Origin of the sequence: Shewanella sp. NKUCC05_KAH (assembly GCF_019345585.1) — a bacterium.
Taxonomy (GTDB): domain Bacteria; phylum Pseudomonadota; class Gammaproteobacteria; order Enterobacterales; family Shewanellaceae; genus Shewanella; species Shewanella oncorhynchi.
In genome coordinates this window covers 115343-173013 of the sequence record NZ_JAHKQZ010000005.1, presented here as the reverse complement: position 1 = coordinate 173013, position 57671 = coordinate 115343, and the positions used below count along the sequence as shown (strand labels likewise).

General features: G+C 43.6%; 58 protein-coding genes and 1 tRNA gene (1 of these 59 cut by a window edge). 43 read left to right on the top strand and 16 right to left on the bottom strand.

All coding sequences use genetic code 11. The features are described from left to right. The 13 genes from KO533_RS07000 to KO533_RS06940 all read right to left on the bottom strand — a co-directional run. On the bottom strand, positions 1 to 258 hold the start of the coding sequence (locus tag KO533_RS07000) for a class I SAM-dependent methyltransferase (RefSeq protein ID WP_105251913.1). It extends 333 nt beyond the left edge of the window; 258 of the gene's 591 nt are visible here — the first part of the coding sequence; it begins with the start codon at positions 256 to 258; the stop codon falls past the left edge of the window. Further along, positions 255 to 1370 (bottom strand): hypothetical protein, encoded by a 1116-nt coding sequence (locus tag KO533_RS06995; RefSeq protein ID WP_105251914.1) that lies wholly within the window; start codon positions 1368 to 1370, stop codon positions 255 to 257. The genes KO533_RS07000 and KO533_RS06995 overlap by 4 nt, the downstream gene beginning before the upstream one ends. Then, positions 1357 to 3087: an NTP transferase domain-containing protein gene (locus KO533_RS06990; protein WP_219253427.1), complete on the bottom strand. Its 1731-nt coding sequence runs from the start codon at positions 3085 to 3087 to the stop codon at positions 1357 to 1359. Before KO533_RS06990 ends, KO533_RS06995 begins: the two co-directional genes overlap by 14 nt. Continuing rightward, the gene (locus tag KO533_RS06985) at positions 3084 to 5018 is read right to left on the bottom strand and encodes a glycoside hydrolase (protein ID WP_105251916.1); all 1935 of its coding nucleotides are present in this window, start codon (positions 5016 to 5018) and stop codon (positions 3084 to 3086) included. Before KO533_RS06985 ends, KO533_RS06990 begins: the two co-directional genes overlap by 4 nt. Before the next feature lie 9 nt (positions 5019 to 5027). Then, complete coding sequence (locus KO533_RS06980; RefSeq protein ID WP_105251917.1) at positions 5028 to 6254, bottom strand: ATP-grasp domain-containing protein; 1227 nt, start codon at positions 6252 to 6254, stop codon at positions 5028 to 5030. Further along, on the bottom strand, positions 6244 to 7437 hold the full coding sequence (locus KO533_RS06975) for a methyltransferase domain-containing protein (RefSeq protein ID WP_219253425.1): 1194 nt from the start codon (positions 7435 to 7437) through the stop codon (positions 6244 to 6246). Before KO533_RS06975 ends, KO533_RS06980 begins: the two co-directional genes overlap by 11 nt. Before the next feature lie 18 nt (positions 7438 to 7455). Then, complete coding sequence (locus KO533_RS06970; RefSeq protein ID WP_219253424.1) at positions 7456 to 8190, bottom strand: SDR family oxidoreductase; 735 nt, start codon at positions 8188 to 8190, stop codon at positions 7456 to 7458. Further along, positions 8183 to 9928, bottom strand: coding sequence for a thiamine pyrophosphate-binding protein (locus tag KO533_RS06965; protein ID WP_219253422.1), 1746 nt, complete (start codon positions 9926 to 9928; stop codon positions 8183 to 8185). Before KO533_RS06965 ends, KO533_RS06970 begins: the two co-directional genes overlap by 8 nt. Then, positions 9928 to 10800, bottom strand: a complete 873-nt coding sequence (locus KO533_RS06960; protein ID WP_219253420.1) for an N-acetylneuraminate synthase family protein — start codon at positions 10798 to 10800, stop codon at positions 9928 to 9930. The genes KO533_RS06965 and KO533_RS06960 overlap by 1 nt, the downstream gene beginning before the upstream one ends. 78 nt (positions 10801 to 10878) lie before the next feature. After that, positions 10879 to 11118 (bottom strand): hypothetical protein, encoded by a 240-nt coding sequence (locus KO533_RS06955; protein ID WP_219253418.1) that lies wholly within the window; start codon positions 11116 to 11118, stop codon positions 10879 to 10881. Next, entirely contained in the window at positions 11115 to 12443 is a 1329-nt protein-coding gene (locus KO533_RS06950) for a 6-hydroxymethylpterin diphosphokinase MptE-like protein (protein WP_219253415.1), read from the bottom strand. The genes KO533_RS06955 and KO533_RS06950 overlap by 4 nt, the downstream gene beginning before the upstream one ends. A 51-nt stretch (positions 12444 to 12494) precedes the next feature. After that, positions 12495 to 12570, bottom strand: a tRNA-Arg gene (locus KO533_RS06945). Between the two features lie 55 nt (positions 12571 to 12625). Continuing rightward, positions 12626 to 13792, bottom strand: a complete 1167-nt coding sequence (locus KO533_RS06940) for a flagellar assembly protein FlgT (RefSeq protein WP_219253413.1) — start codon at positions 13790 to 13792, stop codon at positions 12626 to 12628. Positions 13793 to 14072: 280 nt separating this feature from the next. Here KO533_RS06940 and KO533_RS06935 point away from each other — a divergent pair, with 280 nt between their 5' ends. Beyond that, positions 14073 to 14705: a FlgO family outer membrane protein gene (locus tag KO533_RS06935; RefSeq protein ID WP_028761216.1), complete on the top strand. Its 633-nt coding sequence runs from the start codon at positions 14073 to 14075 to the stop codon at positions 14703 to 14705. Beyond that, entirely contained in the window at positions 14702 to 15151 is a 450-nt protein-coding gene (locus KO533_RS06930) for an LPP20 family lipoprotein (protein WP_219253411.1), read from the top strand. Before KO533_RS06935 ends, KO533_RS06930 begins: the two co-directional genes overlap by 4 nt. Positions 15152 to 15278: 127 nt before the next feature. Here KO533_RS06930 and KO533_RS06925 read toward each other — a convergent pair whose 3' ends face one another. The 3 genes from KO533_RS06925 to flgA all read right to left on the bottom strand — a co-directional run bounded on the left by KO533_RS06925 (position 15279) and on the right by flgA (position 16813). After that, on the bottom strand, positions 15279 to 15704 hold the full coding sequence (locus tag KO533_RS06925; protein WP_131523073.1) for a flagellar protein FlgN: 426 nt from the start codon (positions 15702 to 15704) through the stop codon (positions 15279 to 15281). Between the two features lie 2 nt (positions 15705 to 15706). Next, a complete protein-coding gene (flgM, locus tag KO533_RS06920; protein ID WP_107948432.1) occupies positions 15707 to 16030 on the bottom strand; it encodes a flagellar biosynthesis anti-sigma factor FlgM in 324 nt (107 codons plus the stop codon). A 75-nt stretch (positions 16031 to 16105) separates the two neighbouring features. Continuing rightward, positions 16106 to 16813 carry a flagellar basal body P-ring formation chaperone FlgA gene (gene flgA, locus KO533_RS06915; protein WP_028761212.1) on the bottom strand — a complete coding sequence of 236 codons (708 nt, stop codon included), beginning with the start codon at positions 16811 to 16813 and terminating at the stop codon, positions 16106 to 16108. 205 nt (positions 16814 to 17018) lie between these two features. Between flgA and KO533_RS06910 the strand changes: the two genes are divergently transcribed. The 41 genes from KO533_RS06910 to KO533_RS06710 all read left to right on the top strand — a co-directional run bounded on the left by KO533_RS06910 (position 17019) and on the right by KO533_RS06710 (position 57670). After that, positions 17019 to 17939, top strand: a complete 921-nt coding sequence (locus KO533_RS06910) for a chemotaxis protein CheV (RefSeq protein ID WP_028761211.1) — start codon at positions 17019 to 17021, stop codon at positions 17937 to 17939. A 100-nt stretch (positions 17940 to 18039) separates the two neighbouring features. Next, the gene (locus KO533_RS06905) at positions 18040 to 18879 is read left to right on the top strand and encodes a protein-glutamate O-methyltransferase CheR (protein WP_168824478.1); all 840 of its coding nucleotides are present in this window, start codon (positions 18040 to 18042) and stop codon (positions 18877 to 18879) included. A gap of 143 nt (positions 18880 to 19022) precedes the next feature. After that, on the top strand, positions 19023 to 19427 hold the full coding sequence (gene flgB / locus KO533_RS06900) for a flagellar basal body rod protein FlgB (protein ID WP_113939454.1): 405 nt from the start codon (positions 19023 to 19025) through the stop codon (positions 19425 to 19427). Positions 19428 to 19429: 2 nt separating this feature from the next. Beyond that, positions 19430 to 19846 carry a flagellar basal body rod protein FlgC gene (gene flgC / locus KO533_RS06895; RefSeq protein ID WP_006085646.1) on the top strand — a complete coding sequence of 139 codons (417 nt, stop codon included), beginning with the start codon at positions 19430 to 19432 and terminating at the stop codon, positions 19844 to 19846. 24 nt (positions 19847 to 19870) lie between these two features. Next, positions 19871 to 20641, top strand: coding sequence for a flagellar hook assembly protein FlgD (gene flgD, locus KO533_RS06890; RefSeq protein WP_173497640.1), 771 nt, complete (start codon positions 19871 to 19873; stop codon positions 20639 to 20641). A gap of 82 nt (positions 20642 to 20723) precedes the next feature. Beyond that, positions 20724 to 22085: a flagellar hook protein FlgE gene (flgE, locus tag KO533_RS06885; protein WP_028761207.1), complete on the top strand. Its 1362-nt coding sequence runs from the start codon at positions 20724 to 20726 to the stop codon at positions 22083 to 22085. A 172-nt stretch (positions 22086 to 22257) separates the two neighbouring features. After that, positions 22258 to 23001, top strand: a complete 744-nt coding sequence (flgF, locus tag KO533_RS06880) for a flagellar basal-body rod protein FlgF (RefSeq protein WP_105251930.1) — start codon at positions 22258 to 22260, stop codon at positions 22999 to 23001. Between the two features lie 10 nt (positions 23002 to 23011). Next, on the top strand, positions 23012 to 23800 hold the full coding sequence (gene flgG, locus KO533_RS06875; protein WP_028761205.1) for a flagellar basal-body rod protein FlgG: 789 nt from the start codon (positions 23012 to 23014) through the stop codon (positions 23798 to 23800). An 11-nt stretch (positions 23801 to 23811) separates the two neighbouring features. Beyond that, entirely contained in the window at positions 23812 to 24486 is a 675-nt protein-coding gene (flgH, locus tag KO533_RS06870) for a flagellar basal body L-ring protein FlgH (RefSeq protein WP_028761204.1), read from the top strand. 11 nt (positions 24487 to 24497) lie between these two features. After that, positions 24498 to 25589, top strand: a complete 1092-nt coding sequence (locus KO533_RS06865) for a flagellar basal body P-ring protein FlgI (protein ID WP_028761203.1) — start codon at positions 24498 to 24500, stop codon at positions 25587 to 25589. A 17-nt stretch (positions 25590 to 25606) separates the two neighbouring features. Next, a complete protein-coding gene (gene flgJ / locus KO533_RS06860) occupies positions 25607 to 26749 on the top strand; it encodes a flagellar assembly peptidoglycan hydrolase FlgJ (protein ID WP_219253409.1) in 1143 nt (380 codons plus the stop codon). Between the two features lie 40 nt (positions 26750 to 26789). Then, complete coding sequence (gene flgK, locus KO533_RS06855) at positions 26790 to 28715, top strand: flagellar hook-associated protein FlgK (protein WP_131523078.1); 1926 nt, start codon at positions 26790 to 26792, stop codon at positions 28713 to 28715. A gap of 11 nt (positions 28716 to 28726) precedes the next feature. Continuing rightward, a complete protein-coding gene (flgL, locus tag KO533_RS06850; RefSeq protein WP_212600937.1) occupies positions 28727 to 29938 on the top strand; it encodes a flagellar hook-associated protein FlgL in 1212 nt (403 codons plus the stop codon). Positions 29939 to 30032: 94 nt separating this feature from the next. Next, on the top strand, positions 30033 to 30854 hold the full coding sequence (locus KO533_RS06845; RefSeq protein WP_028761199.1) for a flagellin: 822 nt from the start codon (positions 30033 to 30035) through the stop codon (positions 30852 to 30854). Positions 30855 to 31107: 253 nt separating this feature from the next. Further along, the gene (locus KO533_RS06840; protein WP_028761198.1) at positions 31108 to 31926 is read left to right on the top strand and encodes a flagellin; all 819 of its coding nucleotides are present in this window, start codon (positions 31108 to 31110) and stop codon (positions 31924 to 31926) included. A 141-nt stretch (positions 31927 to 32067) separates the two neighbouring features. Continuing rightward, complete coding sequence (locus KO533_RS06835; RefSeq protein ID WP_028761197.1) at positions 32068 to 32445, top strand: flagellar protein FlaG; 378 nt, start codon at positions 32068 to 32070, stop codon at positions 32443 to 32445. A 33-nt stretch (positions 32446 to 32478) separates the two neighbouring features. Continuing rightward, the gene (gene fliD, locus KO533_RS06830; RefSeq protein WP_219253408.1) at positions 32479 to 33849 is read left to right on the top strand and encodes a flagellar filament capping protein FliD; all 1371 of its coding nucleotides are present in this window, start codon (positions 32479 to 32481) and stop codon (positions 33847 to 33849) included. 30 nt (positions 33850 to 33879) lie between these two features. Then, positions 33880 to 34200 (top strand): flagella biosynthesis chaperone for FliD, FliT, encoded by a 321-nt coding sequence (locus KO533_RS06825; RefSeq protein ID WP_219253407.1) that lies wholly within the window; start codon positions 33880 to 33882, stop codon positions 34198 to 34200. A gap of 6 nt (positions 34201 to 34206) precedes the next feature. Next, positions 34207 to 34617, top strand: a complete 411-nt coding sequence (gene fliS / locus KO533_RS06820; RefSeq protein WP_028761195.1) for a flagellar export chaperone FliS — start codon at positions 34207 to 34209, stop codon at positions 34615 to 34617. Positions 34618 to 34904: 287 nt separating this feature from the next. Continuing rightward, on the top strand, positions 34905 to 36338 hold the full coding sequence (locus KO533_RS06815; RefSeq protein WP_105251936.1) for a sigma-54 dependent transcriptional regulator: 1434 nt from the start codon (positions 34905 to 34907) through the stop codon (positions 36336 to 36338). 109 nt (positions 36339 to 36447) lie between these two features. Then, a complete protein-coding gene (locus KO533_RS06810) occupies positions 36448 to 37530 on the top strand; it encodes a PAS domain-containing sensor histidine kinase (RefSeq protein ID WP_219253406.1) in 1083 nt (360 codons plus the stop codon). Continuing rightward, complete coding sequence (locus tag KO533_RS06805; protein WP_219253405.1) at positions 37523 to 38866, top strand: sigma-54 dependent transcriptional regulator; 1344 nt, start codon at positions 37523 to 37525, stop codon at positions 38864 to 38866. Before KO533_RS06810 ends, KO533_RS06805 begins: the two co-directional genes overlap by 8 nt. A 231-nt stretch (positions 38867 to 39097) precedes the next feature. Then, positions 39098 to 39433 (top strand): flagellar hook-basal body complex protein FliE, encoded by a 336-nt coding sequence (gene fliE, locus KO533_RS06800; RefSeq protein ID WP_028761191.1) that lies wholly within the window; start codon positions 39098 to 39100, stop codon positions 39431 to 39433. A gap of 45 nt (positions 39434 to 39478) precedes the next feature. Next, the gene (fliF, locus tag KO533_RS06795; RefSeq protein WP_028761190.1) at positions 39479 to 41167 is read left to right on the top strand and encodes a flagellar basal-body MS-ring/collar protein FliF; all 1689 of its coding nucleotides are present in this window, start codon (positions 39479 to 39481) and stop codon (positions 41165 to 41167) included. Further along, positions 41160 to 42212: a flagellar motor switch protein FliG gene (fliG, locus tag KO533_RS06790; RefSeq protein ID WP_028761189.1), complete on the top strand. Its 1053-nt coding sequence runs from the start codon at positions 41160 to 41162 to the stop codon at positions 42210 to 42212. Before fliF ends, fliG begins: the two co-directional genes overlap by 8 nt. Further along, on the top strand, positions 42199 to 43194 hold the full coding sequence (gene fliH, locus KO533_RS06785) for a flagellar assembly protein FliH (protein WP_105251938.1): 996 nt from the start codon (positions 42199 to 42201) through the stop codon (positions 43192 to 43194). Before fliG ends, fliH begins: the two co-directional genes overlap by 14 nt. Next, positions 43163 to 44500 (top strand): flagellar protein export ATPase FliI, encoded by a 1338-nt coding sequence (fliI, locus tag KO533_RS06780; protein WP_028761187.1) that lies wholly within the window; start codon positions 43163 to 43165, stop codon positions 44498 to 44500. The genes fliH and fliI overlap by 32 nt, the downstream gene beginning before the upstream one ends. Before the next feature lie 29 nt (positions 44501 to 44529). Continuing rightward, the gene (gene fliJ, locus KO533_RS06775; protein WP_173243801.1) at positions 44530 to 44976 is read left to right on the top strand and encodes a flagellar export protein FliJ; all 447 of its coding nucleotides are present in this window, start codon (positions 44530 to 44532) and stop codon (positions 44974 to 44976) included. Between the two features lie 242 nt (positions 44977 to 45218). Next, entirely contained in the window at positions 45219 to 46892 is a 1674-nt protein-coding gene (locus KO533_RS06770) for a flagellar hook-length control protein FliK (protein WP_219253404.1), read from the top strand. Positions 46893 to 46976: 84 nt separating this feature from the next. Then, positions 46977 to 47504, top strand: coding sequence for a flagellar basal body-associated protein FliL (gene fliL, locus KO533_RS06765; protein ID WP_219253403.1), 528 nt, complete (start codon positions 46977 to 46979; stop codon positions 47502 to 47504). A 39-nt stretch (positions 47505 to 47543) separates the two neighbouring features. Further along, positions 47544 to 48572 carry a flagellar motor switch protein FliM gene (gene fliM, locus KO533_RS06760; RefSeq protein ID WP_105251943.1) on the top strand — a complete coding sequence of 343 codons (1029 nt, stop codon included), beginning with the start codon at positions 47544 to 47546 and terminating at the stop codon, positions 48570 to 48572. An 11-nt stretch (positions 48573 to 48583) separates the two neighbouring features. After that, positions 48584 to 48964, top strand: a complete 381-nt coding sequence (fliN, locus tag KO533_RS06755) for a flagellar motor switch protein FliN (RefSeq protein WP_028761182.1) — start codon at positions 48584 to 48586, stop codon at positions 48962 to 48964. A 30-nt stretch (positions 48965 to 48994) separates the two neighbouring features. Then, the gene (fliO, locus tag KO533_RS06750; RefSeq protein WP_219253402.1) at positions 48995 to 49420 is read left to right on the top strand and encodes a flagellar biosynthetic protein FliO; all 426 of its coding nucleotides are present in this window, start codon (positions 48995 to 48997) and stop codon (positions 49418 to 49420) included. After that, a complete protein-coding gene (fliP, locus tag KO533_RS06745) occupies positions 49417 to 50163 on the top strand; it encodes a flagellar type III secretion system pore protein FliP (RefSeq protein WP_028761180.1) in 747 nt (248 codons plus the stop codon). The genes fliO and fliP overlap by 4 nt, the downstream gene beginning before the upstream one ends. A gap of 18 nt (positions 50164 to 50181) precedes the next feature. Beyond that, positions 50182 to 50451 carry a flagellar biosynthesis protein FliQ gene (gene fliQ, locus KO533_RS06740; RefSeq protein ID WP_012587225.1) on the top strand — a complete coding sequence of 90 codons (270 nt, stop codon included), beginning with the start codon at positions 50182 to 50184 and terminating at the stop codon, positions 50449 to 50451. 4 nt (positions 50452 to 50455) lie between these two features. Then, entirely contained in the window at positions 50456 to 51253 is a 798-nt protein-coding gene (gene fliR, locus KO533_RS06735) for a flagellar biosynthetic protein FliR (RefSeq protein WP_028761179.1), read from the top strand. A gap of 18 nt (positions 51254 to 51271) precedes the next feature. After that, positions 51272 to 52402, top strand: coding sequence for a flagellar biosynthesis protein FlhB (flhB, locus tag KO533_RS06730; RefSeq protein WP_028761178.1), 1131 nt, complete (start codon positions 51272 to 51274; stop codon positions 52400 to 52402). Positions 52403 to 52584: 182 nt separating this feature from the next. Further along, complete coding sequence (flhA, locus tag KO533_RS06725; RefSeq protein WP_028761177.1) at positions 52585 to 54684, top strand: flagellar biosynthesis protein FlhA; 2100 nt, start codon at positions 52585 to 52587, stop codon at positions 54682 to 54684. Positions 54685 to 54695: 11 nt separating this feature from the next. Continuing rightward, the gene (flhF, locus tag KO533_RS06720) at positions 54696 to 56078 is read left to right on the top strand and encodes a flagellar biosynthesis protein FlhF (protein WP_131523092.1); all 1383 of its coding nucleotides are present in this window, start codon (positions 54696 to 54698) and stop codon (positions 56076 to 56078) included. Positions 56079 to 56082: 4 nt separating this feature from the next. After that, entirely contained in the window at positions 56083 to 56964 is an 882-nt protein-coding gene (locus KO533_RS06715) for a MinD/ParA family protein (RefSeq protein ID WP_006082389.1), read from the top strand. Further along, the gene (locus tag KO533_RS06710; RefSeq protein ID WP_028761175.1) at positions 56957 to 57670 is read left to right on the top strand and encodes an RNA polymerase sigma factor FliA; all 714 of its coding nucleotides are present in this window, start codon (positions 56957 to 56959) and stop codon (positions 57668 to 57670) included. The genes KO533_RS06715 and KO533_RS06710 overlap by 8 nt, the downstream gene beginning before the upstream one ends. The last annotated feature ends 1 nt before the right edge of the window (position 57671 follow it).

Below are 57671 nucleotides of genomic sequence, written 5' to 3'. Positions count from 1 at the left end.
ACATAAAAGTTGTTGTTGCGGTAATTGATAGCGAGATTTAACTATTTCAAGTGCTGCCGCACTTTGATCGGCGCCATATACTTGCCGAAATCCCAGCTCCAACAATGCTCTGATGTTACGTCCTTCGCCACATCCAAGATCTAAAAGTCGTGCATCTGGTTTTAGGTCCAGTCTAGAAACCTGTCTTATGACATTAATATCCGGCCAAACCAAAGGTTTTTTTGCTCTGACTTCCCGATAATGTGTTTCCCAGCTCATTCTTTAGCTCCTGTATTAAATGAGAATGCTCTTCCTGTTGTGTTTGATAAAAATGCATTTAATTGCCATTGATACGTGAATGAGAGTATCAAGCAGCCGTCGATCTCTGCACATTCTTGGTATCCCGAATCTGGTAATTTGATGTTGTATTGTTCAAGTTTTTGCTTAAATAGCAGTAGCATGGGAACTGTTTGTTTTATCGACTCTGGGGATTTTCCGAGAGCGAGATGAATGTTGTTTTCAAATACATCATAGCCATTGCTCATCATTGGAATGAAGATGTCATTGACTTTGTCGCCACCAATTTCCGCATGAACTTCATAGATTTTACATTGTTCGTCAATCGGATTGAATTTCATTGCCGTTTGAAAAAAACCATGTTGAATTGCCAAAGCATTTCTCATACATGAAAACTGGCTTTGTGCCACTTCGTTTAAGTTTTGTGAGACGGTATACCAACCTATGCCGTCAAAGCTAGGCGGTCCGTTTGATATTTCGCCTATGGTACATAGGTGCAATATCTGACTGTTATAAACGAAGTCTATTGAGACAATGTCCTGACCAAGCAAGTACTCTTCAATATTTACCGAGCCATCTAAGGATACTGATACCGCATTTGAGTAAGCTTGCTCTAAGTCTATGCTTGAATTACATAAACTCATTGCTGCGTGAGATTTTACAGTATTGGCAGGTTTTACAAAGACAGGGTAATCGATAGGATTATGAATATCGAATATTCTTGGTGCAGCAATATCATGTAGTCTGAGCGCGTGTAATAATTTTTGTTTGTGGGTGAAAATTTCACTATTGTCTATATCTAGTCCAGGGAGTTTAAAATATTTAGCAATCATTGCGCAGCTAACCACTGGCTTGCCTGTTGATCTCGTTAGCACTGCGATTAATTTGATATTTTCTGCAATAATGGCGTCAATGATCGGTGTCGCGTCATAGGTACTGACATTGATAAACAGATCCGAAATCATCTTTCCTGGCGCTTGAGCATTGGCATCACAAGATACGACTTTCCAGCCCATTTCTTTAATTTTTAGGATCAGAGGAACTTGATTCTGCCCAGCTCCAACGCTGAGAATATATCCATCACAGCTTGACATGAGCATCCTCGATTAAACGGCTAACTAACTGACACAACTTGTTTCCCCCCTCTATTTCAAGGGAGTGCTGGTCAGCATTATTTAGACATCGCTCTCGAAACATTTGGCTTTCCGATGTAAATAGCGCTTGAATACCTTGGGTTATGGTTTCTCGTGAGCGACTAATGAGACAACATTCTGCTTTCTCTAGCGCATCAAGTTCTTGTGGCTCGCAGAGTGAGTCGGTTGGGAGTAGCAGTGTGAGTGATCCAGATGCAATCGCCTCAAACAGAGAAATGCCATAGCAGCAAATAACAATTTCTGACTTTGACATTAGCTCGGGTAAGTTTTCAGGGTTAATGACATGAGCCCATCTTTCTTGGTTAGGTAGTTTCGGGTTGTCTGCATAGGGCCCCTGTACCCAAGTTATTTTATAAGTGGTTGGGACCTGTGTTTCTATTATTGCCGGTAACCAAGAGCCATATTGCAATGCATCGCTGCCGCCAGTGGTGATCAGGACCCGCTTTTCCTTGGGCACTATTTTCTGCGGTGTGAACAGGTAATGCGACCAGCCGTATGTTGTTTTATCTGAAGCTGACTGACAAAAAAATGCAGGTACAAATATGGCATCCACTAAGAAATTGATATCAGCATCGGTTTTGTCGATGGCTAGCAGTTTAGTGTTTGCTGATTTTGCCTTGGTAAGGGCTGAATTTAAAAGAACCTTGTCTATGTAATGTGGATGAATGTCTACTATCCAGAGTGCGGTGCTATTTTCCAGCATTTGGGAAAGCGCCGATTGTTCGTTTTTGTACCATATTGCAGTACTTTGCAGCCAAGGTAAGTCGGTGCGTTTGTCACCAACTATATGTAGAGTGACTCCTAACGATAAATGTTCTTGCAGTAAGTTAGCGATAAAAGCACTTCTTTTGAGATGTCCCATACCGATATCTTTCCCTGCATGACAGAGTATATGTGCCTTTTTATAGTGCGTATCTGGACGTTTTTGTTGTACGTGATTATTCAGAGCTCGAAGTTCAGGATCCGCCAGAAGCTGCGACTGAACCCATTTCAAGTTCACAATAGAATCGCTAGTATTCTCTTGGAACCAACGCTGGTATATTTTCTCCATGAAAAGGTAGTCGGCATGGGTATCGACTGAGATCCTATGTTTTATCGCTGAAAAATCATCACTGTCGGTGATGTTGAGTTTTTCTAATACGGGTATCAGTTTATCAGCATAACCAACATGTTCACGAGACATGTCACTTTGACTCGCCACTAACAGTTTCTTCCAGCCCGTGAAGCTGTAAAATGCCATACCTTCGTGAATACTCATTATTCCCTCAGTAAGAACAATACTGTCTTTGATTGGATGGCGTTTTAATTCTTTGATCGCATGATCGATAAAATCTGGATCGACTAGGGGGCAATCGCCGCAGATGTAGACAATATATTGAGGTTGAAATGTATTTATGACTGCATCTAAGCGCCCCATGAGATCATTGACATCACCTTCGAAAGTAAAACAGTTTACATTTTGATCTTGCGACCAATTCACCAGTGGGCGGTTGTAATCATCTGCCGTGGTAGCAAGTATGATGTCATCGATTTCCTTGCAGCGGGTTAACCTACACCATAGCCGCTCAATCATAGGCTTACCGGCTAGGTGCAACAGATGCTTTCCTGGTAGACGGCTAGAATTTAATCGAGCACCAACTATGGCAATGGTCTTCATTTGTGGGTCTCACATTGGAGTGAACATGGACTTATACTGTATTCAAAACTTGGCAAGTAACCATCTTCCTTAAGCGTTTCATCGGCTTCAATGAGTGAAAACCATAACCTATTAAGGTAGTTGTCATTAATTTTTTGGCTAGAAATCATAGGTAATGCTGCACAGTGTGCGGGATCCCATTTAAGTTTTACGCCAGAAGGCCCTGAACCGAAACGCACTTCTCCAGCCGTAGCGCCAAGTGCACTGGTAGCAGAGACAATTGATGATACTGGATTACCATGATTAAAATCATTTTTGGCCTGAAAGGTTTCCAAGGTATCGCTACCTAAGTGAGTTTGGTACCAGTTTCTTTGGCTGCAATCGAGTAATGTGACATACCCAAGCCGCAGTGATGCTTCAGGCCGAGTATGGTTATCAAAAGTGAAACCACAGGTTAGGTTTTCGCCACTTAATCTATACCATTTGCTTAATCCACCTGAGCGTAATGATTGATGACTGAGTATAAGTAAGTCATTGGCAGTATTTAAAATCTGATACTCAACTTTATTGAGGTCCGTAACTCTGTCTCTATGTCTGAATCTTTCCATTAATAAGTGGTTACTAAAAAAATCAACGCCATAGCTGATGTGGTCAAAGTAGCCATGTGAGAGTGTGCCTAAAATGGGTGTGAATCCCTGTGATATAAAACTCAACTTTTCTATGCACAATCCTCTGTTTGCGTTGAGTATTAGATGGATTTCTGGTGTTTGTATGCTGAGTTTTCGTCTTGCTTCGTCAAATTCAATTTGGACATTATCTGGGATGATATTTGTCTGCTGTGTATTTTGGCTGATTAAAGTCGATGGTTTAAATATTGGCTTTTGAACTGCCAACGCCTCAAATCGTTTTTGGGTTAAATGAGTTCGCAGATCGCTGGCCCATCGTCGGCACAACTGCCGCCATTGATGATCGGTTGCTGTGTCTTTATTCAGTTTTTGGAAGTCAGCAAAACATTCACTGTTGAGTTGTAAGTCATTGCGCCCACTTAATGCCCAACGATTAATGTTATATTTTGCTTGTTTCTTTACTGAGACGGGATGTTCGGCATTCGTCAGTGTTAACGCTGGAGATGGACGCCATAATGTCATTACGTCACATGGAGGGCTCCATAAAAATCTTGCATCGCTATTTAATGTTTTAAATAGTAGGTCAATTCGTTGCCACTCTTTATCTGCTTGAACTGCTTCTGTGTTGTAACGTCCTGGGCGGTAATCGAACACTTCCGCATCACTGCCATAGAGAGGAAAAGCAAGGCATCCAGGTTGTATAACTTTATTGAGGTATTGCAGATAGTCTTCGAGTAATAATTCCCCATGTACATAGCGCTGAAACTTTTGGAAGGCGATTGCATGGTTCCAGATAACCTTAATTTCGTTACCTAATGCGGTAACTAGGGACTGGGGACGTTTCAATAAATCAGTATGCCAATTAGGATTATGCGAATAGGGGTTATCCCATTCCACAACAACAGCATCAAAGCCAACTTCAAGGTAAATATCCAGTAGCCCTGCAGAAACAGCTTGTTCATTAAGATAAGCGATTGTTGGTTTGTAACCTAGAATACGGTTGTAGGATACTTGCCCAAGTCGAAGATTATGACGATTAACATCGGCAGGTACTAGTGGGCCTATGATCTGGCTGTCGCCACTCGCAATAAGTTCACAACGATTTTCATTCAGTAACGTTTTGAAGCACTTAATCCAATCGGGGTCTACAGATTGAATTGCTTCAAGCGTGTATGCTGTCATCTCCAATCCGAGCGGAATCCCATTTTCGATCAGTTGCAGCAAAGGCCAATAGCATCGCTGTACTACTTCAAGATGTGATTCTTTCTCTATGGATGAGAATGCCAGATTCATATGAAAAATAGCGTAAATTTTTACTGGCGTCATGCCGATATCCTATTCATACGTCACTTTGACAAGTGATAGTGCAGCTTGAGCTAGCTCAATGGCCTCATGCTTGCTGGTTGCTGTGGTAATGACAAAACCGCTTCGTTGAGTATGATTTGACAGCGGAGCTATGATGGAACCCGGAGTAATGAATATTTTGAGTAACTGAACTCCAGGTGCTTTAGAAGCAACATCATGATTGAAAATAGATTTGACTTTACCTTCAGGAAGATCCAAATAACGTATGGCTACCGCCTGTTGTTTAGATGGTGTGACTTCTTCAACCGATAGACTTTGTCCAAGAGCGAGTTTGATGGCTTTTTCGACAAAGTTTACCCCACACGCTAGTGGAATTTGAGTGGTTGAAAAATAGCCACCTGAGAGGCGACCAGCTATCTCGATCACCTTAGGACCAGTATCGGTAAATACCATGTCGCCTTTTGCGACTCCGGAACAGATCCCCAAGGCTAACGCTGCTTGCTCGACACATGAAATGACTGCAGAGCGAACACTTTCATTTGATGCTGTTGGAGCATCGCCACCATTTTCTATGATGAATGGCTTAGTGCGTTCAAGCCACTCATAGTTACGGTCGGCAAAGCCTAAGGTATAACATTGGCTATTGTCGACTAGGGTTTCGGTACTAAATTGAGGACCTTCGAGATATTCTTCAAGCATCACACGGCCAGTTGGTGATTCATGATGGGCGAGTGTCCATGCTGCATCAAGTTGTGATGTCTGCTCAATGAGTTGCACTCCTCGAGCGCCTCGACTGTCTACGGGTTTGATCACCAAAGGGAAGCCAATCTCATTGGCGCATACATGAAGTGTGGCTTTATTTACCACTGCGCAAAAACGAGGAATAGGGATGCCCATTTTTTGTAGTTGTTGTTTCATCGCGAGCTTGTCCGAGACCCAGAATGCGGACTCGAGTGATAATCCTGCTAGTCCTAGAGCATTACAGACGGTTGCTACGCTTAACGGTACATCGGCACACATAGCTATAACGCCATCTACTCGAACACCAGAAGTTATCAGTGCCAGAGTCTTAGTCAGTATGGCATTTCCATCATAGGTGCTTGCAATAATGGCCCAATCTGCCATGGCTAAACCTGGTGCAGCCGGATTACCGTCGGCAATAATGAGCTTAAGACCCATAGTTTTGGCAATTTTTATGCCTTCACAGGCTTCAATGCCTGCCCCTATGATAAGCAAGTGTTTATCTTTATTTGGCATTAGCGTGCTCTTTATTGTCAATGCTATGCAGCTTTAAGGTTTCGACACCTTTATCCCTAAGCCACGACAAGGCATTAAAAATTTCCTTTTCTGATGCATAGGAGGAAATCAAAACAGTGTCCCCTTCTTGCCAATTGATATTTACAGGGTCTTGGCAGATCCACTCACCTTGTTTGATCCCCCATTTTAGGGATGAAGTATCTGTCAGACCGTCGATTTGACAATGTTGGAGTAGGTTAGTATTGGCTACCAGTTGACAGGTGTGGATCCCTGCGCCCCAAAGAAATATGCGTTTGCATTGCTGCAATTTGTCCAGCACTTTGTCTAAGCAGCCTTGCCAATAGTTGACTTCTTTTTGACGGTAGTTAATGAGCCGTTGACGATTAACTTCAACATCTGCATGGAAATCAACATAGTGATGTTGCTCTTTTGTACTGGCGAGTACTCCAATGATAGGTGACAAGTTACTATTAAAATGCTCCACAACGGAGATTGGTGAGTATCCAGCTAGCCGTAGGCTCTGTATTAGGTTTTCTTTAGTGTAATAATTGATGTGTTCAAAGGAAAAAAATCCTGGGCACAGGCTCGTGTGATTAGCCATTAGAGGTACTTCAACGTAGATAAATTTTTCGCCCTCAGAGTCCTGAATTTTACGGCATTTCTTCAATGTGTTCTGTGGATGGTAAAGGTGCTCGAGTACATGGGTAAGGATAATCAGCTCGAAAGATTCTTCTGTTTCAAAACTTTCAGCACTACCATGAATACAGTCAATATTGTAAAGTCGATTTGCAAGTGAAACAGAGGCAGTCCCAGGTTCTACGCCCAAAACTCGCGTTACACCAGCATCTCTAAATTGCGACAAAGTGTAGCCGTCTGAGCTGCCAATTTGCATTGCTGATTTTGGCAATTCACCGATGCCTCGTTTTATAAAGCGGATCTGTTCATCAACATCTCTGATTTTCGACTCACTTGGGCGTTCTTTACGACCTGGATTGGTGTATACCGCTATTGAACTATAAAAGGTCATCATTTCGTCAAAAGAAACCGATGGACTCTGGCTAACCGATCCGCAATCTGGACAAATAGAAAAACCGATTTTTGTTGTTCCAAGGCCTGGTAATACCCAATCTGAGCTGAAAATGTTTTCTGTATCAGCGCCGCATAAAAAACAGTTTCTGATCATCGTCTATCCTAATATCAACTAGCTAAAATACATGCCGCCATTAGCATTGAGCGTTTGCCCGCAAAGATAACTGCTGTCATCGGAAGCAAGAAATAATGCGATAGCGTTTATATCGCTAGTATGGCCCAGTCGTTTAGCCGGAATTGCTGCCACTTTTTGTTTACCCAGTTCAGATGCTAACTCATTACGTGTCATTTCTGTTTCAACTAGGCCGATTGATATAGCATTACAATTTATGCCGTCGGCGGAATATATTTTAGCAATAGACTTAGTTAAGTTGAGTAAACCGGCTTTTGCCGCAGCATAATGAACTTGGTTAAATCCTCCCCATTGTCCGCCAATAGAACTAATGTTGATGATCTTTCCCCATGTATTTGCTTGCATTGCTGGAATACAGGCTTGAGTTAGCAGAAATGGTCCACGTAAATTAGTATTGAGCATCACTTCAAAATCGTTAGCTGTGATTTCTAAGTAAGGCTTTTCCTGCGCAATAGCCCCATTATTTATAAGAATATCAATAGTACGCGAAAAATGATGTTCAATTGCGTTAACACAGGTACTTATACTGTCAGGAATAGACTGATCTAGATAAAATGCATACACATTTGGACCTAGCTCCTCTGCTAATTCAGTTGCTGCATTTGCATTATGGCAATAGGTCATTGCGACTAAATAATCATTGGCGGCAAAACTACGCGCTAATTCAGCACCGATACCACGACTCCCACCTGTTATGAGCACGAGCTTAGTCATGGTTCTGGCCCCTTGGCTTGCCTTGAGCATCAAAATATGGCCACATCTTATCTGTGGCTTGTCCACCAAGTAGCATAGGTAAAATATCGTGTTGAGGATTTATCTCTACATGGAGTAAAACCGCCCCTTTGGCTTCGATAAATGCGGTGAGCGCTTGTTCTAGTTCAGCTTCTTCGGAGCAATGGATAGCTTGAATACCGTAACCTTGGGCTATGAGGGCAAAATTGGGCGAATGTTTATTGCCGCATGCAGTATCGGTTTCCCAATTCATCAGTTGAAACTGGGAAACAAGTCCTAATCTATGGTTATCGACAACAAGAATTTTAATATTAAGTCCTAATTCACTGATGACGTCTAACTCTTGGATATTCATCTGAAACGAACCATCCCCAGCAATGCAGAGAATTGTAGACTCAGGAGCGTGAATAGCTGCACCGATAGCTGTAGGGAGGTCATACCCCATAGTGCCATGTCCAGCAGATGTCAAAAGCTTGCGCTGCGGTAGTGCAAATCTGAAGTGTCTAGCAACCCAGTGTTGGTGTGCACCTACTCCAGTTGTGACTAAAGTACTTTCGGGTAACTTGTCACTGAGTTTTTTGAGTAGTTTATCTGGTGCAATACCTGGATATTCTGGATATGGCCAACTAAATTGGTCACGCCATTGCGTGATAGTGTTATTCCATTCAGAAAGTTCTGGAACTGATAATTTGTGTTGATTCTTTAATAAAGTATCGAAAAACTCAGTAAGTCCAGAATGAACTGCTGCATGGTGTGCAATGCGGCTGTGGGCTAATTCACCTTCATCAATATCAACTCTGAAAATTTTTGCATTTGCTGCAAAATCCGCTTTAAGCGTACCCGTTTGGCGGACATCCAATCGAGATCCTAAAACCAGTAATAAATCGGATTCTGCAATGGCTTTACCTGCAATTTGGCTACCGGTATGACCATGAAAGCCTAAACAGCCATTATCATCAGTGGGTAGAACTCCGATACCCAAAAGACTATGACTGACAGCAGCTGGCCAATGGATTCTCAGTTTATGCAATGCTTCTACTAATGCAGGAGTCGTCATGCCATTACCGCAAATAATGACTGGCCTTTGCGAAGTATTCATTGCTTCAATTAGGGTATCAACAAATACATCAAGTTCTGCTGTATTGGTTTTCGCTAATGCAGCTGTAATCAGCTTGATTGGCTCTGTAACTGCGGTGCGTTGCACATCCATTGGTAAATCAATGGAAACGGGGCCTTTTCTGCCTTCTAAAGCCAGAGTCCATGCCTGTGGAAGGATTTCGTATAATTCCACAATATTTTGGGGTTGAAACTGTGCTTTAGTGATCGGCTTCATTAGGGCTGGGGTATCGACCTCTTGGAATCCTGATTGACGAACAGACTTGCTTCCGGTGAGATCTCCCGTACCGACTTGTCCGGTGAACACCAGCATAGGTATGCCATCAAAATAGGCATCAGCGACAGGGGTTAGCACATTAGTTACGCCTGGCCCCGATGTCACTGCAACAATACCGGGTAACTGCGTTAATTTCCCCTGAGCTAAAGCTGCGTAACCTGCTCCTTGCTCATTACGAGATGTATAAACGGCAACACCAAATCGTTTGCATGCATCGAGGAGGGGAGCGATTGTTCCTCCAGGATAGTTATGGAGTGCATAAATACCCTGATGTGCCAAAAATTCGATAACAGCATCTGCTGCCACTGTGATGGGGGACAAACTCATTATTCTGATACTCCAAATTTCTCTCTTTGATGCCGCAATGGACGTAATCCATCAAGGGGATCCGCTCGCCATTCTCTATCTGAGGCTTCACTCGCAACAAATTGTTTTTCTGGTTTGCCATCAATCACATTGGCTAATTTTATACCTTGGATTACGGGTGCTATCTGTTGTGGCAGCCAACAATGTCCTGAAGCATATTCATCGCCTTTTTCATCTAAATCTAAATGAAACTCTATGACATCGGCTCGCCATTTGTGTACAGCTCGGTTAAGTACCGCACTAGAGACAGTATGATCAGACCAGCCAACGTTAACTTGATAGCGGTTTCTAAAGCTTTCTAATACCGCAAGATTACATTCATTCTCAGGAGTTGGGTATGCCGATACACAATGAAGCAAGGTGATGTCTTTCGCGCCATTTTCTTTTAGCGTGAGTACCGCTTGATCTATCTCTTCTAAAGTAGCCATGCCAGTTGAAAGAACAACAGGTAATCCCGTTTTTGCACAGGCTACTAGTAGATCCGTCCATAACAATTCGTAGGAGGCAATCTTATAAAAATTGACATAGGGTTCAAGTTCTGCCACTGCATCTAAGTAGAATGGTGTACAAGAAAACTGAATGCCATATTTATCACAACTTTGTTTTAATTCAGGCAAAAAACTGACTGGGAGCTCCCAATCTTTGCGTTTTCGATGTGTTTCACTTTTAGCCAGAATCTCGGGAGCGAAAAGTTGCTCTATTTGGAAAAGCTGAAACTTTACGGCATCGCAACCAATGTCTGCAGCAGTTTTGATAAACTCAATGCAGCGCTGTAAGTCTCTATGATGGTTGCTGGAGACTTCAGCGATAAAAATAGGTGAATGTATAGTCATAGTTACTCGCAAATGGCTCGGTATAGTCTATTAACGGCAAGTCTCTGGGAAGCTTGATGCCCTGTTGCTCTTGCTTTATCAGACTAGTTCTATTAGTTCATACTCTAAATAATCGGCAAGGCTTAACCAATCGTGTTGCTCTTGTGCCTGAAGCATAGCAGGCAATATTTGCTGAAAAGTCGAATTAAGGACAAGTTCTGGGTAGTTTTTTTCTATTTTATCAAGACATAACCGTAACTCTACTGAAGCCTTTGCTTCTTGACCGAGTCTAAATAAACCTGCCGTTTGCCGCAGTGAATCTTGTAGACTTAAGCTCATAATATGAGGTCCTTATACTGAGAACCGCGAATTTTAGCGCCTGATAAACTCGCTTGGTAAAACTTTACTTCTGGATGCTTAGCGATGTAGCGTTCCAAGTGTCTGAGATATGCTCTTAGGTTTAGATCCGTCGCTATCCGCTGGCCTTTGCCATTGATCAACCAGTGTTTAGCTTCCTTCACTTTCTGAATAACCGCATTAACCCATATTTGTTCTTTTATATCGTTTTGACCAAATTTGTGATCATTCCAGAACGCATGACTCTTGTTATTGCAATAACAAAAATCACATCCTAATAGGGTAATTTCTTTTGCCTTTAATTTGATCGCTAAATCAATTGCCGGATGAATGACGCTTCCACTCGTGAACAGTCTTAGTTTGGGATATCGAGAAGCGAGCTGGTCGTATATTTTACTGCCTCCATAGGCAATAAATCTTTGGCCTAACCAAGCATTAAGTACCATTGGATCAACCCGGGGAAAATAAACAAGATTGATGTTATGAGTCGAGGCTAGCGGTAAATGGTATTCACCTATCAATCCGTCAATGCAGATCACAATATCTGGTTTTATATTATTGTGAAGTAAACCACGTAATGCAGTATCGGCCGCTATGATTAGTGGCCTATGGGAACTTGAACTAATTTGTTGCAGATAATCATAATGCTCTTCTAAAGAAGGACCCGAGCCAATCACGATAGCTTTATAGCTACTATGACTATTTATTAAGCTCGCAGCATCAGGATCGTGAGTAATATAAAGTTGGTTATCCTCGAAGCGTTTTAATATTGCAGGATCATCAGACTGATGTCGTTGATTAGAGAACTCACGATTGAGCTCCATGACTAATAAGTCTCTAAGAGTCGCATTTTCATCACTGACAAGAGTGAGATCTGGCGTAATTGCAATATTAGGAAAATTTAACTTTGTGCTTGGAAGCGCCGTTAAATTAATGTTTGGATGCTTTAACCATTCGCTTTGATCTGTGTAACTAATGAGGAGGGCAAAAACGCTGAGGTTTAAAATGCAAACATCAATTGAAAGATACTGTGGATTATCGATAAGTAAACTTGGTACATCTCCCATCCCGACACCGTAGACGGTTACGTGAGTTGCATCTGCAAGTAATGTACTGATAAAGAGCCGTGCTTCGGCGATGCGGTCATGACGACTACTGAGCTGAATACCACTGACACTGATAGTTTGATTGCGACCGTTGACAAGGTGGGCATCTAATTCATTGATGGTCTGGCTTTTGACCGCAGCGGCTACTATAGGCCAACGCTTAACGATAATATTGAGATTAGACGCAAATAGCTCGGTCATTCCGTTTCTCCGGAAGATTTCTGTGAGTTTGATATCACCAAGGTCACTATCTGGTCTCTCCACAGGGACTCGAACCCCGATCGGCCGCTTAGGAGGCGGCTGCTCTATCCTGTTGAGCTATGAAGAGACGACAGTGATTATACTGGTTTTATCTTTGATTAAAAGGCTTAAGATTTAGTTGCTTAAATCTTAAGCGCTATGTCGTTTATCTGTACATTGTAGGCGGCATTTTGGTCTACAAGTACTGCGGTGGCGCTTTCTTCGCTTACTTGCTCAATTTTTACCGTAGCACGGCTTTTGGTCGCGACGGCGCGCATTTCATTGAGTCTATCGGGTAAGTTTTGTTGTAATACTACTTGGAATTTATCACCGACACGAATGCCATGTTTACGGCCTAGATTTAATATAATCCTGTCAGCTTGTCGGCTAACGACTTGGCCAAGTAATGGCCTGCAATTAAGTGTGCTGTCTAAATCTCGGGTAGCTTGCAATATTAATTGAGTAATACTTTTTCCATAGGAGGAACGCCAGAATCTATTACTGTTGGGAGCAATGATAGCCTGTTCTTCAAATTCCCATGGGGCCGATGTGCTGTAGCTTTTGCTCCAGACCTCTTCGCCACTGATCCCATGATAGAGGCTGAGTTTGAATTGAAATTGCCTTAGCGGAGCTTCATCCCAAAATCCTAAGAAGGTGGGTTGTACTGGCTCTATCGATATATCAATGATCTGCGGTTGAAGAATATATTGGCTGTCGGTAATTTCACTGAGCCAGCTTGGGAGTCGATAACCGCGAATATCCACTAGGTCTTGTTCAATATCGAGTCGCTCGTTAGCATGGATGTGACTAAAGCCAGTTGAAGAGTAATCTTCTATAGTGTTCCCTAACGCCTCTGAAATGACCTCTTCAAAGCCTGAAAGTTGTCCATATCTAAGCTGAGAACGATCTTTTATTTGTGTTTGAGGTATTAAAATAGCGGCCTTTAATTGGCCATTAGGACACTGTTGTGTTGGATCATCATTTAGATCGAGGCGTAGGGATACATATATTTTATTTCCCTGAATTTGTTCACTAACGAGTTGGATGTTTATGGCTTGGGCGTTGCGATTTATCGCAAAGTTATTTTGTGTGAGGTTACCATTAGAGGTTTGTTGCTCGCTGGATATTTGAATACCTGTGCTTAATGTCGCATAGCTAACAGCTTGATTAATCGCGTCTTCTCTTGCTTGAGCTGTATTACCATTGATAATAGTTGCTTCTCCGCTGGCTTCTATCCATTCGGCTCTGGTGGGCAAAGAAAGTAGTAAAAGGCTCAAAATGATGAGCGAAGCTGAACCTGGTATGTGCATCAATTCAATCCTTATCGCTAAGCTAATGGCGATATTACCAATCGAGCCAGTTTTCTGACTCTTAATCTAATATGGCAATAAAGCAAATTTCGTGCCTGAGTATGAGAACTTTTGATAAAGTTTCCATTGTTACAGTCGATATACTGCGTAATAGAAGAATATTGTCGGACTGAGGTTAATATTGGTCCGAAGATTGCTGGTTTTTGTTACTCATTAAAAATTTGAAGCTTAGAAAGTGAGTCACTTGACTGCCAATGCACCCATAGATGAGGTAAATCCAATGCTAAAGCGTGTGATTATTCCCTTAACATTGATAATGTTAGGTGGATGTGTAGCTAAACCGGTTACGCCGCCCAAACCGAGTTTAGTGGATGGCAATGGGTTGCCGCCAACGGCAGTGATTAACCATTTAGCACAGCGAATAGTGACTGAGCTCGTTAAGCAAAATGATGCTTTGCGTTCTGATCAACCTATCGTAGTTGCAACACCAGTATTAGTGGGCGATTTGAATGGCACTAATGCGTTAGCGCAACAGTTACAGCAAGGATTAATGACGTCGCTCCATAGCTTTCAGTTTAATGTGGTGGATTTAAACTTAGCTGATGGCTTGAGAGTCACATCTGACGGGGATTTTATTTTGACGAGAGATTGGCAAAAATTGTCGAAAGATCTTCCTGTTGAACATCTTGTCGTTTCGACTATGAGCGTAGTAACCAATGGTATGGCGATCAATACTCGGATTGTGAACATTAGTAACAATCGCGTGGTATCGGCATCTCAAACTTTTGTGACTCAAAAAGAGTTGGCAAACTACATGCAACCTTCGGAGCAAATTGTGTCACAAAATGGCATCTTATATCGTCAGGCGAGTCCAGGTATGAATGAAGTGCGTGTTTTAGGAGATGGAAAATGAAACGCTACCTTTTAGTTATTGTGGCGCTAATGCTAACTGGCTGCGCTGCTAAAGATAGATATGTGCAATGGGAAGATGTGCCGCCGCCGAGTTTTCCTAAGTTAACGGCTATAGGATATGCGCCCTTAGCGACTCAACCGGCTAAAGAGCAATCACAAAGAGTGTTGATGGCTATGCAGGCATCAAAAATTGTGGCTTATCGTGAATTAGCGGAACAAGTTTATGGGCAGAAAATAACGGCAAACAGCAGTGTCAGTGATTGGATGTTGACGGACGATAATGTCAAAGCGTCAGTTTCTGGCGTGATCCGCGGCGCACGAGTCGTTAAGAGTTATCCAGCAGGCGAGCATTATGTCACTGAGTTAGAACTTGATTTTTCACAGGTTTGGGCGCTTTATCAACAACAGAGCCGTCCACAACGAGTGAAGGAAGTGACGTATTTCTAGCGTTTTTGAGAGTATGTTCAACAGCATGTATTGAGCCGCGTATTTACGCGGCTTTTCTTTTTGTACAAGACATTAATATCTAATCAGAGCTTAGAAAAGGGAATGCTAAGTGGGAGTGATGCGCTTGTTAGGCCTTTAAATCATTGCCTAAACTTGAGATAGTCGAGGTCTTGCCTTTATCGTTATAGGTGAGGCTGGAGGCGTTTCTGCTGGCTTGTAAAGCTTGAGCAAAGCGATTTAAACTCGCTAAATTCATCTCAATTAAACTGGCATTTTGTTCGTTTAATTCTTTGCATTCAGTCAATGCGTCTTTGATCTCGGCCATTTTATGTACGAGTTCGACTTGCTGAGTGAGTAGCGATTTATCACTGTGTTTTGCTAGAATATCATCATTAGTCTTTAGTTCTTTCAGACATTGCGATTTTTCGTTAGCAAGGGAAAGCAGTAAATCGGCGTTTTGGTCAACCAAAGCGCCTTTTTCCTTGAGTATGATTTGCTTAAGAACAGCCAAATGGGCGTGTTGTAGATCTACCAGTTTAGCTATTTCAGTCATAGTTACTCTTTATTTAAGTCATTAAGTTCGGCTTCAAAACTTGCAATATTGGCAGCCAACTTTTCAGGGTCAATTTTATAGCGACCTTCGGCAATAGCTTGTTTGATTTCGGCTACTTTCTTTTGATCAACTTCAGGAAGGCTAGCCATTTTAGTCTGAGCTCCTTGAAGTTGTTGTGCCTGGGCCGTAATGACCACTGAATCGCTTCTCTGTGGTGTTGTCGATTTTGTAGCAACTTGAGCAGATTGATCGCTGCTCGTTTTCGTTGCGCCTGAACGAACTTGCGCAGTCGTTGCAGTGTTGAGTTTGCTAATATCAATTGCCATTTTAGGCTCCAGCGTCGTGTGTACGGGATTTCTTAACTGGGGTATCGGCAGCTTACAAAAAAGCTTTAGATTATTTTACATTCTTACTTCAACTTCGCCAATGCCTGTGACTATAGCATCTAGTTCTTTGTTTGAACTGCTATTTTTGACTCTGATCCGATCACCTTTATTGCCATCTTGTAGGGCTTCGCCCACTGTTTTGAGCTCGAATGAGCCAGAACGAACGTAGATAGATACCGAATCATTTTTACAAACGAAGCATAAGTTGTTGCTTAATATGGGATTATCTTTTGCTACTCGTCGTTTTACTCGCACGCCAGCCAATTTACTCGGGTCATCGAATTCGGCACCTCTCAAGCTATTTTGTTCAATGTAACGGACTTCTACTTGACTAGGAGAGATGAGTTCGCCTGGTGCTAAGATTTCGGTTGAGACAACAACGGGGAATAAGATATCCACCCGAACCGAGATATAGATTTGCCAAGGGTAAGCTAAGTCTTGCGTATCACAGCTGACTTTTAAGGTGTTATTACGGCTAATTTCCCTATCGCTAGCCAGTTCAACTTTCATTGGAGACGAACATTGTGACGGCAGCATTCTTGCGTCAACCATCTGTGGCGAAATATTTACTTTGGCATTTTCTGGAACAGATATTTTTTCTGAAATAAGCGCTTTAGCTAATTCTGAGATTGCCGATACGGTGGGGACAATAGGCTCTGCACTCGCAAAAGCGGGCATGAAGAGGGTGAAAAGACTAAAAAAACAGACTAAATTTACTTTCATAATGAAGAGACTAGCTTGTAACGCCAGAATGCACCTATACTTTTATTAAGTTCGAAGCTGACCACTGTAATAATAATTTGCATCACTGTCAGAAGATTGACTCAGTTTCGACTATGTTTATCGATAGATAAGACGTAAGCAATTAATATGCCTATACTCAACTGAGTTATAGGGCCGAACATAAACAGAACAACAAGGCAGAGTTATGTCGAGTATTCTTGATTCAGTCAACAAACGAACCCAGCTCGTTGGACAAAACCGTTTAGAATTGCTGCTTTTTAAATTAAACGGTCGTCAACGGTTTGGGATTAACGTGTTTAAGGTGAAAGAAGTACTGCAGTGTCCACCACTGACCACTTTGCCTAAACTTAATCCTTATGTGAAGGGTGTTGCTCATATTCGTGGAACAACCATTTCAGTGATTGATTTGAGTGCGGCAACAGGGGGAAAACCTTTAGCGAGCACTGAAAACTGTTTCATCATTATTTCTGAATATAACCGTAGTGTTCAAGGCTTCTTGGTCAGTTCTGTTGAGCGGATCATCAACATGAATTGGGAAGCGATTATGCCTCCGCCGCAAGGTGCTGGCCGTTATTCCTATCTGACAGCGGTGACTGAAATTGAAGGTGAATTAGTTGAAATTCTCGATGTGGAAAAAATCTTAGATGAGATTTCACCGGTTAAAACGGCTATCAGTGAAGAAGCCAATGAAAAACTGACCCTCGACAGAACTCAGCATTACCATATTATGGTTATTGATGATTCTGCCGTGGCGCGTAAACAAATTATTCGTTCACTCGAGTCATTGAATTTACAAATTGATACCGCAAAAGATGGTCGCGAAGCATTAGACAAGCTTAAAGAGATCGCCAAAGAGATGGATAATGTGGCCGATGAGATACCCCTCATCATCTCTGATATTGAGATGCCTGAAATGGATGGCTACACCCTGACAGCTGAAATCCGAGATGATCCTAAGCTTAAGCATATTAAAGTGGTACTGCATACTTCGTTAAGTGGTGTATTCAATCAGGCAATGGTTCAAAAAGTGGGGGCCAATGACTTTATCGCTAAGTTTAATCCTGACGAACTGGCCGCTGCTGTGAATAAGCATTTAAGTTTGTAATTGCTGTAGGTTAGTACCTAGATACGCTTTACGCTATAATCTCGACTTTATAACATGATGGTTTCGCACTGATTTTGGTGCTTGCTATAGGATTTAGGATGTGAATGTGCCAAATAAATCACTCGCTGAGGCTGAATATAATCAATTTAGGTTGTTCTTAGAGCAACACAGCGGCATCGTACTGGGTGAAAATAAGCAATATCTTGTGCGCAGTCGTCTTGCTCCTTTGATGGGCAAATATAACCTGCCATCCTTATCTGATGTGGTTAAGCATTCGATGAAGCCTACTGAGCGTGCGCTCAGAGCTGAAGTGATCGATGCTATGACGACCAATGAAACCCTTTGGTTCCGTGATCGTTATCCATTTGAGTTGTTGAATAATGTCCTACTACCTGAATACAGTCGTCTGGGGCGTCCGCTCAAAATTTGGTCTGCGGCTTGCTCGTCAGGCCAAGAGCCGTACTCATTGGCTATGACTATTCTTGAGTATCAACAGAAGAAGCCTGGTGCCTTGGCTGGTAGTGCTTCGATTCAAGCAACGGATCTATCTCCTTCCATGTTAGAACGCTGCAAAAATGCCGAGTACGATAGTTTGGCATTAGCGCGTGGTTTATCTGAAGAACGTAAGCGTCAGTTTTTTGATGCATTACCTTCAGGCAATATGAAGTTAAAGGATAATGTGAAGCGGTTGGTGAACTTTAGAGCGCATAATTTGCTTGAGAGTTATAGTCTGCTTGGCAAGTTCGACATTATCTTTTGCCGCAATGTGCTGATTTATTTTGCACCAGAGGCAAAGGCAAAAATTTTGCGGCAATTCGCTGCCGCTCTCAATCCCAAAGGGATTTTATTTCTCGGTGCATCAGAATCTATCGCTGGTTTAACGGACGAGTTTGATATGGTTCGTTGTAACCCTGGCATTTATTACCAGAAAAAGACTTAACTCAGCCGCTCTAAAGAAAATTACCGACAATTGTCGGTAATTTTTTACCCATCACTTGCTCATCCTTATTGTTATTCTCAAAATTTTCCTGATGTTGGCACATGAATTGCTTTATTTTCGTGAGAACACGAGGAGGCAATTTTATGGCGATCAATTTTGATAATGCACTGGGTGTGCATCAATACACTCTCGGTATTAGAGCGCAGCGGGCTGAAGTCATTTCAAGCAATATCGCTAACGCAGATACGCCACATTACAAAGCCCGCGATGTTGATTTTTCTGCGGCAATGCAAGCCGCTCGAGGCCAACAGCAGCAGCGAAATAGTCTTGAAATGCAAGAGCCAGATAAGCATTTTGGGCTTGCGGAGTTGACTGGGCAATTTGTTAAGTTCCGTGTGCCAAATCAACCCGATACCGGTGATGGTAATACTGTTGATATCCAACAGGAACAATCGGCATTCATGCAAAATGCACTTGAATATCAAATGTCGCTAGGTTTTTTAGACAGTAAGTTTAGTGGCATGAAGAAAGCGTTGAGAGGGGATTAATCATGAGTTTATTTAGCATATTTGATGTTGCTGGCTCGGGAATGTCTGCTCAATCGGTCAGGCTAAACACCACCGCGAGCAACATAGCCAACGCGGATTCCGTCTCGAGTAGTGTAGATAAGACCTATCGTTCCCGTCATCCCATTTTTGAAGCCGAAATGGCTAAAGCCCAAAGTCAGCAACAAGCTTCTCAAGGCGTTGCAGTAAAAGGCATTGTAGAAAGTGATAAACCACTACTGAAAGAATACTCGCCCGATCATCCTATGGCGGATGCGGACGGCTTTATTTATAAACCGAATGTTAATGTCATGGAAGAAATGGCAGATATGATTTCTGCTTCGCGCTCATATCAAATGAATGTTCAAGTCGCTGAAGCAGCTAAGTCTATGCTGCAACAAACACTTGGGATGGGTAAATAACATGTGTTACTTAGGAGGTAAGCTGTGAGCCTCATTAATCAAATTAACCAAGCGTCGGCGCAGACGGCTCAAAATAAGAGTCAGCCAAATGCCGTTACGACGAATTCATCAACCAGCTCAACGGGTAATCCGTTTCTTGATGGCATACGTTTGCCAAAAGAGTCAATAGTACCGGAAGCAAAAAGCCAGCAGTTAACTCAAGATGACTTTTTCTCGTTATTAAGCCAACAGTTATCGATGCAAGATCCCTTTAAGCCCGTCGACAACGACCAAATGATTGCGCAGATGGCATCATTCTCGACGGTTGATGGTATTACTAAGTTGAATAAGGAAATCGTTAATTTAAACGGTGTTATGACATCAAGCCAAGCATTACAGGCATCAGGACTTGTTGGTCGCAAGGTGTTGATCCCAACTGATACAGGTAACATTTCAGCTGAAAGCCCAACAATAAAAGGTGTGATTAGCACGCCAGCTAAAATTCCTGAAGTTACTGTACGTGTTGAGGATGAGAAAGGCCAAGTTGTGACCACCTTTAAAGTTGATGGCAGTAAGGGGGGCAATGTCGATGTTAACTGGGATGGCCTCGATAAAGACGGAAACCCTGTAACCGCAGGTAACTATACGATCAAGGCGAGTGGTTTAGTGGATGGGAAATCCCAAGAATTGCCAGTCTCGACCTATGCTCATGTGACCAGCGTTTCTCTCGGTACGGCCAGTACTGGCGCGATTCTTAACTTGAGAGGCGGTATGGGCATCAAGTTAACCGATGTGTTAGCTGTGTCTGAAACCTAAGTTTGCCTAAAAGAATTTTTGCAGTATCCGAATTGGGCGTAAGTCGCTCATAAATGAATTGAGTCAAGTGTAGAGGTGAATTATGTCGTTTAACATTGCATTGAGTGGCATTTCTGCCGCGCAGAAAGATTTAAACACTACGGCGAATAACATTGCTAATGCGAACACCATTGGCTTTAAAGAGTCCCGTGCTGAATTTGCGGATGTTTACGCTAATTCTATTTTTTCAAATGCTAAAACTGCTGTCGGTGGTGGTGTTGCTACGAGTCAAGTGGCACAGCAATTCCATCAAGGTAGCTTACAGTTGACGAATAACTCCCTTGATATGGCGATTAAAGGTGGCGGCTTTTTCGTTACTGCCTCTGAACTGGGTACATTAGACCACTCGTTTACCCGTGCTGGAGCATTTAAGGTCGATAAAAATAATTACATGGTTGATTCTGCTGGTAATTATTTGCAAACTTTCCCAGTGGATAAAGATGGGAACTCAACATCAGTGAGTTTAACGACGGCTAAGCCGGTACAAATACCAGACACTGCAGGTAGCCCTGTAAAGACTGAGAATGTTACTTTACAAATGAACTTAAATGCTAAGGAAAGTGCACTCGACCCCGCGGCATTCGATCCTCTAGATGCAAAAACCTACAATAACGTTACATCAATGACAATTTATGACTCACTCGGTGAGCCACATATTATGACCACTTATTTTGTTAAGCCCAAAGATGGTTCGTACAATGGTGAGAACAATTGGGTAGCTTACTATGCTGTTGATGGAAAACAAGTCGATCTAGCCGGTCCTGCTGGTACTTATCAAACAGATACCACTGGCGATGGTACACCTGATGCAACGGGCACAGCTCAAACTGCTGGTGGTTGGAAAGGCTCTGTCCTCAAGTTTAATTCTGTTGGTGTCTACACTGGTAGTGATCCTGCTATAGTCAAGACTGAGGCTTTGGGCGTCAGTGGTGCGGGTGTTTTAGGGCCAGGTGCCGATGGTACTCAAGAGTTGACTGTGAAGTTTAATGCCCCAACGCAATATGCTGCTCCTTTTGGTGCAACTGAGTTGACGCAAGATGGTACGACTGTAGGTCGCTTAACTAACGTTGAAATCGGCGAAGATGGTTTAGTGACCGCGAGTTATTCTAATGGTTCAACCGTGCCTTTAGCACGGGTTGCTTTAGTTCGTTTTGCTAACGAACAAGGTTTAACGCAAGTGGGTAATACGTCGTGGAAAGCTAGTTTAGCTTCAGGTCCAGCGTTAGCGGGTGAGGCAAATAGTGGAACTTTTGGTAGCATCAGTTCATCGGCGTTAGAGCAATCGAACATCGATTTGACGACTGAACTGGTCGATTTAATTTCGGCGCAGCGTAACTTCCAAGCGAACTCCCGTACCCTTGAAGTGAATAACACGCTGCAACAAACCGTATTACAAATCCGCTAATCATTACTTTATTTAACTAAGTGTTGCCGCCAGTGGCAACACTTAGCCTTTATCCTGCTGTCAACTCACTTCATTTCCTTATTCTTCAAATTTATCAGTAAATTAAAATTAATTTTTATTGGCACGATGCTTGCTTTGATATCGTCATGTAGAAAATTTGACGGAGCAGTCTGTGGACAAATTCCTTTATGTCGCCATGAGTGGCGCTAAGCAAAATATGAATGAGCTGGCACTCCGTGCGAACAACTTAGCCAATGCTAATACCGATGGTTTTAAATCAGATATGGCGCAGGCCAGATCGATGCAAGCCTTCGGTGAAGGGTTGCCTTCAAGGGTGTTTGCGATGACAGAATCTCCGTCAGCTAATTTTCGCTCTGGTCCGATAAAAACCACTGGACGGGATCTCGATGTTGCCATTAAAGGCGATGGCTGGTTTGCCGTTCAGGCGAAAGATGGCAGTGAAGCTTATACCCGTTCCGGTAGTCTCAGTTTCGATGCGACGGGCATGTTGTATAACGACAGAGGCAATCCCGTGATGGGGGATGCTGGCCCGATAGTGCTGCCATTACCTATTGATAAAGTGTCAATTTCACAGGATGGCATAGTGTCTGTTCGCCCTCAAGGGGCGACTGCTGAAGTGATAGAAGAAGTGGCGAGATTGAAGTTAGTTAATCCCGGCAATGCGCAGATGATGCGTGGTGAAGATGGATTATTTCGACAAATGTCAGGTGAACCAGCACCAGCTGACCCTTTCGTCGCAGTTGAAAGTGGTGCCGTAGAGGGCAGTAACGTTAACCCTGTTGATGAAATGGTGTCTTTGATTGATCTTCAGCGCCAGTTTGAATTGCAAGTCAAGATGATGAAAACCGCGGAAGAGAATGATCGCGCTTCATCTTCATTAATGCGTATTAGTTAGGAGATAGATTATGCATCCGGCGTTATGGATTAGTAAAACTGGCTTAGACGCACAGCAAACTGATATTTCAGTGATTTCAAACAACGTAGCAAACGCTAGCACTGTGGGCTACAAAAAAAGCCGCGCAGTATTTGAAGACTTACTCTATCAAACAGTTAACCAAGCGGGTGGTGTTAGTGCATCTAACACTAAGCTACCCAACGGATTAAACATAGGTGCGGGTACGAAAGTCGTCGCCACTCAAAAAATGTTTACTCAGGGTAACATGCTGACGACGGATAACTCACTGGATCTCATGATTGAAGGTCCTGGATTTTTTGAAATCCAGCTCCCTGATGGAACCACTGCTTATACTCGAAATGGTCAGTTTACCTTAGACGATACGGGTCAGATTGTGACGCCAGGTTCTGGCTATTTGCTACAACCCGCGATCACTATTCCTGATAATGCGACCAGTATTACCGTTTCAGCAGAGGGTGAAGTTTCAGTAAAAACGCCGGGTACCGCTGAGAACCAAGTCGTGGGTCAGTTGACTATGACGGATTTTATTAATCCATCGGGTCTAGATCCTATGGGACAAAACTTATATACGGAAACCGGTGCGAGCGGCACGCCAATTCAAGGTACCGCTTCGTTAGATGGCATGGGAGCGATTCGTCAAGGCGCCTTAGAAACCTCTAACGTTAACGTGACCGAGGAACTGGTGAACCTTATCGAAAGTCAGCGCATTTACGAGATGAACTCTAAAGTGATTTCAGCGGTAGATCAGATGCTGTCTTATGTGACTCAGAATTTATAGAGGCAAACATCATGGCTAGATATCTTGTGTTGGCCGTCGCGTTATTGCTTGCAGCTTGTAGCTCGACGCAAAAGAAACCCCTTGCGGATGATCCCTTTTACGCACCGGTATATCCAGAGGCACCGCCGACAAAAATTGCTGCAACTGGCTCTATTTACCAAGATAGTCAGGCATCTAGCTTATATTCAGATATACGCGCCCACAAAGTTGGCGACATTATCACTATTGTATTGAAGGAATCGACTCAAGCTAAGAAGAGTGCAGGCAATCAGATCAAAAAAGGCTCAGACATGAGCTTAGATCCCATCTTTGCAGGTGGTAGTAATGTGTCCATTGGCGGAGTGCCAATTGATTTGCGTTACAAAGATAGCATGAACACTAAGCGTGAATCGGATGCGGATCAGAGCAATAGTCTAGATGGCAGCATCTCGGCAAACGTGATGCAAGTGCTGAACAACGGCAGCTTAGTGATCCGTGGCGAAAAATGGATTTCAATTAATAATGGTGATGAGTTTATTCGTGTCACTGGTCTCGTTCGCTCGCAGGACATTAAACCCGATAACACTGTCGATTCAACGCGAATGGCTAATGCCCGTATCCAATACAGTGGCACAGGCACTTTCGCAGATGCTCAAAAAGTGGGCTGGTTAAGCCAGTTCTTTATGAGCGACTGGTGGCCCTTCTAAGGAGTCGTATCATGAAATATAAACTGGTGTTAGCCGTTGCCATGCTAGTGTTTTCTCTACCTAGTCAGGCTGAACGAATTAAAGATATTGCCAATGTGCAAGGTGTGCGTAGTAACCAGTTGATTGGTTATGGCTTAGTGGTCGGTTTACCGGGAACGGGGGAAAAAACCAGTTATACCGAGCAGACCTTTATGACTATGCTCAAAAACTTTGGGATTAATCTTCCTGACAACGTCAAACCGAAAATTAAAAACGTTGCAGTGGTAGCCGTACACGCGGATATGCCTGCCTTTATCAAACCTGGTCAAGATCTTGACGTGACGGTATCTAGCTTAGGCGAAGCCAAAAGCTTACGCGGTGGCACCTTATTACAGACCTTTTTGAAAGGGGTAGACGGTAATGTGTATGCGATCGCCCAAGGTAGTTTAGTGGTGAGTGGTTTTAGTGCCGATGGTTTAGATGGTTCAAAGGTGATTCAAAATACGCCAACTGTAGGTCGTATACCCAATGGCGCAATTGTTGAGCGTAGTGTAGCAACCCCATTTTCAACTGGCGATTATTTGACGTTTAACCTACGTCGTTCGGATTTCTCTACTGCGCAGCGCATGGCTGATGCGATCAATGATCTATTAGGTCCAGATATGGCGCGTCCTTTAGATGCGACGTCTGTTCAGGTAACAGCTCCACGTGATGTATCACAACGGGTCTCCTTTTTAGCAACGCTTGAAAACCTTGATGTTGTTCCCGCAGAGGAATCTGCCAAAGTGATCGTTAATTCACGTACTGGAACCATAGTGGTTGGGCAAAACGTACGCTTACTCCCTGCGGCGATTACCCATGGCGGCATGACTGTCACGATTGCGGAGGCGACACAGGTTTCGCAGCCTAACGCGTTGGCAAATGGTCAAACAACCGTCACGAGTAATAGTACGATCACAGCGACAGAAAGTGACCGCCGTATGTTTATGTTTAATCCAGGCACTACGCTGGATGAGCTGGTTAGAGCGGTTAACTTAGTCGGTGCAGCCCCTTCAGATGTGTTAGCAATACTTGAAGCATTAAAAGTGGCAGGAGCTTTGCATGGTGAACTTATCATCATCTAATTTCTGTCGGGAAAATCATGGAAAAGCTTTCAAGTTCATCACATTTTCTTGACCTGGGCGGGCTAGATTCACTCCGCGCCCAGGCTCAGAAAGATGAGAAGGGCGCCTTGAAAAAGGTCGCCCAACAATTTGAAGGTATTTTCGTGCAAATGCTGATGAAAAGTATGCGCGATGCCAATGCGGTTTTTCAGTCTGATAGTCCACTCAATAGCCAATACACTCAGTTTTACGAGCAGATGCGCGATCAGCAGTTATCGGTCGATTTATCTGACAAAGGTGTATTGGGCCTTGCCGATATGATGGTGCAGCAACTCTCTCCCGAAACAAGTCATTTCACGCCTGCATCGGTATTGCGTGACGATGGTGGCATGAAAATGCTCCACGACGATAAAGCGCTTAATGTGCCTATGCAGAGTTCAGCCGCTCCTGTGGTTGAACCCACAGTTGTAAATCATGGTGTGCCGGCTGCTATCGCTCGGCCTGTATTTGAACCGGATAGAGCTGAAGATGCCAATTCATCAATGGACATTGATACGCCTAATCGTTCACTGGCTATCGATACGCCTAAGCCGAGCTGGAGTGAACAATCTCTTTCAGTGGTAGAACCTGTGATTAGCGGCCAAGTTTTGCCGACGGCAGCATTTAGGGAAACCCAAAAGATTGTCAGGTTTGGTAGTCGAGAAGAATTTTTAGCGACCTTATATCCACATGCTGAAAAAGCCGCAAAAACATTAGGTACCCAACCAGAAGTATTATTGGCGCAATCAGCACTGGAAACCGGCTGGGGACAAAAAATCGTCCGCGGCAATAACGGTGCGCCGAGTCATAACCTATTCAACATTAAAGCTGATCGTCGTTGGTTAGGCGATAAGGCTAACGTCAGTACCTTAGAATTTGAGCACGGTGTTGCTGTTCAGCAAAAAGCTGACTTCCGAGTTTACAGTGATTTCGAGCATAGCTTTAACGATTTTGTGTCCTTCATTGCCGAAGGTGAACGTTATCAAGATGCGAAAAAAGTGGCCGCTTCCCCTACCCAATTCATCCGAGCTTTGCAGGATGCGGGTTATGCCACTGATCCTCGATACGCTGAAAAAGTGATTAAAGTGATGCAGTCGATCAGTGAAGAACTGAAATCAATTCTGCCAGGAGAAGACAAATGATGAATCTTACAACCCTGTTTGTTCATAGGAGTGTCAACTAATGGCCGTTGATCTACTGAATATAGCGCGAACTGGGGTGCTTGCCTCCCAGTCGCAACTGGGTGTTACCAGTAATAACATAGCTAACGCCAATACCGCTGGTTACCACAGACAAGTGGCAACCCAGTCGACTCTTGAATCGCAGCGTTTTGGTAGTAGTTTTTATGGCACAGGAACTTACGTTAATGACGTTAAGCGTATCTACAATGACTATGCTGCAAGAGAGTTACGCATTGGCCAAACAACGTTAAGCGCCGCCGAAGCCAGCTACGGTAAATTGAGTGAGTTAGATCAGCTGTTTTCACAGGTAGGTAAAGTTGTGCCACAAAGCTTAAATGACCTGTTTTCGGGGCTGAATAGTGTGGCTGATTTACCTGCAGATTTGGGTATCCGGAGTTCGACCCTAACAAACGCACAGCAAGTTGCCAGCAGTCTTAATCAGATGCAGTCGTATTTGAATGGCCAGCTTAATCAGACCAATGACCAGATCACAGGTATGACTAAGCGTATCAATGAGATCAGTACAGAACTGGCAAATTTAAACCTAGAGTTAATGAAGTCGCCGAATCAGGATGCGCAGTTGCTTGATAAGCAAGATGCACTTGTTCAAGAGTTAAGCCAGTACGCTCAAGTGAATGTTATTCCATTAGAAAATGGTGCTAAGAGCGTAATGCTCGGTGGCTCAGTGATGTTGGTTTCTGGCGAAATTGCTATGACGATGGGAGTCCAAGCGGGTGATCCATTTCCGAATGAGCTCCAATTGACTTCAAGTATTGGTTCGCAAAGTGTCACTGTTGATCCGAGTAAACTTGGCGGTCAGTTAGGGGCCATTTTTGATTATCGTGATCAAACGTTAATTCCCGCGGGTCATGAGCTCGATCAATTAGCCTTGGGCGTGGCTGATAACTTCAATAAAATGCAAGCACAAGGTATTGACCTCAATGGGCAAGTTGGTGCCAATATCTTCAAAGATATCAACGATCCTATGATGTCTTTGGGCCGTGCAGCAGGTTTTTCTGGTAATACGGGTAATGCAACATTAGGCGTCACCATAGATGACACCAGTTTATTAACTGGTGGTGCCTACGAACTGTCATTTACCGCGCCTGCAACTTATGAGCTGAGAGATTCGAAAACGGGGGCAATTACGCCACTGACGTTAAATGGCTCGACTTTATCGGGTGGATCTGGATTTTCAATTGACATAAAAGCGGGCGCTATGGCGTCTGGCGATCGTTTTGCCATTCGCCCAACAGCGGGTGCTTCAAATGGCATTGAAGTGGTCATGAAAGACCCTAAAGGCATTGCCGCCGCATCCCCAAAGATTTCAGCAGATGCCGCTAACTCGGGCAATACCCAAGTGAAGTTGACTCAAATTAGCAATCGTAATGCCGCAAATTTCCCTGTAACGGGCAGTGAGTTGACGATAAAGCTCGATACCACAGTTGTGCCTCCAACCTATGAAGCATTCGACGCCGCTGGAACATCCCTTGGGGCTGCAGCCCCTTATACTCCTCCGAGTATCAGCGCTTTTGGTTTTACCTTTGAAGTTGACAGCAAAGCGGCTGCAGGCAATGACAGATTTACCTTCGATTTATCCTTCGCAGCGGGGGATAACTCTAATGCTGTCGCTATGGCTAAGTTGAGCGAAAGTAAGGTGATGAATGGGGGAAAGTCGACCCTAGCTGATGTGTTCGAGAACACTAAGCTCGAGGTAGGCAGTAAAACGAAAGCGGCTGAAGTGCGTGTTGGTTCGGCAGAGGCAGTGTATCAACAAGCTTATGCGCGAGTAGAGAGTGAGTCGGGCGTGAACTTAGATGAAGAAGCAGCAAATTTAATGCGTTTTCAGCAAGCCTATCAAGCCTCTGCGCGGATCATGACGACTGCACAGCAGATTTTTGACACCTTATTATCCTCAGTGCGTTAGGAGATTTAACTATGCGATTATCATCCGCGCAGATTTTTAATCAAAGCATTACCAGTGTGCTGCAAAAGCAAACGGCGACCAGCAAAATTCTTGACCAATTGAGCAGTGGTAAGAAAGTCAATACTGCTGGTGATGATCCTGTGGCGTCACAGGGTATTGATAATCTGAATCAGAAAAATGCACTCGTCGATCAGTTTATGAAAAATATTGACTATGCGACAAATCGTCTTGCTGTGGCAGAAAGTAAACTCGGTAGTGCTGAAGATTTAACTGGCTCTATGCGTGAGCAAGTTATGCGAGCGATAAACGGCACACTATCAGGAACTGAGCGGCAAATGATTGCCGAAGAGATGAAAGGCAGCTTAGAAGAATTGCTCTCAATTGCGAATAGTAAGGATGAATCTGGCAATTATATGTTCTCTGGTTTCAGTACCGATAAAGAACCTTTTGCTTTTGATAACTCGACGCCACCTAAAATAGTGTATAGCGGCGATTCTGGCGTCAAAAATAGTTTAGTACAAACGGGTGTTGCCATGGGGACAAACATCCCTGGCGATAGCGCGTTTATGAAAGCACCCAATGGACTTGGTGATTATAGCGTCAATTATTTGGCCAGCCAGCAGGGTGAGTTTAGCGTTAAAACAGCAAAAATTGCTGATGCTGCAACTTATGTGGCTGATACATATACATTTAACTTCACTGATAATGGTGCCGGTGGTACTAACTTGCAAGTGCTCGATTCTGCAAGTAATCCCGTCGCAAACGTAGCTAACTTCGATGCCACTAATCCCGTTAGTTTTAATGGTATAGAAGTTAAAATTGATGGAAAACCCAGCGCTGGCGATAGTTTCACTATGGAGCCGCAGGCCGAAGTCAGTATTTTCGATACGATCAGCAGTGCGATTGCATTAATTGAAGACCCTAATTCTGCCAACACTCCCCAAGGGCGAGCTCAGTTGGCACAGATATTGAATAACATCGATAGTGGCGTCAATCAAATTAGTTCTGCCAGAAGTGTGGCGGGGAATAATCTGAAAGTTGTCGAAAGTTACAAAGAGACTCATACCGAGGAGAAAGTGGTGAATTCATCAGCGCTATCACTCTTGGAAGATCTCGATTATGCATCAGCGATTACGGAATTTGAAAAGCAACAGCTTGCATTGAACGCAGTCTCTAGCGTGTTTAGTAAGGTGGGTTCTGTTTCCCTGTTCGACTTTATTTAACAGAAAGCAAGTACCTATCCATCTGTAAGATAAATTGTTAAAAATTTAGCCAAGCTCCAAGCCTTGGCGGTATAACTAGGAAGAGGAACTCAACATGGCTATTACAGTAAATACCAACGTGACTTCAATGAAGGCACAAAAGAATTTAAATACTTCCAGTAGCGGTTTAGCAACCTCAATGGAACGTTTATCCAGTGGTCTACGCATTAACAGTGCAAAAGACGATGCCGCTGGTCTAGCCATTTCTAACCGCTTGAACAGCCAAGTACGCGGTTTAGATGTGGGTATGCGTAACGCAAATGATGCGATTTCAATTGCTCAAATTGCCGAAGGTGCGATGCAAGAGCAAACCAATATGTTGCAGCGTATGCGTGATTTGACTGTTCAAGCAGAAAACGGTGCGAATAGCACTGATGACTTGACTGCATTGCAAAAAGAGATGGATCAATTAGCAGAAGAAATTACTGCTATAGGTGATAGTACGGCGTTTGGTAATACCAAATTAATGACTGGTGGCTTTTCTGCGGGTAAAACCTTCCAAGTAGGGCACCAAGAAGCTGAGGATGTCACTATTTCGGTAGGGACAACTAATGCTGCAAGTTTATCTGTTAATTCGCTATCCGTAGCGACTTCAGCTGGTCGTTCAACTGCACTTGCGAATATTGATGCTGCCATTAAAACAATTGACAATCAACGAGCCAATTTAGGTGCGAAGCAAAACCGTTTGGCCTATAACATTAGTAACAGTGCTAATACTCAAGCCAACGTTGCTGATGCTAAGAGTCGTATCGTGGATGTCGATTTTGCGAAGGAAACTTCAGTTATGACTAAGAATCAAGTGTTACAACAAACGGGTTCTGCAATGCTTGCACAGGCTAACCAGTTACCTCAAGTTGCATTATCTCTTCTTGGTTAATGTTATTTGCGTGATGTTATATGAAGCACTTTTGCCTACTTGTTCTAGAATTATCTAGAAAAGTAGGCAAAGTTTTATAGGAGTTGATATTTATGTTTATGATAATTAGAGTTATTTTTTAAAATTAAGATATTTTAAAAAATAACTCTAAAGTTAAAAAAGATGCTGCCGTTAAATATACTGTAACCACTAAGACCCGCCTGGCTTAAGTAGACAGGCAAGTTCACAAGCCAGGTATAAAGAGGAAACGATCATGGCCATTACAGTAAACACAAACGTCACTTCATTAAAAGCTCAAAAGAATTTAAATACTTCCGCAGGCGGTTTGGCCACATCTATGGAACGTTTATCCAGTGGTCTGCGTATTAACAGTGCGAAAGATGACGCTGCTGGTTTAGCGATATCTAACCGACTAAACAGCCAAGTGCGTGGCCTTGATGTTGGTATGCGCAATGCTAACGATGCCATTTCAATCGCCCAGATTTCTGAAGGTGCGATGCAAGAACAGACTAACATGCTTCAACGTATGCGTGATTTGACAGTACAAGCAGAGAACGGTTCTAACAGTACTGACGATTTGACAGCATTGCAAAGCGAAATTGATGAACTGGCATTAGAAATTACAGCAATCGGTGATACAACTGCATTTGGTAGCACAAAATTACTGAATGGTGATTTCTCCGCAGGTAAGACCTTCCAAGTCGGACACCAAGAAGGCGAAGACATTACGATTTCAGTAAAAGCAACGAATGCTGGTGCGTTATCTGTTAATAGTTTGTCGGTTGCAAGTTCAGCTGGCCGTTCAACTGCACTCGCTGCGATTGATGCTGCCATTAAAACGATTGATAGTCAGCGTGCTAACTTAGGTGCTAAACAAAACCGTCTAGCATACAACATTAGTAACAGTGCTAATACTCAAGCCAACGTTGCTGATGCGAAGAGTCGAATTGTGGATGTGGATTTCGCGAAAGAAACATCACAAATGACCAAGAACCAAGTGTTGCAACAAACGGGTTCTGCAATGTTGGCCCAAGCCAACCAGTTACCTCAAGTGGCCTTGTCACTGCTGTAGTTTTAAGCAGAATAGTGAGAAAGTGATAAGGGAGGTTCGGTAACGGATCTCCCTTTGCCACTTTAAAAGGTTAATGTAGTTTTATAGGGTAATTTTAATGTAACCATTTAAAGTTATTACTAAATTTGCTGAGGTATGGCTATGGATATCAATATAGCAAGTTCACCTTCTATGCTTCACAGTAAGGTTGATTTAGCTCAAACGCCGCTAAAAGCATCTGCTCCAGATGCTGAATTAAAGCGAAATACGGCTATTGAACAAGCTGTGGAACAAGATGTAACGAAAAATGAACAGAATCCAAGTAAGCTGGCTCAAGTTGCCACAGAGTTGTCTGATATGATGTCTATGATGCGTAAAGGTTTAGCATTTAAGGTTGATGAGAACTCTGGACAAGCTGTTGTGACTGTACTTGACCGAGATACTGGTGATGTGATTAGACAAATGCCGAGTGAAGAAGCATTAGCCTTGGCAGAAAAACTATCAGAAGTCACAGGGCTTTTGATGAAAACAGAAGCATAAATATTTGTAAGTACGTTTGATTGAGAGGTCTATATGGCATTAACAGCAACAGGCATGGGATCTGGCCTTAAAATTAGTGAAATTGTGCAAGTTTTAGTTGATGCCGAAAAAACACCGAAAGAAGCGATGTTTAATAAAACGGAAGACAGCATCAAAGCAAAAGTTTCTGCTATGGGAACCTTAAAAAGTGCGTTGTCTACGTTTCAAGATGCCTTAAAAAAACTTCAAACTGGCGATGCCCTCAATCTGCGTAAGGTTTCTGTTAGTAATCAAACTTATTTGTCAGCAACAACAGACAAAACCGCACAAGCGGGTAGCTATGGTATTAAAGTTGAGCAACTTGCGGTAAATCATAAAATTGCTGGAAAAAACGTCGCAGATCCTGCATTACCTGTAGGTGAAGGGAGCCTTGATTTTGGTATCAATGGTAAGAATTTCTCCATTGATGTTTCGGCTACCGATTCACTTGCTGCCATTGCTAAAAAAGTTAATGAATCCCCAGATAATGCGGGCGTAACTGCAACTGTTATTACCAGTGATGCAGGCAGTCGATTGGTTTTTAGTTCAGATAAGTCAGGTGAAGACAATCAAATTAGTATTACAGCTAATGACACGACTGGAACTGGACTAAATGATATGTTCGGTGCTGGTAATGTCTCCACGCTTCAAGATGCTAAAAATGCAGTTGTTTATATCGATAATCAGAAAGTTACCTCGCAAACTAATGAAGTTAAAAATGCTATTGCAGGGGTGACGTTAAACTTAACTGATGCTGATGTTTCTAAGACGACTACGTTAAAAATTGAACAAGATGATGATGCAGTAAAGACAAATGTGAAAGCTTTTGTCGATGCCTACAATAGTTTAGCGACTGCAGTTGATAAAATGTCGTCTTATGATAAAGAGAAAAAAACAGCAGCTGCATTACAGGGCGACTCTATGATCCGTTCTATAGAATCGCAACTCCGAAGTATATCGAGTGAACGAGTGCCAACTGATAGCGGCAGTTCGATAGCATTATATGATATTGGTATAAAAACAGATAGATATGGTAAGTTGTCTGTCGATGATACTAAACTTAATAAAGTCATCTCTGAAGATATGGCCAGTGTTGAGGCATTATTCTCGACACCAGATAAAGGGCTTGCTAATCGCTTTAATGATCTTGCTGATAGTTATGTCAAGTCTCGAGGATTAATTGCATCACGTCAAACCGGATATACTAATCAACAAAGCCAGCTTACTGATAGAAGAGAAGCTTTCACGCTTAAGATGGATCAACTAACAGCCCGTTTAACAAAGCAATTTAATGCAATGGATCTAGTCGTTGGAAAACTAAATCAGCAGAGCAGTGGTCTTGTTGATCGTTTGAATTCGCTTCCTGGAGCTGTTAAAAAACGATAGTGAAATTATAAATGAGTAAGGGGAGTATAAGTGAAACAACTCGATGAGCTTAATGTCCTTTTGAGTGAAAATTTAAATAAACTGACTCAGCTTCCTGCTGAAGAGCCTCAATCTGACGAGTTGGTGTCGAACTTGCAAGTACTGGTTGGAGAGCGTCAAATTTTACTCAATGTATTAGTGGCTGATGCTAATATTACAGATGTTGATTATCTTCAACATCAGCTTGAACTTACTCAAGAGTACACAAGTAAAGCAAGTGTTGTTATGGCAGATAGGCAAGCATTATTACATGCAGGTAATAAGAATAAGCGCCAGATTAGTGTTTATGAGACTATAGATTTAAACAGGTAGGTGTTTATGAGAGGATCACTGCAATCGTATCGTAAGGTGTCTTTAGAGAGTGAAATTACTGTTGCGTCACCACATCGTATTATTCAGCTTATGTTTGCGGGGGCACTGCAACGTTTAGCACAAAGTCGTCTTGCGATTGAACAAAATGACTTGTCTAATAAAGGTATGTACATTGGCAAAGCTATTGGGATTATTACTGGTTTAAACAATAGCCTAGATATGGATGCTGGTGGCCAGATAGCCAGAAATTTGAGTGATTTATATGACTTTATGTTGCGTAGAATTTCTGAAGCTAACGTAAATAATGATGTGAAAGCGATTGATGATGTATGTGATATTTTACGTACTATCAAAGAAGGTTGGGATGCAATTCCTGCAGATAAACATAATATTTCTGCGCATTCTGAAGCGGGTTAATATCTTATTTCGTTATTAAAAATAGACGCACTGGTTGCGTCTTTTTTTTGGCTTAAAGTCAAAGTATTGACGTTTTAGACTAGAATCATGATGTAAATGAACTAAAATCAATTCAGTTTGGCATAAACCTCATCTGAGGCTTGCTTCTCGTCTGCTGATAATACAATATTCATCACAAGTAGTGATGGTGGCACAGATTGTTACATTGAATTTGTTAAGCTTTTACAGCAACTAATCATAAATAATTAATGCGAATTAATACATATTAGAGCTTTACGGCCTACTGAATGATGCAAACAGATCAACGAATTTTACTTATCGGCCCTCCATCAGAGCGATTAAATCGCCTGTGTTGCATTTTGGATTTTTTAGGTGAGCAATTTGTACAAATTGACACCGAAAAATTAAGTGCTAGCCTCCAAGATACCCGTTTTCGAGCTTTAGTTATCCTAACTGATGTTATGGATGCTGATGGGCTTAAAAACATCGCAGGTCAACATCCATGGCAACCTATGCTGTTGCTTGGCAATGTTGACGATCTGCAAGTGTCTAATATTCTTGGACATATAGAAGAACCTTTAACGTATCCTCAGCTCACTGAATTATTACACTTTTGCCAAGTATTCGGTCAAGTTAAACGGCCTCAAGTCCCTACTAGTGCGAATCAAACAAAGTTATTCCGAAGCTTAGTGGGACGCAGTGATGGTATTGCGAATGTGAGGCACTTGATAAATCAGGTAGCAACATCTGAGGCAACCGTGCTTGTTCTGGGTCAATCGGGTACAGGTAAAGAAGTGGTCGCCCGTAATATCCATTATTTGTCTGAGCGCCGTGACGGTCCATTTATCCCTGTTAACTGTGGTGCTATACCGCCTGAGTTATTAGAGAGTGAGCTATTTGGTCACGAGAAAGGGTCATTTACTGGGGCAATCTGTTCTCGTAAAGGCCGTTTTGAATTAGCTGAAGGTGGTACACTATTTCTCGATGAAATAGGAGACATGCCACTACAAATGCAAGTTAAATTACTCCGTGTGCTGCAAGAGCGGGTATTTGAGCGCGTTGGTGGTACTAAGACTATTAATGCTGATGTACGCGTAGTTGCTGCGACACATAGAGATTTAGAAACCATGATCAGCGTTAATGAGTTCCGTGAGGATCTTTATTACCGCCTAAACGTATTCCCGATTGAAATGCCCGCGTTGTGTGATCGCAAGGACGATGTGCCTTTGCTATTACAAGAGTTAGTTAGCCGAGTCTATAACGAAGGCCGTGGTAAGGTGCGTTTTACGCAGCGTGCGATAGAGTCGCTGAAAGAACATGCTTGGTCGGGCAACGTGCGCGAGCTGTCTAATTTAGTCGAACGCCTCACCATTTTATATCCGGGTGGACTGGTCGATGTTAACGATTTACCTGTCAAATATCGCCATATCGATGTGCCCGAATATTGTGTAGAGATGAGTGAAGAGCAACAGGAACGTGATGCTTTAGCTTCTATCTTTAGCGATGAAGAGCCGGTTGAAATCCCTGAAACGCGTTTCCCTAGTGAGCTGCCGCCTGAAGGTGTGAACCTTAAGGATTTGTTAGCAGAACTAGAAATAGACATGATACGTCAGGCGCTAGAGCTACAAGATAATGTTGTAGCTCGCGCTGCTGAAATGCTTGGAATACGCCGTACAACGCTTGTAGAAAAAATGCGTAAGTACGGAATGACAAAAGATTAGTTTTCTATTTTATTGTTATATAAGTTGTTTTAACCTCTAAAGCTCAATTTCCAATTTGGCATAGATACTGCAGTCACCCCGTCATAAGCAATTTTTTGACGGAGTGACTATGTCAGCCAACCCACTAGCGCAAATTGAGTCATTCAAGCACACTAGCAAACAATGGAACCAACTGCGTGAGGCCGCGAATATGTCCAATCGAATGGAGCATATTTTACAGGCTATGCCATCCGGCGTGGTGATTATCAATGGCGACGGTATAGTCACGGATGCTAATCCGGTAGCAGTTGAATTACTTGAGCGTTCCTTATGTGGCGTTCGCTGGATAGATGTGATCCACAGTGCCTTTGCGCCACAGGACGATGATGGCCACGAAGTGTCACTGCGTAATGGCCGCCGCGTTAAATTAGCGATTACGCCATTGACGCCAGAGCCTGGTCAATTAATTGTGCTAACTGATCTGACTGAAACTCGGTTATTACAGAAAAATATCTCCCATTTACAACGTTTATCTGCACTGGGCAAGATGGTAGCAACTTTGGCTCATCAGGTGCGCACGCCTTTATCAGCCGCTTTGTTATATGCTTCAAATCTTGCAAGTCCTAAGTTATCCGATGCCGCTAAAGCGAAATTCCAGCAAAAACTTGTTGATAGACTCAATGAACTCGAGCGGCAGGTTAACGACATGCTATTGATGGCGAAAGGCCGTCAGGATGAACTCGGAGATTTGATTACGCTTGCCGAAGTTATTGACAATGTATTGTCAAATTGTGAGCCGATAGCGGCAAAGCAAGGCTGTGACTTGTCATTTGATGATGCGTCAAGCAGCTCGATGTTAGCTAATTCCAATGCATTAAGCTCGGCGATTAACAATTTAGTCATGAACAGCATCGAGGCTGGCGCCACTGAAATTCGTATCCAAGCGAAGGAAGAGGGCGAACGGTTATTATTGGATGTCATCGATAATGGCAAAGGCTTAGACGCCACTATGCAGCAGAAGGTATTTGAACCTTTCTTTACGACTAAGTCGCAGGGAACTGGGCTTGGGTTAGCCGTTGTGCAATCTGTGGTGCGCAATCATGGAGGACAACTGCAACTCAGTTGTTTACCGAATAAAGGTTGTACTGTGTCTTTAGTATTCCCACGGGCTAAATCCGCGGTGATATTACCTTTGGAGATTACCCATGTCTGAAGCAAAGTTATTGCTCGTTGAGGATGATGCTTCATTACGTGAAGCCTTGTTGGATACCTTAATGCTGGCTCAGTATGAGTGTATTGATGTTGCCTCCGGTGAAGACGCTATTTTAGCCTTGAAACAACATCAGTTTGATTTAGTTATTAGCGATGTGCAGATGCAAGGTATTGGTGGTTTAGGTTTATTGAACTACCTGCAGCAGCATCATCCTAAGTTGCCAGTGCTGTTGATGACGGCCTACGCGACTATTGGTAGCGCGGTGAACGCTATAAAATTAGGCGCTGTTGATTATTTAGCCAAACCTTTTGCACCAGAAGTGTTACTCAATCAAGTCTCACGCTATTTGCCATTAAAACAAAATGTGGATCAGCCCGTCGTCGCTGATGAAAAAAGTTTAGCCTTATTAGCACTTGCTCAACGGGTTGCCGCTTCTGATGCCTCTGTCATGATCTTAGGTCCTAGCGGTTCGGGTAAAGAGGTTTTGGCCCGTTATATTCATCAACACAGTAGCCGTGCTAATCAAGCCTTTGTGGCCATTAACTGTGCCGCTATTCCTGAGAACATGCTCGAAGCCACCCTTTTTGGTTATGAAAAGGGTGCATTTACGGGGGCTTATCAAGCGTGTCCGGGGAAATTTGAGCAGGCTCAAGGTGGCACTTTGCTGCTCGATGAAATCTCTGAGATGGATTTAGGCTTACAAGCTAAGTTGTTGCGGGTTTTGCAAGAGCGTGAAGTTGAGCGTTTAGGTGGCCGTAAAACCATTAAATTGGATGTGCGCGTGCTTGCCACATCCAATCGTGATTTAAAGGCAGTGGTCGCAGCTGGCGGATTTAGGGAAGATCTCTACTATCGAATTAACGTATTTCCTTTAGCTTGGCCTGCGTTAAGTCAACGTCCTGCAGATATTTTACCTCTTGCGCGTCATTTACTGGCTAAACATGCTAAGGCATTGAATGTTGCCGATGTGCCTGAGTTGGATGAGAATGCGCGTCGACGTTTATTGAGTCATCGCTGGCCTGGGAACGTACGTGAACTCGACAATGTGATCCAGCGTGCTTTGATATTAAGAGCCGGTCAATTGATCACCGCCAATGACATTATTATCGATGCGCAGGATGTGATTTTAAGCGGTGAAGCTCTAGAACCATTTTCTTCTGAGCCAGACGGTTTAGGTGAAGAGCTCAAAGCTCAAGAACATGTGATTATTTTAGAGACCCTTAATCAATGCCAAGGAAGTCGTAAGTTAGTCGCCGAAAAGCTAGGAATTAGCGCACGAACCCTAAGATACAAGATGGCAAGGATGCGTGATATGGGGATCCAACTGCCAAATTAGTCTATAAACTCAAGTTATCATCTCGCAGCCTCCACATTGAGTGTGAGGCTGTATTTATTAAGATACACAAAAGTAAAAGTGGCTCATTTCATCCAAAATCCTTAGATATTGATATCTTCTTATCCCGTCAATTTGTTATCAATCACGACCATCTGAAAACTTGGCCGTTATTTTGCATTGTCCCGTTATCGGTATTTTGATCGTCAAGAATTCGACGACTGGGAGCTCAGCATGCAAATAGGCGCAAATTCATTCCTGCAGGAAATGCAGAAACTCCAAGGCGAAATAACGCCGTCGTTTGGCGTTCAGCCAAATATCATGCAGCAAGTGAATAACACCAGTGGTGCAGACTTCGGTCAGTTGCTATCGCAAGCCGTCGGCAATGTCAGCGGCTTACAGTCTGCATCGTCAAACCTCGCGACACGTTTAGAGATGGGTGATACTACCGTTTCTTTATCGGACACTGTGATTGCCCGTGAGAAAGCGAGTGTCGCTTTCGAGGCGACAGTGCAAGTGCGTAATAAGCTTGTCGAAGCCTACAAAGAAATAATGAGCATGCCTGTCTAGGCCAGTGAATAACCCAATTAGCAGGTACGAATCGTGAGTACAGAAATGATTGTCGGATCCAATTCCGGTTTAGCTGACCAAGGTGTCCAGCAAGAACATAAGTCAGGAATGATGGGAAATCTTGGCGGTGTCGATATGATGCGCCAAGTAACTATGATTTTAGCCTTAGCGATTTGTTTAGCCTTGGCGGTATTTGTCATGCTGTGGGCGCAGGAGCCAGAGTATCGTCCATTGGGTAAAATGGAAACTCAGGAAATGGTTCAAGTGCTAGATGTACTTGATAAAAATAAAGTTAAGTACCAAATCGACGTGGACGTTATTAAAGTTCCTGAAGATAAATATCAAGAAGTCAAAATGATGTTGAGCCGTGCAGGTATCGACAGTCCTGCAGCCAACCAAGATTTTTTGAATAAAGACAGTGGCTTTGGTGTCAGCCAACGCATGGAACAGGCTCGTCTTAAGCATAGCCAAGAAGAAAACCTCGCCCGTGCGATTGAGCAACTACAAAGTGTCAGTCGTGCCAAAGTCATTCTTGCGTTACCTAAAGAAAACGTCTTCGCCCGCAATGCCTCTAAACCGAGTGCAACTGTGGTGATCAATACCCGTCGCGGTGGCTTAGGCCAAGGTGAAGTCGATGCTATCGTCGATATTGTTGCTTCTGCAGTACAAGGTTTAGAACCATCAAGGGTGACGGTAACTGACTCTAACGGCCGTTTATTGAACTCTGGCAGTCAAGATGGCGCGTCTGCGACGGCTCGCCGTGAACTTGAATTAGTACAGCAAAAAGAAGCTGAATATCGCACTAAGATTGAATCGATTCTGGTGCCAATTTTAGGTCCTGATAATTTTACCTCTCAAGTCGACGTCAGTATGGATTTTACTGCTGTTGAGCAAACATCAAAGCGTTTTAACCCTGATTTACCGGCACTGCGCAGTGAAATGACCGTTGAAAATAACACCACTGGCGGCTCTTCTGGTGGGATCCCTGGCGCGTTATCCAATCAACCGCCAATGGAGTCTAATATTCCAGAAGATGCAACAAAAGCGGCAGAGTCAGCAACGGCTGCAGCAGGTAATTCGCACCGCGAAGCGACCCGTAACTTTGAATTAGATACCACCATTAGCCATACCCGCCAGCAAGTTGGTGCAGTGCGCCGCATTAGTGTGTCAGTCGCGGTGGACTTTAAACCTGGTGCCGCTGGAGAAAATGGTCAAGTAGCCCGTGTTGCCCGTACCGAACAAGAACTGACCAATATCCGTCGTTTGCTTGAAGGCGCGGTTGGTTTTAGCTCACAACGGGGTGATGTGCTGGAAGTGGTAACTGTTCCCTTTATGGATCAATTGGTTGAAGATTTACCCGCACCTGAACTTTGGGAGCAACCTTGGTTTTGGCGTGCGATTAAGCTTGGGATTGGTGCGCTAGTGATTTTGGTGCTGATTCTAGCTGTGGTACGTCCTATGCTGAAACGCTTGATCTATCCTGACAGTGTGAATATGCCTGAGGATGGCAGATTAGGTAATGAATTAGCCGAAATTGAGGACCAATATGCGGCTGATACGCTAGGGATGCTCAATACTCAAGAGGCGGAATACAGTTATGCTGACGATGGCTCAATTCATATCCCTAATCTTCACAAAGATGATGATATGATTAAAGCTATCCGTGCGCTCGTGGCGAATGAGCCTGAGCTCTCTACTCAAGTCGTGAAAAACTGGTTACAAGACAATGGCTGAGAATAAAACGAAAGAAGTGGCTCCTGCGGCCGCACCTGCCTTTAATATCAAAGATATTAGTGGCGTTGAAAAGACCGCTATTTTACTCCTCAGTTTGAGTGAGGCTGATGCTGCATCCATTTTAAAACACTTAGAGCCGAAGCAAGTGCAAAAAGTGGGTATGGCCATGGCGGCAATGGATGAGTTTGGTCAGGAAAAAGTTATCGGGGTACATAAGCTGTTTCTTGATGATATTCAAAAGTATTCTTCAATTGGTTTCAACAGTGAAGAGTTCGTCCGTAAAGCCTTAACCGCCGCGCTGGGTGAAGATAAAGCGGGTAATCTGATTGAACAGATTATCATGGGCAGTGGCGCTAAAGGTTTGGACTCGTTGAAGTGGATGGATGCACGCCAAGTGGCGACCATTATTCAAAACGAACATCCCCAGATCCAAACGATTGTGTTGTCTTATCTAGAACCCGATCAAGCGGCGGAAATTTTTGGTCAATTCCCTGAGAATACCCGCTTAGACTTGATGATGCGTATTGCAAATCTTGAAGAAGTGCAGCCCGCTGCACTGCAAGAGCTGAATGACATCATGGAGAAACAGTTCGCCGGTCAAGGTGGCGCACAGGCCGCAAAAATGGGTGGCTTAAAAGCGGCTGCCAACATAATGAACTACTTAGACACGGGTATCGAAAGCCAGTTGATGGAAACCATGCGCGAGTCTGATGAAGAAATGGCGCAGCAAATCCAAGATTTGATGTTTGTATTTGAAAACTTAATCGATGTCGATGACCGCGGTATTCAAGCCCTGTTGCGTGAAGTGCAGCAAGATGTACTGATGAAGGCGCTCAAAGGCACAGATGATCAGCTGAAAGAAAAAATATTGGGTAACATGTCAAAACGTGCCGCTGAATTATTGCGTGATGATCTTGAAGCTATGGGCCCAATCCGTATCAGTGAAGTGGAAGTCGCACAAAAAGAAATCCTGTCTATTGCTCGTCGCTTAAGTGACAGCGGCGAAATCATGTTAGGCGGCGGTGGTGGCGATGAGTTCCTCTAATCCGAGCGACAATAAATTGTTGAATAAGGTCTTGAGCGAAGGAGATGTCGAATTTAGTCACTGGGCGCTGCCAGATGTGACTGAAGCCGATGATGATTCTATCTCAAATCTGTTCGGCCATTCTAATCATCAAGCCGCTAAGTCGACTACTGTGGAAAGTGTTTCTCCACCGACTATGGCTGAGATTGAAGACATTCGTGCCCAAGCCGAAGAAGAAGGCTTTAGCGAAGGTAAGCAGCAAGGGTATGAGCAAGGGCTAGAAAAAGGGCGTTTAGAAGGGTTAGAGCAGGGCCATACTGAAGGGCTCGCCCAAGGGCATGAGCAAGGATTAGAAACCGGTTTAGCCCAAGCAAAAATATTGCTCTCGCGTTTTGAAACCTTATTAGCCCAATTTGAAAAACCATTGCAATTGCTCGATGGCGATATTGAACTCTCTCTAATGAACCTGAGTATGACATTAGCGAAATCTGTCATTGGCCACGAATTAAAAACTCATCCTGAACAAGTGCTTTCGGCATTGCGCTTAGGTATAGAATCGCTGCCGATAAAAGAACAAACGGTCACAATCCGCTTGCATCCTGACGATGTTATTTTAGTCGAACAACTTTATTCCAGCGCTCAATTGACCCGCAGTAAGTGGGAACTTGAAGTTGACCCTTCCTTAAGCCCTGGTGACTGTATTCTCAGTAGTCATCGTTCTTTAGTCGATTTGACCCTCGCATCGCGTATCGATGCTGTGTTTGAGTCCTTACGGAACCAACATGCTCACTTAAGTGATAAGCAGCGTCAACTGCAAGAGGCGATAGAGGTTGAAGATACCGCAAAATACGTTGCGGCTTCTGAGGCTGTGGGATCAGAGCTTGATGATCAGGTTGTCGATACGGTTTCTCAACATGCTGAGGATATACAATCTGCCTCAAACACAGGTGAGCAATTAGAGGCAAAATCAGATGCAAAATCGCCAACATCAACTGCTGAATAGGCTTAATCATCATCAGGGTAAGGTGCCGCCATTTCGCGCAGTGGCCAGTGGTCAACTGGTGCGTGTTGTCGGCTTAACCTTAGAAGCAAGCGGTTGCCGTGCGCCTGTGGGCAGTTTATGTTCGATCGAAACCATGGCGGGCGAGTTAATCGCCGAGGTGGTCGGGTTTGATGGCGAACTATTATATTTAATGCCCATTGAAGAATTACGTGGTGTATTGCCCGGTGCGCGGGTTGTGCCTTTGGGGGAACAAACTGGACTCAATGTTGGTTTATCCCTGCTAGGACGCGTACTCGATGGTAACGGCGTGCCTTTAGATGGTTTAGGCGCGTTGCAAACCGACCAACAAGCGCCAAGACATAGCGCTGCCATTAATCCTCTATCTCGCCGTGCCATTACTGAACCGCTGGACGTTGGTGTTCGCGCTATCAACGCTATGCTGACTGTGGGCAAAGGCCAACGTATGGGCTTGTTTGCGGGCTCAGGTGTAGGTAAGAGTGTGCTCTTAGGTATGATGACTCGCGGTACTACCGCCGACATTATTGTGGTTGGGCTAGTGGGTGAGCGTGGCCGGGAAGTGAAAGAGTTTATTGAGGAAATTCTTGGTGAGAAAGGTCGAGCGCGTTCAGTCGTTGTTGCTGCGCCTGCGGATACATCGCCTCTGATGCGTCTTCGCGCCTGTGAAACCTCGACTCGTATTGCCGAATACTTCCGCGATTTAGGCTATAACGTTTTATTGCTTATGGACAGTTTAACGCGCTACGCCCAAGCGCAGCGGGAAATTGCTTTGGCTGTGGGTGAACCGCCTGCGACTAAAGGTTATCCGCCTTCTGTGTTTGCAAAATTGCCACGTTTAGTTGAGCGCGCCGGAAACGGTGGCCCTGGACAAGGTTCAATTACGGCATTTTATACTGTGTTGACGGAAGGGGACGATCAACAGGATCCCATTGCCGATGCTTCGCGGGCGATCCTCGATGGTCACATTGTCTTGTCACGTTCGCTTGCGGATTCGGGGCACTATCCTGCAATTGATATTGAAGCTTCTATTAGCCGAGTCGCGCCTATGGTGATCTCCAATGAACATTTGGAAGCGATGCGCCGCGTGAAACAAACCTATTCTTTGTATCAGCAAAATAGAGATTTGATTTCTATTGGGGCCTATGCCCAAGGAAGCGATCCGCGCATTGATAATGCGATACGACTGCAGCCAGCAATGAATGCTTTTTTGCGACAAACCATGCGTGATGCATTTAGCTTTGCCGATAGCCAAGTCATGCTTGGGCAACTTGCTGCACAGTGCAAATAATGGCGTCATCGAATTAATCGAGGTCTAGTATGGCTAACGCCGATCCCTTGTTGTTAGTGTTAAAGCTTGCCAATGATGCCGAAGAACAAGCGGCGTTATTGTTAAAATCTGCGCAGTTAGAGTGTCAAAAACGGTTGAATCAACTCAGTGCTCTGAATAACTATCGCTTAGAATACATGAAGCAAATGCAATCCCAGCAAGGTCAAGCCATCAGTGCTAGTCACTATCACCAGTTTCACCGTTTTATTCGTCAGATCGATGACGCTATTATCCAGCAAAATCACGTCGTAGCCGACGGTGAAAAGCAAAAAGAATATCGACAACAACATTGGTTGGAAAAGCAAAAAAAACGTAAGGCAGTAGAATTACTCTTAGCCAGTAAAGAGAAGAAGCGTCAAGTGGTTGAACAAAAAAGGGAGCAAAAAATGACCGATGAATTTGCTTCCCAGCAATTTTATCGCCGTCATCAACGTTAGTGAAATGATAGGCATCTTTACTGCTCGCTAGCCGGATAGGCTCTTTAGTTTTTTTGTATTGATGGCATAAGCATCAATTCGGCACCTCTCAGTGTTAATTCTTTTCGATATGCTGTCGTAAAATCTGATGTTTTGGCATCTTATTTGCTTTGATTTAGTCCATGACCCTGCAACCGCAGTGTTTAATTGACGTTTCTACCTAGCCATTTTCTTTTTTTGCTGGGTGATGTTTGGGAGCACTTATGCAACAAATGACCAATATCCTGTTAAGTAAAACAGGCAACTCTGCGGCCAATTCCGCTAAGACATCTTCCCAAGAGTCTAATAATGAAGACTTTTCATCTACACTTGCGTCAGTCACCGCTAGCTCATTTTCTATTTCTGCGTCTAAAAAAACCATTGCTAACACTGATGATACTGTGCAGGTTACCTCTGCTGATAAAGTAAAAGATGACGATATATCAACTGATGACGCCGACGTAAATCTCATTTTTGCCCAAATTAGCATGGCAAATGATATGAAGAAAACGGCATCAGATGGAGATAGTTTGCCGCTAGCATTTTTAAATGCTGAAGAAGATATAACTGGTGAAGAAAATATTGATACTTCATCAGCTTTATTAATCGGCTCAGCATTGGCATCTACTGTTTCTGATAATTCAACATTGGCATCTACTATTTCTGCTGATTTAGCATTGGCATCTACTGTTTCTACTGTTTCTAATGTTTTTGCTGAGATTGAACTGGCATCAGATATAGATGCCGATGAAGCGGGTTTTTCTGCTGAATTACAAAAGTTAGTTTCTACTAGCCCAGATATGGCAGCAATTTCAATCGCAGATGACGTGAAACCATCTTCTTTGACTGATAAGTCACTCGTACATATTCTTCCCATAGACCCAAATATACTTGAAGCGTCAGCGGATAGTGATGCTGTGATTGATCCAAATTTGACCGATGACGCTTCAGAATTACCTTTAGAAGACACTGAGCTTGACTCTGCCACTGAAGTCGGGGTGAGTATAGATGAGTCTTTAGTTGAGAATGAGGTCACACTTAATGCTGTGATTAATCAAGCGGGCTTAGCGAACAGTGCAACGATAAAGTCGGCAACCAACACTGCGGCAAAAGCAACGACTAGCAGCTCGACAGTGAATAGTCCCAATACGGCTAATATCGCTACCTCGGGAAATACTTTCGACCTGAATACCTTAGGCTCTTCAATTTCATCTGAACCATTAGATACAACATCTGTAACAGAAAGTGATCTTGATGGGAGTCCCAATTCCGATTTGGCTGCTAACTTATTACTGAAAGATGCTAAATTGACGGTTGCAATGGATATTCCCAGAGACGAAAGTTTTATGGATGATAGTAATACTTTCTCAGAACTTAAGTCGACATCATCCATACAGACACTCTCGATGTCACAATTAAATCGCCAAGAAACCATGCAAGTTCAGCTGTCATTGCGTCAAGGAGTAGAACAGCAAAACCAAATGCAGGAGATGATCCAACGATTTTCACCTGTGATGAAGCAGCAATTGATTACTATGGTGAGTCAAGGCATCCAACATGCGGAAATCCGGCTCGATCCCCCTGAGCTTGGGCATATGTTGGTAAAGATCCAAGTGCATGGCGACCAAACCCAAGTACAGTTCCATGTTACTCAGCCGCAAACGCGTGATCTGGTTGAACAAGCTATGCCAAGATTACGTGAATTATTGCAAGAGCAAGGGATGCAGTTGGCTGACAGCCATGTTTCTCAAGGCGATCAAGGTGAGCGTCGGGAAGGTAGTTTCGGTGATGGCGGCAGTTCAAATGCGGCTGATATGGATGAAATCTCGGCAGAAGAGTTACATTTAGGTTTAAATCAAGCGATTAGTGTAACTTCAGGTATAGATTATTACGCTTAAGCAGGTAACCTATAGCAATGACTGACATAATTACGTTTCAAATAAAACTGTAATGAGTTTCCGCCTAAATTAAAGAGAATAGTGATGGCTAAGGAAGAATCGTTAGAACTTGAAAGTACTGAAGGGCCTAAGAGTAAGAAGAAACTATTTATTTTTGCTGGTCTAGGCGTTTTAGTCGCGCTGTTAATCGGTGGCGGTGTCTGGTTCTTTATGGGAAGCAGTACCGAAGAGGTTCCCGCCGTAGCAGCAGATAGTGCTGTTCAGGCTGAAGTACCAGCATCAGGAGAAGTAGCTACCGCATCATACGTGCCTATGCCGCGTCCTTTTTTATTCAACTTACCAGGGCCTGATAGGGCTCGTTTAGTTGAGATTAAAGTGCAGCTTATGGTGCGTGGTACCGATGATGATGTGCTAACACAAAAACATATTCCGCTGATTGAAGATGCGCTTTTAACGACCTTTAGTGGTGCAGATGTGCAAAAGCTCAGCACGCAAGCGGGGAAAGATGAGTTACGGCAGTTAGCACTTTTGAGTGTGCAAAATACTCTACAGTCAGTAACTGGGCGTAAGGTTGTCGAGAAAGTACTATTTACCGGTTTTGTAATGCAATAACCCTTTAACTTCAGCACCAAAAGAGGCGAAGGCAATATAGTGAGTGATTTATTAAGCCAAGACGAAATTGATGCGCTATTGCACGGGGTTGATGACGTCGATGATGACGAAATTGACGCTGTTGGAGAAGATGCCCGTTCCTACGATTTCTCTTCCCAAGATCGAATAGTTCGTGGGCGTATGCCGACGCTGGAAATCGTGAATGAGCGTTTTGCGCGCCATTTGCGCATCAGCATGTTTAATATGATGCGCCGAGCGGCCGAAGTGTCGATCAACGGTGTACAGATGCTCAAGTTTGGTGAGTACGTACATACGCTTTTTGTTCCTACTAGCTTAAATATGGTGCGTTTTAGCCCACTCAAAGGCACAGCATTGATCACCATGGAAGCGCGACTGGTATTTATCCTGGTGGATAACTTCTTTGGTGGCGATGGGCGTTTCCATGCCAAGATTGAAGGGCGAGAATTTACGCCGACAGAAAGACGAATCGTACAGTTACTGCTTAAGATTATATTTGAAGATTATAAAGATGCTTGGGCGCCCGTAATGGATGTTGAGTTTGATTATTTGGACTCTGAAGTCAATCCTGCCATGGCGAACATTGTTAGTCCTACCGAAGTTGTGGTGATTAATTCATTCCATATTGAAGTCGATGGAGGTGGTGGTGATTTTCATATCACTATGCCTTACTCCATGATTGAACCTATCCGAGAGTTACTCGATGCGGGTGTGCAAAGTGACAAGCAAGATACTGATATGCGTTGGTCACAGGCATTGCACGATGAAATCATGGATGTGAAGGTCGGGTTCGATGCCAATATTGTTGAACATGAATTAACGCTCAAAGAGGTCATGAATTTTAAAGCGGGCGATATTATTCCGATTGAGTTACCCGAGTTTATCATGATGAAAATCGAGGATTTACCGACATATCGTTGTAAAATGGGCCGTTCTAGAGATAACCTAGCGCTTAAAATATGTGAGAAAATCCCTCGGCCAGAGACAGTTAAATCTGAGCTGCAATTGGTGACTCGTAAGGGTAAATCTCGTGATATATCAGAATTATAAGGTGAAGTAAGATGAGCACAGACGATACGGATGATTGGGCTGCAGCAATGGCAGAACAAGCGTTAGAAGAAGCCAACGCAATTGAACTCGATGAGCTGGTTGATGATTCAAGACCTATTTCTAAGGCTGAAGCGGCTAAGTTAGATACAATTTTAGATATTCCTGTCACCATTTCGATGGAAGTGGGCCGTAGCTATATTAGTATCCGAAACTTATTACAACTTAACCAAGGTTCTGTGGTTGAGTTAGATAGAGTCGCAGGTGAACCGTTAGATGTGATGGTCAATGGCACGCTTATCGCTCACGGTGAAGTGGTGGTGGTAAACGATAAATTCGGTATTCGCTTAACGGATGTGATCAGTCAAACTGAGCGAATTAAAAAGCTTAAATAATTCGAGATGTAAAAGTCGTTGGAACTTTAAATGAGCACATCGGTAATACAGAGTTTAGTGGTAGCGGTTCAAACGAGCGCAGATAGCCTCGGTGGGGAAGGCGCAGCGAATATTGCTTCAATAGCGCCTGCTACAAAAATGGCAGAACCTTCTCAAGTTGCGACCTTAGCAAGTATGTTAGGCGGCTTGATTCTGGTTTTATTATTAATTTTCGCGTTAGCTTATTTACTGAGAAGGTTTAATTTAGTCCCCACGACCAATGGCGTGCTAAAGACTATTGCTGTGACTTCCCTCGGTCAAAAAGAGCGTTTAGTCTTGGTTCAGGTGGGAGAACAACAATATTTACTTGGGGTTAGCTCGCAGCAGGTGAGTTTGATTGATAAGTTAGCTGAACCTATCCATCTAGAAGCTGATTCGTTTGCGAGTCGATTACGCCAGGCGAAATTAAAACAATGACAACACGTATCCTCGCGTTAGTTGGGTTAGTTATGCTGCTATTGATGCCGTCAGCATGGGCCGCAGATGGCGTCTTACCTGCTGTAACAGTAACAACGGCGCCAGACGGCTCAACGGAATATTCGGTCACAATGCAGATTTTACTGCTGATGACATCGCTGAGTTTTTTACCTGCGATGCTCATCATGTTGACCTCTTTCACGCGGATTATCATTGTCTTGTCGATATTACGCCAAGCCATTGGATTACAACAGACTCCATCTAATCAAGTCTTAATTGGCATGAGTTTGTTCATGACTTTTTTTATCATGGCACCGGTATTCGACCGGATTTATGATGAAGGGGTGAAGCCTTATATCGATGAGCAATTAACCTTGCAGCAAGCGTTTGATAAAGGGAAAGAGCCGCTGAGAGGCTTTATGTTGGGCCAAGTAAGAACGACGGATTTAAAGACCTTTATTGAGATTTCTGGCTATAAGGATATTAAGTCTCCCGAAGAAGCACCCATGAGTGTGTTAGTGCCCGCTTTCATTACCAGTGAGTTAAAAACCGCATTTCAGATTGGCTTTATGCTATTTGTGCCTTTTTTAGTACTCGATTTAGTGGTGGCGAGTATCTTGATGGCTATGGGTATGATGATGTTATCTCCCATGATAGTGTCGCTGCCGTTTAAGATCATGTTGTTTGTGCTCGTAGATGGTTGGAGCTTAGTCCTCGGGACATTAGCGAATAGTTTCGGATAGCCAAGGGAGAGTAAACACATGAGTCCTGAGGCACTAATTGATATTTTTCGTGAAGCTCTCGCTGTTATCGTTATGATGGTGTCTGCTATTGTGTTGCCTGGGCTGGGAATTGGGTTAATCGTTGCTGTGTTTCAAGCGGCGACTTCTATTAACGAGCAGACCTTAAGTTTCCTTCCGCGTTTGTTAGTGACACTTTTTGGCCTAATGTTTATGGGACATTGGTTAGTTGAAACCCTGATGGACTTTTTCATCGAGATGGTGAATCGCATTCCTCAAGTGATAGGCTAACGCGATGGAGCTGCTGCTCGATACCTTAATGCAAACCATTGCCGCTTATATTTGGCCATTGTTTCGCGTCGCGAGCATGTTGATGGTCATGGTAGTATTTGGGGCGGCAACGACACCAACACGAGTTCGCTTATTATTGGCGATGGCAATTACCTTTGCGATAGCACCCGTTCTTCCTCCAACTCAAAATGTGGATTTATTTTCGTTAAGCGCAGTATTCATCACGGCGCAGCAAATTATTATCGGTGTTGCCATGGGGTTTGTGACTCAAATGGTGATGCAAGTCTTTGTGCTCACTGGACAGATCATTGGTATGCAGACCAGTTTAGGCTTTGCCTCTATGGTTGACCCTGGTTCTGGCCAACAAACACCCGTTATTGGTAACTTTTTTCTTTTATTGGCGACATTGATTTTCTTAGCTGTGGACGGCCATCTTTTGATGATCCGTATGCTAGTGGCAAGCTTTGAAACTTTGCCGATTTCTAATCAAGGCTTAACACTGACAAGTTATCGATCGCTGGCTGATTGGGGGTCGTATATGTTTGGTGCGGCACTCACTATGTCGATATCTGCGATTATCGCCTTGTTATTAGTCAACTTGTCCTTCGGGGTCATGACCCGCGCCGCGCCACAATTGAATATTTTCTCTATTGGTTTTCCGATCACTATGATTGGTGGACTGTTTATTCTGTGGTTAACCCTAACACCGGTAATGGCACACTTCGATGAAGTATGGTCGACGGCTCAAGTGCTGCTTTGCGATATGTTAGCGCTCCAATGTAACGCTGATGGCTTGATATGATGGGATTAGGAGAAGCCCATGGCTGAAGAGTCAAGTGATGAACGTACAGAGGAACCCACGGGGAGGCGTCTAGAACAGGCGCGAACAAAAGGACAGATTGCACGTTCGAAAGAACTTGGAACTGCAGCGGTATTAATTTCGGCAGCATGTGGGTTTTATATGCTAGGCCCAAGTTTGGCCATTAGCCTAACTCGGGTGTTTGAAATTGTATTTACCATGGATAGGGCGCAAATTTTTGATACGAATGAAATGTTCAAAGTGTGGGGCGTTGTTGCGAGTGAAATAGCGTGGCCCATGGCTAAAATTATGCTACTGATTGTGGTTGTTGCGTTTATCGGTAACGTCTCTCTTGGAGGGATCAATTTTTCGACCCAAGCTATGATGCCAAAAGCCAGTAAAATGAGTCCACTTGCTGGTTTTAAACGTATGTTTGGCGTACAGGCTCTGGTTGAACTTACCAAAGGCATTGCAAAATTTTCGGTAGTAGCGTTTTCTGCTTATTTTTTATTAAGCTTCTATTTCAATGACATCATGTTGCTGTCTAGCGACCATCTTCCAGGTAATGTTTACCATGCATTAGATTTGTTGGTTTGGATGTTTATCCTGTTATGTTCCTCGATTTTGTTTATTGTCGTCATCGATGTGCCGTTCCAAATTTGGAATCACAACAAGCAACTTAAGATGACCAAACAAGAAGTAAAAGATGAATATAAAGACACTGAGGGTAAACCTGAGGTGAAAGGGCATATACGGCAGATGCAACGTGAACTAGCACAAAGGCGTATGATGGCTGAAGTGCCAAATGCCGATGTGATTGTCGTTAACCCTGAGCATTTTGCCGTTGCGATTAAATACGATGTGCAGCGCTCTGCGGCTCCCTTTGTGATAGCGAAAGGTGTTGATGATGTGGCCTTTAAAATACGTGAGATTGCCCGCGCGCACAATATTGCGATTGTCTCGGCCCCACCACTTGCAAGGGCTATTTACCATACGACTAAGTTAGATCAGCAGATCCCTGAAGGTTTGTTTACTGCTGTCGCACAGATTTTGGCTTATGTATTCCAGCTGCGCCAATATCAAAAAGGACGCGGCCGTAAACCTATTCCTGTCCCACTCAATCAACCTATACCAGATGAATTGAAATATTGAACCATTAGTCTCAGATGGTAGTCATTGGCAAAGCTGATGATGTCGAGTTCATTTGTTTTTTATGGCTAATTTTATGTATATCAATCAGTCACAGTACATATTTTTCCTTCATTAATGGCTTTAATCTTGTTGGCGCGTTTTTTGCTTCATGCTATTACACGTCAAAGTTTAGGTTATAGCGAATGGATGTTAAAGCGACTCTTGGTCAAGTAAAACAAATTAGGCTCAGCACTTTTAAAGGCATTGGCACGCCGGTGGTTGTGCTTGCTGCATTGGCCATGATTGTTTTACCTATCCCTCCATTTCTATTAGACATACTCTTTTCATTCAACATTGCGTTAGCTCTCATCGTATTGCTGGTGGCTATTTATACCGATAGACCCTTAGATTTTGCTGCCTTCCCAACTGTGTTACTGGTGGCGACATTATTACGTCTTGCGCTCAACGTTGCCTCAACTCGTGTGGTTTTACTTGAGGGTCATAATGGCGGTGATGCCGCGGGTAAGGTGATTGAAGCCTTCGGTTCTGTGGTGATCGGTGGTAACTATGCCGTTGGTCTAGTGGTATTTATCATTTTGATTATCATCAACTTTGCGGTAGTGACTAAAGGTGCAGGTCGTATTGCAGAAGTCAGTGCCCGCTTTACCTTGGATGCTATGCCTGGTAAGCAAATGGCAATCGATGCTGACTTAAATGCTGGAACCTTAAATCAAGACCAAGCGAGAATACGCCGTGCCGAAGTGACCCGTGAAGCCGATTTCTATGGTGCGATGGACGGTGCGTCCAAATTCGTTAAAGGGGATGCGATTGCTGGTATCATGATCTTAGTGATCAATATCGTAGGTGGTTTCATCATAGGGATTGTGCAGCATGGCTTAAGTTTCTCTGAAGCGGTTGAAATTTATACCTTACTGACTATCGGTGATGGTTTAGTAGCGCAGATCCCTGGTCTATTATTGTCAATCGCCGCAGCCTTGATGGTGACCCGTCAAAATGAGTCAGGTGATATGGGCCAAATGATGATGAGTCAGATGTTTGACAGTCATAAGTCATTGGGTATCGCCGCCGGAGTCCTGTTTGTCATGGGTATTGTTCCTGGTATGCCACACATGGCGTTTTTAAGCTTTGCCTTTATGACGGCTGGTGCAGCTTATTTTGTTTATAAACGAAATGAAAACAAACGTCTTAAAGCGCTAGAACAAGTGAAATCGGGTCCAATAGAAAGACAAGATAAAGAGCCTAAAGAGCTAGGTTGGGACGATGTACATCATGTTGATACTATTGGTCTTGAGGTTGGATATCGTTTGATCCCTCTGGTAGACAAGGGCCAAGGTGGCGAGTTACTAAGCCGCATTAAAGGCGTGCGTAAAAAGTTGTCTCAGGAATTAGGCTTCTTAGTGCCAGCGGTGCATATTCGCGATAACTTAGATTTATCGCCTAATGCGTATCGCATTTCATTAATGGGCGTCGTCGTCGGAGAGGCAGATATTCGTCATGATTGCGAATTGGCGATCAACCCTGGTCAAGTCTATGGCAAACTCGATGGTATCGAAACGCGCGATCCCGCCTTTGGCCTTGAAGCCGTATGGATCGCCCCTGAGTTACGTGAGCACGCACAAACATTAGGTTATACCGTCGTCGATGCCGCCACTGTTGTTGCAACTCATATTAGTCAATTACTCACAAATAATGCCGCTAAGTTGTTAGGCTACGAAGAAGTGCAACAACTGATGGATATGCTTGCGAAACACTCACCTAAGCTGGTTGATGGCTTTATTCCAGATATCATGCCACTAGGACATGTCGTAAAAGTGATGCAGAACCTATTAAATGAAGGGGTTTCAGTTAGAGACTTGCGTACTATAGTGCAAACTTTGTTAGAATATGGCACTAAGAGTAATGACACTGAAGTCTTGACTGCCGCTGTGCGTATCGCTTTGAAACGTATGATAGTTCAGGAAATCTCAGGCCCAGAGCTCGAAATCCCCGTCATTACTTTGGCGCCAGAGTTGGAACAGATGTTGCATCAATCAATGCAAGCAACCGGTGGTGATGGTCCTAATATTGAACCCGGTCTTGCAGAACGCATGCAGCAGTCCCTTGCCGATGCGGCTCAGAAGCAAGAAATGGTCGGACAACCCGCCATATTGTTGACGTCAGGTATGTTACGCGCGACGCTGTCACGCTTTGTTAAACATACTATTCCTAATCTCAGAGTCATTTCATATCAAGAAATACCTGATGAGAAGCAAATACGTATCGTATCTGCAGTCGGCCAGTAGAGGACGCATAAGTGAAGATTAAACGATTTTTTGCCAAAGACATGCGCGCCGCACTGGCCCAAGTGAAAGAAACACTCGGCTCAGATGCTGTCATTATGTCAAATAAAAAAGTGAACGGTGGCATCGAAATTGTCGCTGCCGTTGACTATGACGAACCTAAAGCGAAAACTGCAGCCACTGCGCCAGCACCGACCTTTATGGACGTGAGCGACGATCTCGTGTCCCTAGGTGCTAAGCAGCCAGTTCGTGTAGAAACTCGCGCTAAGCCAGCCGCACCAGCAGACTCATTACAAGCCTTACTTGAGAAGCAGCAAAGCCGTTTGAATCAACAAATGTCACATCAGCAAGTTGATGCCGAGTTACCAGCATGGGCTAAGGGCTTACAAGCCCCTACTGCTGTGAAACCAGAACGTCGTGAAGCACCTTCCTCGTTTGATAAAAAACCACAAACATCACAGAAACAAAGTGCTGATATTGAGGCTATGCGGGATGAATTAGCATCACTGCGTAATTTACTGACACATCAAGTATCCTCCTTGATGACGGAACATAAAAAACGCATCGATCCCGTCGGTGCTATGCTCGAAGCCAAATTGCTTGAGGCTGAATTCTCCCCTGCGGTTGCGAATAAATTAGCCGCGCTGAGCCAGCATTATACGCCTGCTGAATTAGTCAGAGCATTACCACAAAGTCTCGCTAATATGCTTGACAATCAGGGTGATGACATTGTGAAACAGGGCGGGGTAGTTGCATTAGTTGGTCCTACTGGCGTTGGTAAAACAACGTCATTAGCTAAACTTGCTGCCCGTTTTGCGGCACATCATGGTGCTGAACATGTTGCTTTAATTACCACAGATCATTATCGCATCGGAGCCTATGAGCAATTAGCAACTTATGGCAAAATAATGGGCTGCCCAGTAAAGCAAGCTCATGATCTAAATGAATTAGAGCAAATTCTCTATCAGTTTAGGAATCGCAAGCTAGTATTGATAGATACGGCTGGCATGGGACAGCGAGATATGCGCCTTTACCAGCAACTTGATAATTTAACTGCAAATAGCAGGATACCTATCCGCAGTTATCTGGTACTGTCTGCGACAGGGCAGCGCCGTGTGCTGCAAGATGCAGTCAATCATTTTAAACGCATTCCCCTATCTGGTGTCGTTCTCACAAAACTCGATGAATCTGTGTCGTTAGCAGGGGCATTAAGTGTGTTGATCCAAAACGGATTACCATTAAGTTATATTACTGATGGACAAAGAGTTCCTGAAGATATGAAAGTTGCGGATACCCTAGATTTAGCCCAGCAGGCACTCGCAGCGTTAGATAGTACAGAACAACAATCATTACAAGACACAGCGTGGTCAGATAATATGGCCTGTGCATTTGAGTAGATTTATGACCCTGGATCAAGCAAGTGGTTTACGTATGATGAATCAACCCTATAACGAAAAAGTGAAAGTAATCGCGGTCACTGGTGGCAAAGGAGGCGTGGGTAAAACCAGCGTTTCTATTAATACTGCTGTGGCATTAGCCGAAAAAGGCAAGCGTGTCTTGGTACTTGACGCTGACCTTGGCTTAGCAAACGTCGACGTCATGCTGGGTATTCGTGCCGAGCGTAACCTCTCTCATGTTCTCTCTGGTGATGCAGAGCTTGACGATATTATCGTGCGTGGTCCAAAGGGGATCGGCATAGTACCAGCCACCTCAGGAACACAGGGGATGGTGGAATTAAGCCCGGCGCAACATGCTGGATTAATCCGAGCATTTAGCGAGATGCGGACTCAGTTTGATATTCTAGTCGTAGATACAGCGGCTGGGATCTCAGATATGGTGCTCAGTTTCTCACGTGCTTCGCAGGATGTGTTAGTCGTTGTTTGTGATGAACCCACTTCGATTACCGATGCCTACGCCCTGATTAAAATTCTCAGCCGTGAGCATGGCGTGTTCCGTTTTAAAATAGTTGCCAATATGGTGCGTAGTTTACGCGAAGGTATGGAATTATTTGCTAAACTCAGTAAAGTGACCGACAGATTTTTAGATGTTGCACTTGAATTAGTCGCCACGATTCCATTTGACGAAAACTTACGTAAATCTGTTCGTAAACAAAAATTGGTGGTTGAAGCTTATCCTAAATCACCAGCGGCAATTGCTTATCAAGGATTGGCAAATAAAATTTTGAGCTGGCCTGTGCCGCAGCAACCTGGTGGGCATTTGGAGTTTTTCGTTGAGCGTTTAGTACAACGACCAGATTTTCAAGAGGAAAAAACGAGTGAATAAAGCCGCTGCGTATACTTGTTTAGACAATAAATCGTCGATCGTTGAACAGTATGCTCCGTTGGTTAAAAGAATTGCGCATCATTTACTCGCCAGACTACCTGCATCTGTGCAGTTAGATGATTTACTCCAAGCTGGGATGATGGGGTTACTAGAAGCATCATCCAAGTTTGATGGTGGCAAGGGTGCGAAATTTGAAACCTTCGCCGGCATACGCATACGTGGAGCCATGTTAGATGAAATTCGTCGTGGCGACTGGGTCCCTCGTTCCGTTCATCGTAACAATCGTAAGGTTGCACACGCTATTGATGAGTTAGAGCAAGAACTGGGCCGTGATGCACGCGACACAGAAATTGCAGAAAAACTTGATATGACGCTCGATGAGTACCATCATATTCTTAACGATGTTTCTGTCGGAAAAATCATAGGGATAGAAGATTTAGGCGTATCTCAGGATATACTTACAGTGAGTGATCGGTCCGATGATGATTCATTTGAAGCATTAGCTGAGAACCAATTTCATTCTGCTCTGGTTGAGGCAATTAAATTATTGCCTGAAAGAGATGCATTAGTGTTATCCCTGTACTACGATGAAGCATTGAATTTAAAAGAGATTGGCGCCATTCTTGAAGTCAGTGAATCGCGGGTTAGCCAGATATTAAGTCAGGCAATGTTGCGATTGAAAGCTAAACTCAAGCACTGGACATAAG

What these genes read in the sequence shown, in the direction of transcription:
- flgJ (WP_219253409.1), top strand. Translation starts at nt 25,607, where the DNA reads ATGGAAAAGCTTTCAAGTTCATCACATTTTCTTGACCTGGGCGGGCTA.
- KO533_RS06815 (WP_105251936.1), top strand. Translation starts at nt 34,905, where the DNA reads ATGATGCAAACAGATCAACGAATTTTACTTATCGGCCCTCCATCAGAG.
- fliP (WP_028761180.1), top strand. Translation starts at nt 49,417, where the DNA reads ATGACAACACGTATCCTCGCGTTAGTTGGGTTAGTTATGCTGCTATTG.
- KO533_RS06715 (WP_006082389.1), top strand. Translation starts at nt 56,083, where the DNA reads ATGACCCTGGATCAAGCAAGTGGTTTACGTATGATGAATCAACCCTAT.
- KO533_RS06810 (WP_219253406.1), top strand. Translation starts at nt 36,448, where the DNA reads ATGTCAGCCAACCCACTAGCGCAAATTGAGTCATTCAAGCACACTAGC.
- fliN (WP_028761182.1), top strand. Translation starts at nt 48,584, where the DNA reads ATGAGCACAGACGATACGGATGATTGGGCTGCAGCAATGGCAGAACAA.
- flgC (WP_006085646.1), top strand. Translation starts at nt 19,430, where the DNA reads ATGAGTTTATTTAGCATATTTGATGTTGCTGGCTCGGGAATGTCTGCT.
- KO533_RS06805 (WP_219253405.1), top strand. Translation starts at nt 37,523, where the DNA reads ATGTCTGAAGCAAAGTTATTGCTCGTTGAGGATGATGCTTCATTACGT.
- flgA (WP_028761212.1), bottom strand. Translation starts at nt 16,813, where the DNA reads ATGAAAGTAAATTTAGTCTGTTTTTTTAGTCTTTTCACCCTCTTCATG.
- flgK (WP_131523078.1), top strand. Translation starts at nt 26,790, where the DNA reads ATGGCCGTTGATCTACTGAATATAGCGCGAACTGGGGTGCTTGCCTCC.
- flgL (WP_212600937.1), top strand. Translation starts at nt 28,727, where the DNA reads ATGCGATTATCATCCGCGCAGATTTTTAATCAAAGCATTACCAGTGTG.
- KO533_RS06910 (WP_028761211.1), top strand. Translation starts at nt 17,019, where the DNA reads ATGTCGAGTATTCTTGATTCAGTCAACAAACGAACCCAGCTCGTTGGA.
- KO533_RS06835 (WP_028761197.1), top strand. Translation starts at nt 32,068, where the DNA reads ATGGATATCAATATAGCAAGTTCACCTTCTATGCTTCACAGTAAGGTT.
- flgG (WP_028761205.1), top strand. Translation starts at nt 23,012, where the DNA reads ATGCATCCGGCGTTATGGATTAGTAAAACTGGCTTAGACGCACAGCAA.
- fliG (WP_028761189.1), top strand. Translation starts at nt 41,160, where the DNA reads ATGGCTGAGAATAAAACGAAAGAAGTGGCTCCTGCGGCCGCACCTGCC.
- flhB (WP_028761178.1), top strand. Translation starts at nt 51,272, where the DNA reads ATGGCTGAAGAGTCAAGTGATGAACGTACAGAGGAACCCACGGGGAGG.
- flhA (WP_028761177.1), top strand. Translation starts at nt 52,585, where the DNA reads ATGGATGTTAAAGCGACTCTTGGTCAAGTAAAACAAATTAGGCTCAGC.
- KO533_RS06980 (WP_105251917.1), bottom strand. Translation starts at nt 6,254, where the DNA reads ATGCCAAATAAAGATAAACACTTGCTTATCATAGGGGCAGGCATTGAA.
- fliD (WP_219253408.1), top strand. Translation starts at nt 32,479, where the DNA reads ATGGCATTAACAGCAACAGGCATGGGATCTGGCCTTAAAATTAGTGAA.
- KO533_RS06965 (WP_219253422.1), bottom strand. Translation starts at nt 9,928, where the DNA reads ATGAGTTTGTCCCCCATCACAGTGGCAGCAGATGCTGTTATCGAATTT.
- fliR (WP_028761179.1), top strand. Translation starts at nt 50,456, where the DNA reads ATGGAGCTGCTGCTCGATACCTTAATGCAAACCATTGCCGCTTATATT.
- KO533_RS06770 (WP_219253404.1), top strand. Translation starts at nt 45,219, where the DNA reads ATGCAACAAATGACCAATATCCTGTTAAGTAAAACAGGCAACTCTGCG.
- fliE (WP_028761191.1), top strand. Translation starts at nt 39,098, where the DNA reads ATGCAAATAGGCGCAAATTCATTCCTGCAGGAAATGCAGAAACTCCAA.
- flgB (WP_113939454.1), top strand. Translation starts at nt 19,023, where the DNA reads ATGGCGATCAATTTTGATAATGCACTGGGTGTGCATCAATACACTCTC.
- flgH (WP_028761204.1), top strand. Translation starts at nt 23,812, where the DNA reads ATGGCTAGATATCTTGTGTTGGCCGTCGCGTTATTGCTTGCAGCTTGT.
- KO533_RS06925 (WP_131523073.1), bottom strand. Translation starts at nt 15,704, where the DNA reads ATGACTGAAATAGCTAAACTGGTAGATCTACAACACGCCCATTTGGCT.
- fliS (WP_028761195.1), top strand. Translation starts at nt 34,207, where the DNA reads ATGAGAGGATCACTGCAATCGTATCGTAAGGTGTCTTTAGAGAGTGAA.
- KO533_RS06995 (WP_105251914.1), bottom strand. Translation starts at nt 1,370, where the DNA reads ATGTCAAGCTGTGATGGATATATTCTCAGCGTTGGAGCTGGGCAGAAT.
- fliF (WP_028761190.1), top strand. Translation starts at nt 39,479, where the DNA reads ATGATTGTCGGATCCAATTCCGGTTTAGCTGACCAAGGTGTCCAGCAA.
- KO533_RS06985 (WP_105251916.1), bottom strand. Translation starts at nt 5,018, where the DNA reads ATGACGCCAGTAAAAATTTACGCTATTTTTCATATGAATCTGGCATTC.
- KO533_RS06950 (WP_219253415.1), bottom strand. Translation starts at nt 12,443, where the DNA reads ATGACCGAGCTATTTGCGTCTAATCTCAATATTATCGTTAAGCGTTGG.
- fliL (WP_219253403.1), top strand. Translation starts at nt 46,977, where the DNA reads ATGGCTAAGGAAGAATCGTTAGAACTTGAAAGTACTGAAGGGCCTAAG.
- fliJ (WP_173243801.1), top strand. Translation starts at nt 44,530, where the DNA reads ATGGCTAACGCCGATCCCTTGTTGTTAGTGTTAAAGCTTGCCAATGAT.
- KO533_RS06840 (WP_028761198.1), top strand. Translation starts at nt 31,108, where the DNA reads ATGGCCATTACAGTAAACACAAACGTCACTTCATTAAAAGCTCAAAAG.
- KO533_RS06930 (WP_219253411.1), top strand. Translation starts at nt 14,702, where the DNA reads ATGAAACGCTACCTTTTAGTTATTGTGGCGCTAATGCTAACTGGCTGC.
- KO533_RS06970 (WP_219253424.1), bottom strand. Translation starts at nt 8,190, where the DNA reads ATGACTAAGCTCGTGCTCATAACAGGTGGGAGTCGTGGTATCGGTGCT.
- KO533_RS06990 (WP_219253427.1), bottom strand. Translation starts at nt 3,087, where the DNA reads ATGAAGACCATTGCCATAGTTGGTGCTCGATTAAATTCTAGCCGTCTA.
- fliI (WP_028761187.1), top strand. Translation starts at nt 43,163, where the DNA reads ATGCAAAATCGCCAACATCAACTGCTGAATAGGCTTAATCATCATCAG.
- flgE (WP_028761207.1), top strand. Translation starts at nt 20,724, where the DNA reads ATGTCGTTTAACATTGCATTGAGTGGCATTTCTGCCGCGCAGAAAGAT.
- fliQ (WP_012587225.1), top strand. Translation starts at nt 50,182, where the DNA reads ATGAGTCCTGAGGCACTAATTGATATTTTTCGTGAAGCTCTCGCTGTT.
- KO533_RS06960 (WP_219253420.1), bottom strand. Translation starts at nt 10,800, where the DNA reads ATGACTATACATTCACCTATTTTTATCGCTGAAGTCTCCAGCAACCAT.
- flgM (WP_107948432.1), bottom strand. Translation starts at nt 16,030, where the DNA reads ATGGCAATTGATATTAGCAAACTCAACACTGCAACGACTGCGCAAGTT.
- KO533_RS06845 (WP_028761199.1), top strand. Translation starts at nt 30,033, where the DNA reads ATGGCTATTACAGTAAATACCAACGTGACTTCAATGAAGGCACAAAAG.
- KO533_RS06935 (WP_028761216.1), top strand. Translation starts at nt 14,073, where the DNA reads ATGCTAAAGCGTGTGATTATTCCCTTAACATTGATAATGTTAGGTGGA.
- KO533_RS06955 (WP_219253418.1), bottom strand. Translation starts at nt 11,118, where the DNA reads ATGAGCTTAAGTCTACAAGATTCACTGCGGCAAACGGCAGGTTTATTT.
- KO533_RS06975 (WP_219253425.1), bottom strand. Translation starts at nt 7,437, where the DNA reads ATGATCAGAAACTGTTTTTTATGCGGCGCTGATACAGAAAACATTTTC.
- fliO (WP_219253402.1), top strand. Translation starts at nt 48,995, where the DNA reads ATGAGCACATCGGTAATACAGAGTTTAGTGGTAGCGGTTCAAACGAGC.
- fliH (WP_105251938.1), top strand. Translation starts at nt 42,199, where the DNA reads ATGAGTTCCTCTAATCCGAGCGACAATAAATTGTTGAATAAGGTCTTG.
- KO533_RS06865 (WP_028761203.1), top strand. Translation starts at nt 24,498, where the DNA reads ATGAAATATAAACTGGTGTTAGCCGTTGCCATGCTAGTGTTTTCTCTA.
- KO533_RS06940 (WP_219253413.1), bottom strand. Translation starts at nt 13,792, where the DNA reads ATGCACATACCAGGTTCAGCTTCGCTCATCATTTTGAGCCTTTTACTA.